General features: G+C 71.8%; 38 protein-coding genes, 1 tRNA gene, 1 other RNA gene and 1 pseudogene. 33 read left to right on the top strand and 8 right to left on the bottom strand.

The window, feature by feature from the left end; genetic code table 11:
- The first annotated feature begins 235 nt into the window (after window positions 1–235).
- The gene (locus AB0M26_RS16030) at window positions 236–1,504 is read left to right on the top strand and encodes a serine/threonine-protein kinase (protein ID WP_365260723.1); all 1,269 of its coding nucleotides are present in this window, start codon (window positions 236–238) and stop codon (window positions 1,502–1,504) included.
- Window positions 1,505–1,923: 419 nt separating this feature from the next.
- Here the strand turns inward: AB0M26_RS16030 and AB0M26_RS16025 are convergent, their stop codons facing one another.
- Entirely contained in the window at window positions 1,924–2,121 is a 198-nt protein-coding gene (locus AB0M26_RS16025) for a hypothetical protein (RefSeq protein WP_365260720.1), read from the bottom strand.
- A 114-nt stretch (window positions 2,122–2,235) separates the two neighbouring features.
- Here AB0M26_RS16025 and prfB point away from each other — a divergent pair, with 114 nt between their 5' ends.
- The 3 genes from prfB (at window position 2,236) to AB0M26_RS16010 (ending at window position 4,309) form a co-directional block, all read left to right on the top strand.
- Entirely contained in the window at window positions 2,236–3,342 is a 1,107-nt protein-coding gene (prfB, locus tag AB0M26_RS16020) for a peptide chain release factor 2 (protein ID WP_365260717.1), read from the top strand.
- Window positions 3,343–3,549: 207 nt separating this feature from the next.
- Entirely contained in the window at window positions 3,550–3,675 is a 126-nt protein-coding gene (locus AB0M26_RS16015) for a hypothetical protein (RefSeq protein ID WP_365260714.1), read from the top strand.
- 7 nt (window positions 3,676–3,682) lie between these two features.
- A complete protein-coding gene (locus AB0M26_RS16010) occupies window positions 3,683–4,309 on the top strand; it encodes a hypothetical protein (RefSeq protein ID WP_365260711.1) in 627 nt (208 codons plus the stop codon).
- Between the two features lie 399 nt (window positions 4,310–4,708).
- On the opposite strand, the gene AB0M26_RS16005 is transcribed toward AB0M26_RS16010, so the two are convergent.
- Window positions 4,709–4,909: a hypothetical protein gene (locus tag AB0M26_RS16005; RefSeq protein WP_365260709.1), complete on the bottom strand. Its 201-nt coding sequence runs from the start codon at window positions 4,907–4,909 to the stop codon at window positions 4,709–4,711.
- 287 nt (window positions 4,910–5,196) lie between these two features.
- On the opposite strand from AB0M26_RS16005, the gene ftsE reads away from it, so the two are divergent.
- The 12 genes from ftsE to AB0M26_RS15945 all read left to right on the top strand — a co-directional run bounded on the left by ftsE (window position 5,197) and on the right by AB0M26_RS15945 (window position 19,263).
- Complete coding sequence (ftsE, locus tag AB0M26_RS16000; RefSeq protein WP_365260706.1) at window positions 5,197–5,886, top strand: cell division ATP-binding protein FtsE; 690 nt, start codon at window positions 5,197–5,199, stop codon at window positions 5,884–5,886.
- Window positions 5,887–5,928: 42 nt separating this feature from the next.
- A complete protein-coding gene (ftsX, locus tag AB0M26_RS15995) occupies window positions 5,929–6,846 on the top strand; it encodes a permease-like cell division protein FtsX (RefSeq protein WP_365260703.1) in 918 nt (305 codons plus the stop codon).
- A gap of 68 nt (window positions 6,847–6,914) precedes the next feature.
- Window positions 6,915–8,111 (top strand): S41 family peptidase, encoded by a 1,197-nt coding sequence (locus AB0M26_RS15990; RefSeq protein ID WP_365260700.1) that lies wholly within the window; start codon window positions 6,915–6,917, stop codon window positions 8,109–8,111.
- Between the two features lie 18 nt (window positions 8,112–8,129).
- A complete protein-coding gene (gene smpB, locus AB0M26_RS15985) occupies window positions 8,130–8,609 on the top strand; it encodes an SsrA-binding protein SmpB (RefSeq protein WP_365260698.1) in 480 nt (159 codons plus the stop codon).
- A gap of 278 nt (window positions 8,610–8,887) precedes the next feature.
- Window positions 8,888–9,257, top strand: a transfer-messenger RNA (tmRNA) gene (gene ssrA, locus AB0M26_RS15980).
- Window positions 9,258–9,631: 374 nt separating this feature from the next.
- A complete protein-coding gene (locus AB0M26_RS15975) occupies window positions 9,632–11,014 on the top strand; it encodes a nitrate/nitrite transporter (protein ID WP_365260775.1) in 1,383 nt (460 codons plus the stop codon).
- A gap of 197 nt (window positions 11,015–11,211) precedes the next feature.
- The gene (locus tag AB0M26_RS15970; RefSeq protein ID WP_365260695.1) at window positions 11,212–12,438 is read left to right on the top strand and encodes a uroporphyrinogen-III synthase; all 1,227 of its coding nucleotides are present in this window, start codon (window positions 11,212–11,214) and stop codon (window positions 12,436–12,438) included.
- Window positions 12,439–12,953: 515 nt separating this feature from the next.
- The gene (locus tag AB0M26_RS15965) at window positions 12,954–13,541 is read left to right on the top strand and encodes a sigma-70 family RNA polymerase sigma factor (protein WP_360849024.1); all 588 of its coding nucleotides are present in this window, start codon (window positions 12,954–12,956) and stop codon (window positions 13,539–13,541) included.
- Window positions 13,538–14,305: a zf-HC2 domain-containing protein gene (locus AB0M26_RS15960; protein WP_365260692.1), complete on the top strand. Its 768-nt coding sequence runs from the start codon at window positions 13,538–13,540 to the stop codon at window positions 14,303–14,305. The genes AB0M26_RS15965 and AB0M26_RS15960 overlap by 4 nt, the downstream gene beginning before the upstream one ends.
- 189 nt (window positions 14,306–14,494) lie before the next feature.
- Entirely contained in the window at window positions 14,495–16,825 is a 2,331-nt protein-coding gene (locus AB0M26_RS15955; protein ID WP_365260689.1) for a UvrD-helicase domain-containing protein, read from the top strand.
- A gap of 400 nt (window positions 16,826–17,225) precedes the next feature.
- Window positions 17,226–18,659: an NAD-dependent malic enzyme gene (locus AB0M26_RS15950; protein WP_365260686.1), complete on the top strand. Its 1,434-nt coding sequence runs from the start codon at window positions 17,226–17,228 to the stop codon at window positions 18,657–18,659.
- Between the two features lie 322 nt (window positions 18,660–18,981).
- Window positions 18,982–19,263 (top strand): HU family DNA-binding protein, encoded by a 282-nt coding sequence (locus AB0M26_RS15945; RefSeq protein WP_365260683.1) that lies wholly within the window; start codon window positions 18,982–18,984, stop codon window positions 19,261–19,263.
- A 172-nt stretch (window positions 19,264–19,435) separates the two neighbouring features.
- Here the strand turns inward: AB0M26_RS15945 and murA are convergent, their stop codons facing one another.
- Window positions 19,436–20,773, bottom strand: coding sequence for a UDP-N-acetylglucosamine 1-carboxyvinyltransferase (gene murA / locus AB0M26_RS15940; protein ID WP_365260680.1), 1,338 nt, complete (start codon window positions 20,771–20,773; stop codon window positions 19,436–19,438).
- 244 nt (window positions 20,774–21,017) lie between these two features.
- On the opposite strand from murA, the gene AB0M26_RS15935 reads away from it, so the two are divergent.
- The 8 genes and pseudogenes from AB0M26_RS15935 to AB0M26_RS15900 all read left to right on the top strand — a co-directional run bounded on the left by AB0M26_RS15935 (window position 21,018) and on the right by AB0M26_RS15900 (window position 31,253).
- Window positions 21,018–21,596 carry a YqgE/AlgH family protein gene (locus tag AB0M26_RS15935; protein WP_365260678.1) on the top strand — a complete coding sequence of 193 codons (579 nt, stop codon included), beginning with the start codon at window positions 21,018–21,020 and terminating at the stop codon, window positions 21,594–21,596.
- A 335-nt stretch (window positions 21,597–21,931) separates the two neighbouring features.
- Entirely contained in the window at window positions 21,932–22,231 is a 300-nt protein-coding gene (locus AB0M26_RS15930) for a DUF3039 domain-containing protein (protein ID WP_360849049.1), read from the top strand.
- 370 nt (window positions 22,232–22,601) lie between these two features.
- Window positions 22,602–23,325: pseudogene (locus AB0M26_RS15925) on the top strand (family 20 glycosylhydrolase); the annotation flags it as partial.
- Between the two features lie 263 nt (window positions 23,326–23,588).
- Window positions 23,589–24,506, top strand: a complete 918-nt coding sequence (locus tag AB0M26_RS15920) for an FAD binding domain-containing protein (RefSeq protein ID WP_365260675.1) — start codon at window positions 23,589–23,591, stop codon at window positions 24,504–24,506.
- Between the two features lie 106 nt (window positions 24,507–24,612).
- Window positions 24,613–27,114, top strand: a complete 2,502-nt coding sequence (locus AB0M26_RS15915) for a 2Fe-2S iron-sulfur cluster-binding protein (RefSeq protein ID WP_365260672.1) — start codon at window positions 24,613–24,615, stop codon at window positions 27,112–27,114.
- Window positions 27,115–27,310: 196 nt separating this feature from the next.
- The gene (locus AB0M26_RS15910; protein WP_365260670.1) at window positions 27,311–29,644 is read left to right on the top strand and encodes a molybdopterin cofactor-binding domain-containing protein; all 2,334 of its coding nucleotides are present in this window, start codon (window positions 27,311–27,313) and stop codon (window positions 29,642–29,644) included.
- Between the two features lie 105 nt (window positions 29,645–29,749).
- Entirely contained in the window at window positions 29,750–29,875 is a 126-nt protein-coding gene (locus AB0M26_RS15905) for a hypothetical protein (protein WP_365260667.1), read from the top strand.
- Between the two features lie 487 nt (window positions 29,876–30,362).
- Window positions 30,363–31,253 (top strand): hypothetical protein, encoded by an 891-nt coding sequence (locus AB0M26_RS15900; protein WP_365260664.1) that lies wholly within the window; start codon window positions 30,363–30,365, stop codon window positions 31,251–31,253.
- A 166-nt stretch (window positions 31,254–31,419) separates the two neighbouring features.
- Here the strand turns inward: AB0M26_RS15900 and AB0M26_RS15895 are convergent, their stop codons facing one another.
- Window positions 31,420–32,028 carry a hypothetical protein gene (locus AB0M26_RS15895; protein WP_365260661.1) on the bottom strand — a complete coding sequence of 203 codons (609 nt, stop codon included), beginning with the start codon at window positions 32,026–32,028 and terminating at the stop codon, window positions 31,420–31,422.
- A gap of 273 nt (window positions 32,029–32,301) precedes the next feature.
- Window positions 32,302–32,376: transfer RNA gene (locus AB0M26_RS15890), tRNA-Cys, on the bottom strand.
- Between the two features lie 237 nt (window positions 32,377–32,613).
- Here AB0M26_RS15890 and AB0M26_RS15885 point away from each other — a divergent pair.
- The 5 genes from AB0M26_RS15885 (at window position 32,614) to AB0M26_RS15865 (ending at window position 38,926) form a co-directional block, all read left to right on the top strand.
- Window positions 32,614–33,519 carry a LysR family transcriptional regulator gene (locus AB0M26_RS15885; RefSeq protein ID WP_365260658.1) on the top strand — a complete coding sequence of 302 codons (906 nt, stop codon included), beginning with the start codon at window positions 32,614–32,616 and terminating at the stop codon, window positions 33,517–33,519.
- 99 nt (window positions 33,520–33,618) lie between these two features.
- Window positions 33,619–34,212, top strand: coding sequence for a cysteine dioxygenase family protein (locus AB0M26_RS15880; RefSeq protein WP_365260655.1), 594 nt, complete (start codon window positions 33,619–33,621; stop codon window positions 34,210–34,212).
- Between the two features lie 62 nt (window positions 34,213–34,274).
- Window positions 34,275–35,291, top strand: a complete 1,017-nt coding sequence (locus AB0M26_RS15875; RefSeq protein WP_365260652.1) for a putative sulfate exporter family transporter — start codon at window positions 34,275–34,277, stop codon at window positions 35,289–35,291.
- A gap of 151 nt (window positions 35,292–35,442) precedes the next feature.
- Window positions 35,443–36,993: an MFS transporter gene (locus AB0M26_RS15870; protein WP_365260649.1), complete on the top strand. Its 1,551-nt coding sequence runs from the start codon at window positions 35,443–35,445 to the stop codon at window positions 36,991–36,993.
- Window positions 36,994–37,141: 148 nt separating this feature from the next.
- Complete coding sequence (locus AB0M26_RS15865) at window positions 37,142–38,926, top strand: DEAD/DEAH box helicase (RefSeq protein WP_365260646.1); 1,785 nt, start codon at window positions 37,142–37,144, stop codon at window positions 38,924–38,926.
- Between the two features lie 40 nt (window positions 38,927–38,966).
- Here AB0M26_RS15865 and AB0M26_RS15860 read toward each other — a convergent pair whose 3' ends face one another.
- The gene (locus AB0M26_RS15860; protein WP_365260643.1) at window positions 38,967–40,208 is read right to left on the bottom strand and encodes a SpoIIE family protein phosphatase; all 1,242 of its coding nucleotides are present in this window, start codon (window positions 40,206–40,208) and stop codon (window positions 38,967–38,969) included.
- On the bottom strand, window positions 40,205–41,011 hold the full coding sequence (locus tag AB0M26_RS15855) for an alpha/beta hydrolase (RefSeq protein WP_365260641.1): 807 nt from the start codon (window positions 41,009–41,011) through the stop codon (window positions 40,205–40,207). Before AB0M26_RS15855 ends, AB0M26_RS15860 begins: the two co-directional genes overlap by 4 nt.
- A 332-nt stretch (window positions 41,012–41,343) precedes the next feature.
- Between AB0M26_RS15855 and AB0M26_RS15850 the strand changes: the two genes are divergently transcribed.
- Window positions 41,344–41,985 carry a helix-turn-helix domain-containing protein gene (locus AB0M26_RS15850; protein WP_365260638.1) on the top strand — a complete coding sequence of 214 codons (642 nt, stop codon included), beginning with the start codon at window positions 41,344–41,346 and terminating at the stop codon, window positions 41,983–41,985.
- Between the two features lie 23 nt (window positions 41,986–42,008).
- Window positions 42,009–42,851 carry a S16 family serine protease gene (locus tag AB0M26_RS15845; RefSeq protein WP_365260635.1) on the top strand — a complete coding sequence of 281 codons (843 nt, stop codon included), beginning with the start codon at window positions 42,009–42,011 and terminating at the stop codon, window positions 42,849–42,851.
- 167 nt (window positions 42,852–43,018) lie between these two features.
- On the opposite strand, the gene AB0M26_RS15840 is transcribed toward AB0M26_RS15845, so the two are convergent.
- Window positions 43,019–43,507, bottom strand: coding sequence for an Lrp/AsnC family transcriptional regulator (locus AB0M26_RS15840; RefSeq protein ID WP_365260632.1), 489 nt, complete (start codon window positions 43,505–43,507; stop codon window positions 43,019–43,021).
- 123 nt (window positions 43,508–43,630) lie between these two features.
- Between AB0M26_RS15840 and hppD the strand changes: the two genes are divergently transcribed.
- Together hppD and AB0M26_RS15830 are read left to right on the top strand one after the other, a co-directional pair.
- The gene (hppD, locus tag AB0M26_RS15835; RefSeq protein ID WP_365260629.1) at window positions 43,631–44,776 is read left to right on the top strand and encodes a 4-hydroxyphenylpyruvate dioxygenase; all 1,146 of its coding nucleotides are present in this window, start codon (window positions 43,631–43,633) and stop codon (window positions 44,774–44,776) included.
- A gap of 98 nt (window positions 44,777–44,874) precedes the next feature.
- Window positions 44,875–46,119 carry a glycosyltransferase gene (locus AB0M26_RS15830; protein ID WP_365260627.1) on the top strand — a complete coding sequence of 415 codons (1,245 nt, stop codon included), beginning with the start codon at window positions 44,875–44,877 and terminating at the stop codon, window positions 46,117–46,119.
- The last annotated feature ends 261 nt before the right edge of the window (window positions 46,120–46,380 follow it).

The following is a 46,380-nucleotide window of genomic DNA, read 5'->3' as shown; positions in this document are numbered from 1 at the left end:
TGTCCGCACCCGTGCCTCCACCCCGTCTCATCGCGCTTCGCGGCGCCGTTCCCAACCCCCCGCCCCTCGCTCGCAGACCCCGAAAACCCATGCAAGTCTGGGGATTTGTCGACTTCTGACGGGGGATTTCCCCCGCAGAAGTGACGGTTGGCGTCGCTCGGGGCGTAGTTTTGTCGGCAACGCCAGCCCCTGGAGGCCCCTGGCAGCGCTTGGGGCACGACACGTCGGAGCAGTCTTGGCACGGAACATCGGCAGCCGGTTCACCGCCCATCATGTCCTGGGACGAGGGTCCGTCGGCACGGTCTGGCTCGGCGAAGGGCCCGAGGGTCCCGTCGCCATCAAGCTGCTGCGCGAGGACCTGGCGTCCGACCAGGAGCTGGTCGGCCGGTTCGTCCAGGAGCGGACGGCCCTGCTCGGGCTCTCGCACCCACATGTGGTCGCCGTCCGCGACCTCGTCGTGGACGGCAATGACCTCGCGCTCGTCATGGACCTCGTCCGCGGCACCGATCTGCGCACCCGCCTCGACCGTGAGCGCCGCCTCGCACCCGAGGCCGCCGTCGCGATCGCCGCCGATGTCGCCGACGGCCTCGCGGCCGCGCACGCCGCCGGCATCGTCCACCGCGACGTGAAGCCGGAGAACGTGCTGCTGGACATGCAGGGTCCCCTCGGCCCCGGCCGGGCCCATCCCGCCCTGCTGACCGACTTCGGCATCGCCCGGCTCGTCGACGCCCCCAGCCGCACCCGGGCGACGAAGATCATCGGGACGCCCGACTACCTCGCGCCGGAGATCGTCGAGGGCCTGCCGCCCCGCGCCGCGGTCGACATCTACGCGCTCGCGACCGTCCTCTACGAGCTGATGGCGGGCTTCACGCCCTTCGGCGGAGGCCACCCGGGCGCGATCCTCCGCCGCCATGTCACCGAGACGGTGGCCCCGCTGCCCGGCATCCCCGACGAGCTGTGGCAGCTCCTCGTCCAGTGCCTGGCCAAGTCGCCCGCCTCGCGGCTGCGGGCGGCCGAGCTGGCGGGCCGGCTGCGCGAGCTGCTGCCCGACCTCGCGGGTATGCCGCCGCTGGACGTGGACGAGCCCGGCGCGGAGCACGCGGACGAGGACCCGGATCCCTACGACGAGCAGCCGTACGGAGCCGCCCCCGCCGCTCCGCGCCGCGGCGCCGTGCCGCTCGTGCACGGCTCGGCCCCCGACTCGGGGCGCGACACGCACACCAGCATGCGCGTCCCTGCACCGGACGAGCTGGCCGGCGGCGCACGAGGCACGGCCCGCGTACCGCGTCCCGCCGGCGGCCACCGGCCCGGCTCCGCCCGCCATCGCGCCGCCTCCGAGGCCGTGCGCCGGCGAAGGATCAAGCTGGGCGTCGCGGCGGTGGCGGTCGCGGCCGTGGTGGGGATCGGGGGGTGGCTCGCGGTCGGCGGTGACGACGGGGACGGGGGCCGGCCCGGCGTCGAGCAGTCGGACGGCCAGTCCGACGGCGCGTCCTCGCAGCCCTGACCTTCAGGTGACCTGACCGCAGCAGACCTGACCTCGGGTGGCCTCACCCGTAGCCCTTGGCCTCAGGCGGACCTGCGCGCACCCCCTGGGCTCGGGCAACTCGTGCCCGCGGGCCCGACCGCATGCCGCGCCGTCCTCACGGGCCCGGCCTACGGCGGCGCGTCCGCCCCGCAGCCGGTACGGGGACGCCCATCAGCCGGTACGGGGACGCCCATCAGCCGGTACGGGGACGGGCATCCGTCCGGTGCGGGGACGTGCATCCGCCGGTATCGGGACACTCGGCGGTGCGGGAACGCGTTTCCGCGCAGCCACGGCACCGGGCTGTCGGCGCAGGGACAGCTCGTACGGCCCACAGGGCTGGGAGGGGCTGGACATCCCGGGCTTCAAGGGGCCGGGGCACCCTGGCCCGGGGAGAGCCCTCAGGGGAGATAGCGCTCGGCCGCCGCCGGACCCTTCTCCTTGAGCAGACGCTCGGCCCATTCGAGCCGCTCGGGCGTCACATCGCGCCCGGAGACCCGCACCAGATCCTCCGCGTCGATCGCGGTCTCGCAACCGGTGCGGAGCTGGAGCGGGCGCTTGCCTGCGATCGGCTGCTCGTCCTCGGTTTTGTCCGTCACGGCGACCCTCCTCGTTCGAGATGACCACGGGTCCTGCCGGGGGAGCCGGTGCTCCCTGTGCCCCCATTGTGCGGCACGTCCGGGGCCGCCGCGCGCAGCCGTTACGCTGGACCCGTGGCAGTCGTCGATGTATCCGAAGAGCTGAAGTCCCTCTCCTCGACCATGGGGTCGATCGAGGCCGTCCTTGACCTCGACAGGATGAGGGCCGATGTCGCCGAACTCGAGGAGCAGGCAGCGGCCCCCTCTCTCTGGGACGACCCGGAGAACGCCCAGAAGGTCACCAGCAAGCTGTCCTATCTACAGGGGCAGCTCCGCCGCGCCGAGGAACTGCGCAGCCGTATCGACGATCTCGAGGTGCTGTTCGAGCTCGCCGAGGCCGAGGGCGACGAGGACGCCCGCGCCGAGGCCGAGTCCGAGCTGACGGCGGTCCGCAAGGCGGTGGAGGAGATGGAGGTCCGCACCCTCCTCTCCGGCGAGTACGACGCTCGCGAGGCCGTGGTCAACATCCGTGCGGAGGCGGGCGGTGTGGACGCCGCCGACTTCGCCGAGCGGCTGCAGCGGATGTATCTGCGCTGGGCCGAGCGGCACGGCTACAAGACGGATGTCTACGAGACCTCGTACGCGGAGGAGGCCGGCATCAAGTCGACCACCTTCGCCGTCCAGGCCCCGTACGCCTACGGCACGCTCTCCGTCGAGCAGGGCACCCACCGGCTCGTGCGTATCTCGCCGTTCGACAATCAGGGCCGGCGCCAGACGTCCTTCGCGGGTGTAGAGGTGCTGCCGGTCGTCGAGCAGAGCGATCACGTGGAGATCGACGAGTCCGAGCTGCGGATCGACGTCTACCGCTCCTCCGGCCCCGGCGGCCAGGGCGTGAACACGACCGACTCGGCCGTGCGCATCACCCACATCCCGACCGGCATCGTCGTCTCCTGCCAGAACGAGCGCTCGCAGATCCAGAACCGGGCGACCGCGATGAACGTGCTCCAGGCCAAGCTACTCGAGCGGCGCCGCCAGGAGGAGCAGGCGAAGCTGGACGCGCTCAAGGGCGACGGCGGCAATTCCTGGGGAAACCAGATGCGTTCGTACGTCCTGCACCCTTACCAGATGGTCAAGGACCTGCGGACGGAGCACGAGGTCGGCAACCCGGACTCGGTGCTCGACGGCGACATCGACGGATTCCTGGAGGCGGGAATCCGCTGGCGTAAGCAGCAGGCGAAGTAAGTCTTAAAATAAGTCTCACTGAGTCCGATTTCGGACATGGTTGGATAACGCAACTGCCCTGAGGCGGACGGTAGTTGCCTTGTCTTTTACAAAGTTCGTCACAGTCTTTTGTTCAACGCCCGGTCAATGGTGAGCAATCCGGGCATATCGTGCGCAATGACCTTGACGGTGCTGTGAATTGTGGGAAAGCTGAAGCGCAGCATGCCCATGACTGGGATGCGTGCGAACGGGGTGGAGTGGGGCGGGACCGGTGTCCCGGTGAACCGATCTCCCCCCATGCGGCCGCCGCTCGGTGCATGGCTGCTCACCAACGAGAACAGCTACTGGGGGTAGCAAGCAGATGACGAAGAAGATGCGGCTGCGTGTTGCGCGGATAGCCGCCGGCGCGGTGATCGCCGCCGGTGCGTCGCTGACCGCCGCCGGCGCCGCTCAGGCCGTCGGCGTCGACGTCGAGGTCGGTGGCATCGGCGTCAAGGCGAACGCGGACAAGAAGGGCGTCGGCGCGGGTCTCCACGTCGGCAAGGACGACCCGACGGACATTCCGACCCCGCCGACGGGCGAACCGACCGACATCCCGACAGAGCCCACGGGCGAGCCGACCGACCCCACGGACGAGCCGACCGAGCCGACCGAGGAGCCGACGGAGCCCACGGACGAGCCGACCGAGCCCACGGACGAGCCGACCGAGCCGACCGACGAGCCGAGCGACACTGCCGAGCCCACCGACGGCACTGGCGGCGGCAACAACCCGGGCCCCGACGGCGAGACGGGTACGGGCAGCGAGACCGACACCGACGCCGTCGGTTCCACCCCGGTCCAGCAGGGCCAGTCCAAGGAAGAGCTGGCCGAGACCGGTGCCTCCCAGACCGCGTTCCTGCTGGTCGGCGCCGCGACGATGATCGCCGGTGGCATCGGCTTCCGCCTGATGCCCCGCCTGATCAACCGCGGCGGTGGCGCGGCAGCCTGAGTGCAGCCGATCTCACGCTGGGTGAGTGTCAGGCCCCGGAGCGTCACGCGCTCCGGGGCCTGGCGCGTAAGCCCGCGGTTGCCTGCCCGCTCCGGGGCCCTGCGCCTACGTCCGTGGGCGCCTGCCCGCTTCGCATGCGCGTTGCCCCGTGGGCACAAACCCGGCGAGCGGGCCTCAGGGCCGGTCAGGCGCGGGCCGGGGCTGGATGTGTGCTTTCACCCGGGATCGACTTCATCCCGCGCCTGTGCGAATTCATCCGCGGCTGCGCGAACAGGAACCGGGATTCGGTACCGGCCGAGGGCCGTGGCGGAGCGAGAATCCTGAAGGTCCGGCGGCGCCGTACGGTGCCGTGCCGCGGCCATGGCGGGTACGGCGTGGATGCGGGCTGAGAGGCGGCGCTTACGCTGCTTGATGGGCGAGCACGGCCACAGCGACCAGGACGATCAGCAGGGCCAGAAGCGCCACAGGAGAGAGCCCGGAGAGCAGCCCGGCCAGGCCGCCTTCCTGGTGGAGCCGCTCCCTGCTGGCCCGGCACACCGGGCAGCGGCCCTCGCTCACCGGGGCCGCGCAGTTGGCGCACACCAGACGGTCGCATGTCATGCGATCTCCTCCTCTACCGTGGCCAACGCGAGGAGAGGCTGTTCGGTTCCGCCCCTCCCTCTCCCACTGTGCCAGCTTCCGCACGATTCGGCTCGCCCCGGCCGCTGACCGCGCATCCGGGACCCGGAGGCCAATGCCTGGTTTGTACCTGAAGGTGCCGTGAATAAACGCTCAACCCGGACCGACGACTGCGCGGTCCCTCCCGGTTCGCGTATGGTCACGCTCACCGGCGGGAACCCGGGCTCCGGGCCTCCCGCACTCCCTTGCAGGTCGACCCTGGTGCATCCGTGATCCGATTCGACAACGTCTCCAAGACCTACCCCAAGCAGACGCGTCCCGCGCTGCGGGATGTCTCGCTCGAGATCGAGAGAGGCGAGTTCGTCTTCCTCGTCGGCTCCTCGGGCTCGGGCAAGTCCACCTTTCTGCGGCTGCTCCTGCGCGAGGAGCGGGCCAGCCACGGTGCGGTGCACGTGCTGGGCAAGGACCTGGGCAAGCTCTCCAACTGGAAGGTGCCGCAGATGCGTCGCCAGTTGGGGACCGTCTTCCAGGACTTCCGGCTGCTGCCCAACAAGACGGTCGGCGAGAACGTCGCCTTCGCCCTCGAGGTGATCGGCAAGCCGCGCGGTCAGATCCGCAAGACGGTCCCCGAGGTCCTCGACCTCGTCGGCCTCGGCGGCAAGGACGACCGCATGCCGGGAGAGCTCTCCGGTGGTGAGCAGCAGCGCGTGGCCATCGCGCGGGCCTTCGTCAACCGCCCCATGCTGCTGATCGCGGACGAGCCGACCGGCAACCTCGACCCCCAGACCTCCGTCGGCATCATGAAGCTGCTGGACCGGATCAACCGGACCGGCACGACCGTCGTGATGGCGACGCACGACCAGCAGATCGTCGACCAGATGCGCAAGCGCGTCATCGAGCTCGAAAAGGGCCGACTGGTGCGCGACCAGTCGCGCGGTGTGTACGGCTACCAGCACTGAATGACCGCCCGTAGCCGTTGCCCCGCACCCTGAAAGGACATCATGCGCGCCCAGTTCGTCCTGTCGGAGATCAGCGTCGGTCTCCGTCGCAATCTCACGATGACCTTCGCGGTCATCGTCTCCGTCGCCCTGTCGTTGGCCCTCTTCGGGGGTTCCCTGCTGATGCGGGAACAGGTCAACACGATGAAGGGCTACTGGTACGACAAGGTCAACGTCTCCATCTTCCTCTGCAACAAGAACGACGCGGAGAGCGACCCCAACTGCGCCAAGGGCGCCGTGACGGCGGACCAGAAGGACGAGATCAAGACGGATCTCGACAAGATGCCGATCGTGGACAAAGTGCAGTTCGAGACGGCCGACGAGGCGTACACGCACTACAAGGAGCAGTTCGGCGACTCGCCGCTCGCGGACTCCCTCACGCCGGACCAGATGCAGGAGTCGTTCCGCATCAAGCTCAAGGACCCGGAGAAGTTCGAGGTCATCACGAGTGCCTTCTCCAGCCGCCCCGGCGTGCAGGAAGTGCAGGACCAGAAGGGCCTGCTGGAGAATCTCTTCAACCTTCTCAACGGCATGAACTACGCGGCGCTGGGCGTCATGGCGCTGATGCTGGTGGTCGCGTTGATGCTGATCGTCAACACGGTCCGCGTCTCGGCGTTCAGTCGCCGCCGTGAGACCGGGATCATGAGGCTCGTCGGCGCGTCCAGCTTCTACATTCAGATGCCGTTCATCATGGAGGCGGCATTCGCCGGTCTGCTGGGTGCGTTCGGCGCCTGTCTGATACTGCTCGTCGGGCGCTATTTCCTGATCGACCACGGATTGGCCCTGTCCGAGAAGATGCAGTTGATCAACTTCATCGGCTGGGAGGCCGTGCTGTCCGTACTGCCGCTGGTGCTCGCCATCGGCCTGCTCATGCCCGCGCTTGCCGCCTTCTTCGCGCTCCGCAAGTACCTCAAGGTGTGACGTATGCCCCGTGCGCCGTACGGTCAACCTGCCGTGGGGCGCCGTGGCGTTGTCCTAGACTCACCGGCATGTCGGGACCGTCGTTGTTCGTCCGCCCCCGCAGCATTCGCCGTGGGGCGGCCCTGACATTCATGTGCGCGACCGTCCTCGTGGGCGGTGCCGCGGCCGTCGGTTCCTTCGGCGCCGGGACCGCCAACTCCGCGGGAGCGGATACCCGTTCGGCCGCCGTCGCGGACCACCGCAGCGAGCTCGCCGAGGCCGCCGCGGCCGCCATGGCCGAGGGCAAGTCGGGCTCGGAGGCCGCGGAAGAGGTGGTCAGCCGCAGCGGGGACCGCTGGAGCGCCGTCTACAGCGCGGGCGAGTACGAGGGCGTCCAGCTCGCCCTGGACGGTGAGTACGTGGGCGTCGGCCTGTGGGTGCGATGGCGCCGGGACGGGAGGATCGAGGTCGCCCGCGTCCAGCCCGGCAGCCCCGCCGACCGCGCGGGCATCGCGCCGGGCGACCGGCTGCGCACCATCGACGGCGAGGACATCACCGGCGAGCCCGTCACCGACGTCGTCTCCCGGCTGCGCGGCGCAGGCCCGAATCAGGTGCGCGAGGGACGCCCGGCGGGCGCCGGTACGCCCGTCCGGCTCGGCCTGGAGCGGGACGGCCGGACTTGGGACGAGAAGCTGCGCCGCGCCAGGCTGATCGCGGAGACCGTCACCGCCCAGCGGACCGCCGCCGACCGCACCACGCACATCAAGGTCGCGTCCTTCGCCAAAGGCACCGGCGAGGAGGTGCGGCGTGTGGTGCGGAAGACCCCCGACGGCGACGGCATCCTGCTCGATCTGCGCGGCAACTCCGGCGGTTTGGTCTCCGAGGCGGTCACGGCCGCGTCCGCCTTCCTCGACGGCGGCCTGGTGGCCACGTACGACGTCCGCGGGGAGCAGCGTGCCCTCTATGCGAAGGGGGGCGGCGACCACCGCAGCCCCCTCGTCGTCCTCGTCGACGGCGGCACGATGAGCGCGGCCGAGCTGCTGACCGGAGCCCTCCAGGACCGCGGCAGAGCCGTGGTCGTCGGCTCCCGGACCTTCGGCAAGGGCTCGGTCCAGATGCCCAGCGAGCTGCCCGACGGTTCGGTCGCCGAGCTGACCGTGGGCCACTACAGGACTCCCGCCGGGCGGAGTGTGGACGGCGACGGCATCGCCCCGGACCTGGCCGTACAGCGCGGTGCGGAGCAGCGGGCGCGCACAGTATTGACTGGCCTCGGTGGCGGTGCCTAGTGCGAGAATGACCTCGCTATGGCTAAAGAGACGGGTCGCAAGCTGATCGCGCAGAACAAGAAGGCGCGCCACGATTACCTCATCCTGGACACCTACGAGTGCGGTCTGGTGCTGACCGGCACCGAGGTGAAGTCGCTGCGTCAGGGCCGCGCGTCACTGGCGGACGGCTTCGCACAGCTCGACGGCGGCGAGGCGTGGCTGCACAACGTGCACATCCCCGAGTACAGCCAGGGGACGTGGACCAACCACTCGGCGCGGCGCAAGCGGAAGCTGCTGCTGCACCGGGCGGAGATCGACAAGCTGATCGGCAAGACGCAGGAGTCGGGGAACACGCTCGTGCCGCTGGCCCTGTACTTCAAGGACGGCCGGGCCAAGGTCGAGATCGCCCTGGCCAAGGGCAAGCGGGAGTACGACAAGCGCCAGACGCTGCGGGAGAAGCAGGACCGCCGCGAGGCCGAGCGCGCAATGTCGGCGGCCCGGCGCAAGCAGCGGGGCTGACGAGCGCGGCGGTACGGGGCTGGGCGGCCCCTGCGGGCCGGGTGCCATACGTGGATGGAGCGGGCCGCCGCAGCCTGCGGTACGTGGGTGGGGCAGGCGCCGCAGGCCCCAGCCCGCAGCGCGCAGCCCCCGGCTCGGCGGCGCGTACGGGGCCGGGCGTCCGGGCTGCTTGGCTCGGCCGGGGTCCGGGATGCCGGGAATAAGCTGGCAGGGGTCCGCGTTGATCGCGTACGATGGCACGTGCACCTCAAGGGGTGCGCACCTTGAAAACACCACATGGGGATGATCGGTTTCGACAGCGGATGTCGAGGCAGGGGAAGCGAGCCGAGGAAGCGGCAATGATCTCGTAAACCATATGTCGCAAAAAATAATCGCCAACACCAAGCGCGATTCCTTCGCCCTCGCTGCCTGAGCAGCGACCTGCGAAGTGTCAGCCCGGGGCTGTTCCCGACCCGGATCCTGGCATCAGCTAGGGAACTCCACCACTGAACCCGGCCACGGGGGCCAGTGGGAAAACAAACAGTGGCTGAGCCCGTCGGCAGCTTGTCTGCGTGACTGCCGGGGCTGAGAAAAGCACAGCAGACTGCGCTCGGAGAAGCCCTGTTTCCGCACCGTTGGACGCGGGTTCGATTCCCGCCATCTCCACTCATCCCATGTACGAGAACGGCCCCGCCACGGCGGGGCCGTTCTCGTTTGCCTGCCGATACGGCCCTGGTGCCCCCGCCCCTCACTCCGCTGCGAGGCAGACGGTGGCCGGGGCCACCAGCACCGGCACGAGGAGCCGGCCCGCCCCCGCCCCGGCCGCAACACCGCTGAGAAGTGCGGGACGGCGCACTCGGGCCCGCGGGCCGGCGGTTCTTGGTGCCGCCGAGCAGCCTCCCGCCTCTCACAGACCCCGTCCCGCCCCCGTGAGTGCACGGTTTCGTCCGCGTCACCTGGCGCCACGGAACCGAAATCCGGTGTCTCTAGCGTCGGCCGTACGAGGCACACTCCGGCCTCGGCCCGACCCCTCTGGAGGCATGATGACTGCCGCGACGACCGCATCCCGCAAGGGAGGCCGCTGGATCGAGCGGTGGGATCCCGAGGACGAGACATTCTGGCGCGAGACCGGTGAGAGGATCGCGCGCCGCAATCTGCTGTTCTCGGTGATCTCCGAGCACATCGGCTTCTCGGTGTGGTCGCTGTGGTCGGTGATGGTGCTCTTCATGGGCCCCGAGTACGGCATCGACCCGGCCGGGAAGTTCTTCCTCATCGCCGTGGCCACCCTGGTCGGAGGGTTCGCACGGGTTCCGTACACCTTCGCCGTCGCCCGCTTCGGCGGCCGCAACTGGACGGTGCTGAGCGCCTCCATGCTGCTTCTGCCCACGATCGCCGCGGCGTTCGTGATGGAGCCGGGCACCTCGTACAGCACCTATCTGCTGGTCGCGGTGGCCACCGGCGTAGGCGGCGGCAACTTCGCTTCCTCCATGACCAACATCAACGCCTTCTTCCCCCTGCGGAAGAAGGGGTGGGCGCTGGGGCTGAACGCGGGCGGGGGCAACATCGGCGTCCCCGTGGTGCAACTCGTCGGGCTGCTCGTCATCGGTACGGCCGGCGCCGCGCACCCGCGGATCGTGCTGGGCGTCTACATCCCGCTGGTCGTCGTCTCGGCCGTGTGCGCCGCGCTGTTCATGGACAACCTCGCGCCCGTACGGAACGACACCGGCGCAGCCAAGGAGGCCGTGCGGGACGTGCACACCTGGATCATGGCCTTCCTCTACATCGGCACGTTCGGGTCGTTCATCGGCTACAGCTTCGCCTTCGGCCTGGTACTGCAGACCCAGTTCGGCCGTACGCCCCTCCAGGCCGCGTCGCTCACCTTCATCGGCCCGCTGCTGGGCTCCCTCATCCGTCCCGTCGGCGGCTCGCTCGCGGACCGCTTCGGCGGTGCCCGCATCACGCTGTGGAACTTCGCGGCCATGGCCGCGGCCACCGGGGTGGTGATCTACGCGTCCGTGCAGAAGTCGCTGCCGATCTTCCTGGTCGGGTTCATCGCCCTCTTCGTCCTGTCGGGGCTCGGCAACGGGTCCACGTACAAGATGATCCCCGGGATCTTCCAGGCGAAGGCGGTCGCCCGCGGGTTGGGCGGCGAGGAGGCCGCGGCGTACGGCCGCCGGCTGTCCGGCGCTTCGATGGGCCTGATCGGAGCGGTCGGGGCGATCGGCGGTCTGGGCATCAACCTCGCCTTCCGCCAGTCGTTCCTGACCGGCGGCACCGGAACCGGGGCCTTCGTCACCTTCCTGGCCTTCTACGCCGTCTGCTCCGCGGTCACCTGGGCCGTGTACCTGCGGACCGCCCCGCGCCCCCGCCCCGGTGGCCGGCAGGCGGCGGCGGAGCGGCCCGCGCCGGTGTACGCGGAGGTCTGATCGCGGTCCGTCCGCGGGCCGTGATCCGCGGGCCGGGCAGGGAGCTGTGGTCAGTGGCACGTGCGGCCGGGACGATCCCGGCCGCACGTGCCGTAACACTGGGGTAATGCGGGCGAACCGCGTACGTCACCGGAGGTTGTCACCATCCAGGGACCCCGTGCGCACGCGCACCACCTACGCGAAGCGGGACGAGAGGCATGTACGGAGAGCAGAAGACAGCCCGGGCAACGGCTCCGACGGTCGCCGACGAGCCGGAGGCTGCCACCGGCGGGCGCGCCGCCCCGCAGCCGCTGGCCGGGTTCACCGTGGGCGTCACCGCGGCGCGGCGGGCCGAGGAGCTCGGCGCGCTGCTGCGGAGGCGTGGCGCCGTTGTGCAGCATGCGCCGGCGATCCGTATCGTGCCGCTCCCCGATGACACCGAACTCTTCGCCGTCACCCGCGAGTTCATCGACCACGCGCCGGACGTCGTGGTCGCCACCACCGCCATCGGCTTCCGCGGCTGGATCGAGGCGGCCGACGGCTGGGGGCTGGGCGAGGCGCTGCTCGGGCGGTTGCGCGGGGCGGAACTGCTGGCCCGTGGGCCCAAGGTGCGCGGCGCCATCCGGGCCGCGGGCCTGACCGAGGAGTGGTCGCCCGCCTCCGAGTCGATGGCCGAGGTGCTCGACCGGCTGCTGGAGGAGGGCGTCGACGGCCGGAGGATCGCGGTGCAGCTGCACGGCGAACCGCTGCCCGGTTTCGTGGAGGCGCTACGCGAGGGAGGCGGCGAGGTCATCGGCGTACCGGTGTACCGCTGGATGGCCCCGGAGGACATCGGGCCCGTCGACCGGCTCCTGGACGCCACGGTCGCGCGCTCGCTCGATGCCGTCACCTTCACCAGCGCCCCCGCCGCGGCCTCGCTGCTGGAGCGGGCCAAGGAACGCGGCATGCTGGACGAGGTGCTGGACGCCCTGCGCCACGACGTGCTGCCCGCCTGCGTCGGCCCGGTGACGGCCCTGCCACTGGAGGCGTACGACATCGCCACCGCCCAGCCCGAACGGTTCCGGCTCGGGCCGCTCGTGCAACTCCTGTGCCTCGAGCTCCCCGGGAGGATCCGGGCCCTTCCCGTCGCGGGCCGGAGGCTGGAGGTCCGTGGCCACGCGGCCCTGGTGGACGGGGAACTGCGCGCCGTACCGCCCGCGGGCATAGCCCTGCTGCGGTCCCTGGCCCGGCGGCCCGGCTGGGTGGTCTCGCGCGCCGAACTCCTGCGGGCGCTGCCCGGCGCGGGCACCGACGAGCACGCGGTGGAGACGGCGATGGCCCGGCTCCGTACGGCTCTGGGCGCGCCGAAGCTGATCCAGACGGTGGTCAAGCGGGGCTACCGGCTGGCGCTGGACCAGGCGGCGGACACCAAGTACGGAAGCGATCAGGCCCCGTCCACACGGTAGCGTCGTCCGCCCGAAGGGGGCGGACGGGACTTTGAAGAGGGGGCCTGGTGCCGCCTCAGGCATGTGCTGCTAAATGCCCGTAATCAATAGCTATGTTCGTCTGGCTATGTTCGTTATGCCCCTGCGCGTAGCTCTTTGTGTGACTGCATCCTGGGTTCGTCTCTGTCCGGAACATGGACGCCCGGTGCCGGGCCGAGCCGTTCGACAGGCCCCGCCCATGCGAAATAGATCACACCAACTCCGATGAACGGCACAGGTCTTCCCTCCGTTCCCGCCGCAGCTCACGGCAGATTTCCGAAGTTTTTCGCGAGCGGTTGAGCAACTCCCCGCCCACGCCCGTACTCAGGGGAGACGCGGCTCCTCGGGCCGCTGACTGTCCCCCACGCCAGTGGGTCCGAGGGACGGGCGGGAGTCCGCAGCAGACGAGGGCTGCGGACTTCCGCCCTACTCCTGCCATTTCGTCCCAAGACCGTCCCCGGCCTTCGTTCAAGCGGGGACTCGACCAGGAGGTTCGGGTGCGCAAGGATGCGGCCGTGGTCGAACACCGTCCTTCCAGAACGCGGCACAGGGCCGAGAAACCCCGGGCCGGCAGCGACGTGCCGGACGAGGAACTCATGCGAGTCCTCTATCGAGAGCACGCGGGTCCCTTGCTCGCCTACGTCCTCCGCTTGGTGGCGGGAGACCGCCACCGGGCCGAGGACGTCGTTCAGGAGACCCTGGTCAGGGCCTGGCGCAACGCCGACCAGCTGAACCGGGCCACCGGTTCCGTTCGTCCCTGGCTCGTCACCGTCGCACGTCGCATCGTGATCGACGGCCACCGCAGCAGGCAGGCGCGTCCGCAGGAGGTCGACCCTTCGCCGCTCGAACTCATGCCCGCGGAGGACGAGATCGACAAGGCCCTGTCGCTCATGACGCTCTCCGATGCCCTGAGCGACCTCAGCGAGGCGCACCGGGAGGCGCTCGTCGAGACGTACTTCAAGGGCCGTACGGTCAATGAAGCGGCCGAAAAACTGGGTATACCCAGTGGGACCGTAAGATCCCGTGTGTTCTATGCGCTGCGCTCCATGAAGCTCGCGCTCGAGGAACGAGGAGTCACGGCATGACAGCGCATGAGCGCTCTTCGGAGCACGAGGCCGTCGGGGCCTACGCGCTCGGTGTGCTCGATCCCGCGGACGCGGCGCGCTTCGAAGACCACTTGGCCTACTGCGAAGCCTGTGCCCAGCAGCTCGAGGAGTTCATGGGCCTCGAGCCGCTGCTGGCCACGCTCGCCGAGACCCCCGCGGCCGTCCCGGACCCGGCCGCGCTCCACGCCCAGCCCAGCCCGCAGATGCTGGACCGGCTCGTGGACGAGGTCGCGGTGAAGCGGCGGCAGAGGCACCGGCGAGGCCTCTATCTGGTCGCGGCCGCCGCTGCGTTGATCATCGGTGGACCGGTGGTCACCGGCGTCGTCACGGCCGACGAGGGCAGGACGAACACCGCGCAGCCGCACGCGCACTCCACCAGCCCCGCAGAGGACGCCTTCTTCAACCACATGACCACCAAGGTCAACGCCACCGACTCGGTCAGCAAGGCCACGGCCACCGTGGGCACCGAGGAGAAGATGTGGGGCACGCACGCCGTGCTGGAGCTGAAGAACGTCAAGGGTCCGCTCAAGTGCAGCCTGATCGCCGTCTCCAAGGATGGTGACGAGGAGGTCATCACCTCCTGGTCGGTCCCCAAGTGGGGCTACGGCATTCCGGGCACCACCAACGAGAAGGCCAAGCACCCGCTGTACGTGCACGGCGGCGCGGCCATGGCACGCGACGACATCGACCACTTCGAAGTGCGCACCTTCGAGGGGAAGCGCCTGGTCTCCGTCGACGCCTGACCGGGTCCGCCCGGCACGGCCACCCGCCCCCGCCATGGGTGATCCGGTCCCGCGACCGGGTCCCCGGGGCAGGGCCAGGGCACGGACACCGGACGGAGAACCCCCAGAAGTTCCCTGATCACGGATGCGCGGTACGCCCCCCTTCGCGTACGGTTGACGGCTGCCCAGCACGTCAGAAGGGGGCCGCGGGTGGCTGCGCAGGAAGCCGCTGTCGACTCGGTACGCGACCGTGAGATCGGTACCGAGCAGGAACATCTGGATCGGGTGTACCGGCGCCTGGAGGAGAAGATCCACGAGGCGGAGTTCCTGATGAGCGACGCCGCCCGGCGCGGCCAGGTCGGCACGCCGGGCGCCCTCGCCGAGCGCGACGTCCAGGTCTTCCGCGCCGGGGTCCACCTCAACCGGCTGAACAGCGAGTTCGAGGACTTCCTCTTCGGCAGGATCGACCTGCTGAACGGCAAGGACGGCGTGCGCGGGCCGGACGGCGCCTACACCTCGGTCGAGCCCGCCGACGACGCCGTACGCGACGGGTGCGCCGAGATCGCCGAGACCCTGCACATCGGGCGGCTCGGCGTCCTCGACGCCGACTACTCCCCGCTGGTCATCGACTGGCGCGCGCCCGCCGCCGCCCCCTTCTACCGCTCCACCCCCAAGGACCCGGGCCGGGTGGTGCGGCGCCGCGTCATCCGCAGCAAGGGCCGCCGCGTCCTGGGGGTCGAGGACGACCTGCTGCGCCCCGACCTGACCGCCTCGCTGGACGGTACCGAGCTGCCCGTCGTCGGCGACGGAGCCCTGATGGCCGCGCTCGGCCGCGCCCGCAGCCACGCGATGCGCGACATCGTCTCCTCGATCCAGGCCGAGCAGGACCTGGTCATCCGCGCGCCCGCGGCCTCGGTCGCCGAGGTCGGCGGCGGGCCGGGGACGGGCAAGACCGCGGTCGCCCTGCACCGTGCCGCGTACCTCCTCTACCAGGACAGGCGCCGCTACGCCGGGGGCATCCTCGTGGTCAGCCCCACGCCGCTGCTCGTCGCCTACACCGAAGGCGTGCTGCCCTCGCTCGGCGAGGAGGGACAGGTCGCGATCCGTGCCGTCGGCTCGCTGGCGGAGGGTGCAGAGGCCGACACCTACGACGAGCCGCACGTCGCCCGTATCAAGGGCTCCTCCCGCATGGTGAGGGTGCTGCGCAAGGCGGCCCGCGGGACCCTCGAGGCGGCCCAGCCCCCGGACTCCCGGCTCCGCGCCGTCGCCTTCGGCGAGCGCATCGAGCTGGGACCGGAGGAGCTGCAGGGCATCAGAGCGGCCGCGCTGGGCGGGACCGCGCCGGTGAACCTGCTGCGTCCGCGCGCCCGCCGGCTGATCCTGGACGCGCTGTGGAGCGCGTCCGGATCCCGCACGCGCTACACCGACCCCGAACTGGCCGCCGAGGCCCGCGCCGCGTTCGACGAGGACATCTCCACGGAGACGTACTTCACCGACTTCCTCGACGACTGGTGGCCGGAACTCACCCCCCGCCGGGTGCTCGCCTCCATGGCCGACGAGCGACGGCTCTCCCGCTGGTCGCGCCGGGTGCTGACACCGCGCGAGGTGCGGCTGCTCGCCCGGTCCCTGCGGCGGCTGGACGCCGGCGGCCGCGGCCCGCTGTCGGTCCACGACGTGGCGCTGCTGGACGAGCTGCACCTGCTGCTCGGCACGCCCGCCCGGCCCCGTAAGCGCGAGGCCGACCCGCTCGACCAGCTCACCGGCCTGGAGGAGATCACCACCTTCGCCGACCGCGCGGGCGGCGGCCGCCGTAGCCGCGAGGAGCGACTGGAGGAGGAGCGCGCCGACTACGCGCATGTGATCGTCGACGAGGCACAGGACCTCACGCCCATGCAGTGGCGGATGGTCGGCCGCCGCGGCCGGCAGGCCACCTGGACGATCGTCGGTGACCCGGCCCAGAGCTCCTGGCCGGACCCGGAGGAGGCGACCGCCGCGCGGGACGAGGCCCTGGGCCGCCGCCCCCGCCGCCGGTTCACGCTGACCGTGAACTACCGCAACCCCGCCGAGATCGCCCGCGTCGCCTCCCGCGTCCTGGCCCTGGCGATGCCGGGCATGGAGCCCCCGGAGGCGGTCCGCTCCACCGGGGCCGAGCCGCGGTTCGCCGTCGCCCGGGACGGGCTGCGGGAGACCGTGCGCGAGGAGGCGCGGCGGCTGCTGGCCGAGGTGGACGGCACGGTCGGCGTGGTCGTGTCCATGGACCGTCGCGAGGAGGCGCGTACGTGGGTCGAGGGCCTGGGCGACCGCGTGGTGTCGCTGGGCAGCCTGGAGGCCAAAGGGCTGGAGTACGACGCGACCGTCGTGGTCTCACCCGCCGAGATCGCGGGCGGCACCACCGCCGAGGAGGTCGCCGCGGGGGAGTTCCCGGCCGGGCTGAGGGTGCTGTACGTGGCGCTGACCCGGGCCACGCAGCGGCTGACGGTCCTCTCGGGGGAGCGGGACGCGCCGGACCGGGACGGTGTTCCGAGCCTGCTCAGGATCTGACCGCGGACCCCGGGTCGCACCGCACCTGGTGGCCGTACGAGGGCCCGGTCGGGGACGGTTTTGCGTCAACTGCCCGTTCAGGAATGACTTCTCGGCCCCGTTTGTTAGCCTGAGTGTGGCACCGGCCCGATCCAAGCCCCCGGGCCCAACCTTTGTCGCTACGAGCGACCACTTGCCGCGAGGCGAGCATGGCGGGTCGGTGCCGCTTCGAACATCGGCGACGGGCGCCTCTCCACCGGAGGGGCGCCCGTCGCGTCGTTCCGGACCGTTCCGACGGAACAATATTTCCGAAACCCGGACGCGACTAACGCGTACTGGCAGGTAGGTGCGACGATCGGACGACGCGCGCCGCCGACCCCGCGGCCGCGTATGACGCGGAAGAAAGCAGAGGAAGTCGGCCATGGCAACGGCGCCCAGCGTCTCCTACTCGATGACGGTCCGGTTGGAGGTACCGGCCGGCGGCACCGCCGTCAGCCAGCTCACCACGGCCGTGGAGTCCTCCGGCGGGTCGGTGACCGGCCTCGACGTCACCGCGTCGGGCCACGAGAAGCTGCGCATCGACGTCACCGTCGCCGCCTCCTCCACCGCGCACGCCGAGGAGATCGTCGGCAAGCTGCGGACCATCGAGGGCGTCACGCTGGGCAAGGTCTCCGACCGTACGTTCCTCATGCACCTCGGCGGCAAGATCGAGATGGCGTCGAAGCACCCGATCCGCAACCGTGACGACCTCTCCATGGTCTACACACCGGGTGTCGCCCGGGTGTGCATGGCGATCGCCCAGAACCCCGAGGACGCCCGCCGCCTGACCATCAAGCGCAACAGCGTCGCCGTCGTCACCGACGGCTCCGCCGTGCTGGGTCTGGGCAACATCGGCCCCAAGGCCGCGCTCCCCGTCATGGAGGGCAAGGCGGCCCTCTTCAAACGCTTCGCGGGCATCGACGCCTGGCCGCTGTGCCTGGACACCCAGGACACGGACGCCATCGTCGAGATCGTCAAGGCCATCGCCCCGGGCTTCGCCGGCATCAACCTCGAGGACATCTCCGCACCCCGCTGCTTCGAGATCGAGGCCCGGCTGCGCGAGGCGCTGGACATCCCGGTCTTCCACGACGACCAGCACGGCACCGCGATCGTCGTCCTCGCGGCCCTCACCAACGCCCTGCGCGTGGTGGACAAGGCCATCGGTGACGTACGGGTCGTCATGTCCGGTGCGGGAGCGGCCGGTACGGCCATCCTCAAGCTGCTCATCGCGGCCGGTCTGAAGCACGCGGTCGTCGCCGACATCCACGGTGTCGTGCACAAGGGCCGCGAAGACCTGGTCTCCGCCGACCCGGAATCGGCGCTCTGCTGGATCGCCGAGAACACCAACCCCGAAGGCGTCACCGGGACGCTCAAGGAGGCCGTGGCGGGCGCCGACGTCTTCATCGGCGTCTCCGCCCCCAACCTCCTGGACGGCGAGGACGTTGCAGCCATGGCGGACGGCGCGATCGTCTTCGCGCTCGCGAACCCCGACCCCGAGGTGGACCCGGCCGTCGCCCGTCAGACGGCCGCCGTCGTCGCGACCGGCCGCAGTGACTTCCCGAACCAGATCAACAACGTGCTCGTCTTCCCGGGTGTCTTCCGCGGGCTGCTCGACGCGCAGTCACGCACGGTGAACACCGACATGATGCTGGCCGCCGCGGCCGCCCTCGCCGATGTGGTGACCGAGGACGAGCTCAACCCGAACTACATCATCCCGAGCGTCTTCAACGACCGGGTCGCCGGTGAGGTCGCCGGAGCCGTCAGCGAGGCGGCGAAGGCCGCCGGACCGGCTGTGACGGCCGCCACGACGGGCTGACCACGGCGCGTCGCAGGACTTGGGCCCCCACTTGGCCCCATAGGGTGACGGGCAGAAATACGCCGCGAAACCCGCCGCAACCCGGAAATGAGCCCTGCGGTGCGCTGCCAGGAGTAGACAGAGCGTCACCAGAACGAGCCCGTGGCGCTTTTCGTGTGACTCTCGGGGGCGCCGGATTGGCTTTCCCGCCACGGGTGGGGGCAGGATGCGTAACCGGGCGCGAGGGTCTGTGACCAGACCCGGGTCCGGGGACTGTCCGAGGGCCCTGGCAGCATCGGCTTCGATCTCACGCCTCAATGGCAAGTTGAACACGGGAGTAACTATGAACCGCAGTGAGCTGGTGGCCGCTCTTTCCGAGCGTGCCCAGGTGACCCGTAAGGACGCTGACGCCGTCCTGAACGCGCTCGCCGAGACCGTCGGTGAGGTCGTCGCCAAGGGCGACGAGAAGGTCACCATCCCCGGCTTCCTGACCTTCGAGCGCACCCACCGTGCCGCTCGCACCGCGCGCAACCCGCAGACCGGCGACCCGATCGAGATCCCGGCCGGCTACAGCGTGAAGGTCTCCGCGGGCTCCAAGCTCAAGGAAGCCGCCAAGGGCAAGTAAGCGCCTGACCGGAGGGCGGCCACTCCTCGTGAGCGGCCGCCCTCCGGCACGTCCGTCGCCCGTCTCCGTCCCCGCGCCTCGGGGCGCCCCGGTCCGGTCGCAGCGGCGGGGCCGGGAAGCAGAACGCCACCGCGACGGGACGGACCACGTCGCGGAGGCGCAGCGGCGGGCTTCAGGCCTTCTTGGCCGTCTTCGGCAGCTCGACCTTGCCGCCGAGTCCCTCCAGCTTGTCCATGAAGTTCTCGTAGCCGCGGTTGATCAGGTCGATGCCGTGCACCCGCGAGGTGCCCTGGGCCGCCAGTGCCGCGATGAGGTACGAGAAGCCGCCCCGGAGGTCCGGGATCACCAGGTCGGCGCCCTGGAGCTTGGTGGGCCCGCTGACGACCGCCGAGTGCAGGAAGTTCCGCTTCCCGAAGCGGCATGGCGTGCCGCCGAGGCACTCGCGGTAGAGCTGGATGTGCGCGCCCATCTGATTCAGCGCGCTGGTGAAGCCCAGCCGCGACTCGTACACCGTCTCGTGCACGATGGACAGCCCCGACGCCTGGGTCAGGGCGACCACCAGCGGCTGCTGCCAGTCGGTCTGGAAGCCGGGATGGACGTCGGTCTCCAGGGCGATGGCGTTGAGCGGGCCGCCGGGGTGCCAGAAGCGGATGCCCTCGTCGGCGACCTCGAACACGCCGCCCACCTTGCGGAAGACATTGAGGAAGGTCATCATCTCGCGCTGGCTCGCGCCGCGTACGAAGACGTTGCCCTCGGTCGCCAGCGCCGCGCACGCCCAGGAGGCCCCCTCCAGCCGGTCCGGCAGGGCCCGGTGGTTGTAGCCGCCGAGCTTCTCCACACCCGTGATCTGGATGGTGCGGTTGGTGCCCATCGTGATGATGGCGCCCATCTTCTGCAGGACGCAGATGAGGTCCTCGATCTCCGGCTCGATCGCGGCGTTGCGCAGCTCGGTGATGCCCTCGGCCAGGACCGCCGTCAACAGCACCTGCTCGGTGGCGCCCACGGACGGGTACGGAAGCTCGATCTTGGTGCCGCGCAGCCGTTGCGGGGCCTCCAGGTACTGCCCCTCCGGCCGCTTCTCGATGACCGCACCGAAGCGGCGCAGTACGTCGAAGTGGAAGTCGATCGGCCGGCCGCCGATGTCGCAGCCTCCCAGGCCCGGGATGAACGCATGGCCGAGGCGGTGCAGCAGCGGGCCGCAGAAGAGGATCGGGATGCGCGAGGAGCCCGCGTGGGCATCGATGTCGGCGACGTTGGCGCTCTCCACGCGCGAGGGGTCGAGCACCAGCTCTCCCGGCTCGTCACCGGGGCGGACCGTGACGCCATGCAGTTGCAGCAGCCCGCGTACGACGCGGACGTCACGGATGTCGGGCACATTGCGCAGCCGACTGGGTTCGCTGCCGAGAAGAGCGGCCACCATGGCCTTGGGTACGAGGTTCTTCGCGCCGCGGACATGGATCTCGCCCTCGAGCGGTGTGCCGCCGTGGACAAGCAGGACGTCGTCGGTCATGGATCTCGCGTTCCTGGAGTTGGGCAGGGACCAGAGTGAAATGGTAAGGGCCGTTCGGGTCCCCTTCGTAAGGGCGAGGCGCGAACGAACACGCCCCGGAGGCGTTCCCTCACGTTCCGTATGTCCCGTGCGCCGCCGCATCACCGCGGCGCGCCCCCGCTGCCGCCGTACGCCCCCGCCCTCCCGCCAGCCGCGTAGCCCAGTTGACTCCCCGCGCGGGGCGATCGTGCGGGATCATGTCGTCATGACCGAGGTGTCCTCCCTCACAGGACGTCTGCTAGTCGCGACACCGGCGCTAGCCGACCCGAATTTCGACCGTGCGGTGGTACTCCTCCTCGACCACGACGACGAGGGGTCGCTGGGCGTCGTCCTCAACCGGCCCACCCCGGTCGGCGTAGGGGACATCCTCGAATCCTGGGCCGGACTCGCCGGGGAGCCCGGTGTGGTCTTCCAGGGCGGCCCCGTGTCGCTGGACTCGGCGCTGGGGGTCGCCGTCGTCCCAGGTGAGGCGGGCACGCCGGTGGGGGAGGGGCCACTGGGGTGGCGCCGGGTGCACGGCGCGATCGGCCTGGTCGATCTGGAGGCACCGCCCGAACTGCTGGCGGCGGCGCTGGGGTCGCTGCGCATCTTCGCGGGCTACGCGGGCTGGGGTCCCGGCCAGCTCGAGGACGAACTGGTCGAGGGCGCGTGGTACGTGGTGGAGTCCGAGCCCGGTGACGTCTCCTCCCCCGACCCCGAGCAGCTGTGGCGTTCGGTTCTGCGGCGCCAGCGCAACGAGTTGGCGATGGTCGCCACGTATCCGGACGACCCGAGCCTGAACTAGGCCCCGTCTTCAGAGGCCGTCCGCCCGCGGCGTCCGGCTCTCCCGGCTACCGCTGGGGGGTGTCCCGCCCCGGCTACCGCTGGGGGTGGCACCGGCTGAGCGAACGACCCGCGCCGGCTCGGCGCGGGGCTCGTTGCCTTCCTCGGCGGTCTGCCGCGGGATGCCTCCGGCTCGTACGACGTGGTGAGGATCCCGGTGGGGGCGCTGTGCGCGGAGGCGGCGCTCCTCGCCCTCGTGCCGCGGCCCCCGGCTCCCGCCCGGTGGCGGGCTCCGCCCCGAGGACGTGCGGCGCCACTGCTCCCTGCTTTCCGCGGGCGTGAGTACCCTTGGCAGACATGAGCACTCTCGAGCCCGAGCGCGGAGCAGGCACCGGAACCCTGGTAGAGCCGACGCCGCAGGTGTCGCACGGCGACGGCGACCACGAGCGCTTCGCCCACTACGTCCAGAAGGACAAGATCATGGCGAGCGCGCTGGACGGTACGCCCGTCGTTGCGCTCTGCGGCAAGGTGTGGGTCCCGGGCCGTGACCCGAAGAAGTACCCCGTCTGCCCGATGTGCAAGGAGATCTACGAGTCCATGGGCGCCGGCGGCGACAAGGACAAGAGCGGTAAGGGCGGCAAGGGCGACAAGAAGTAAGGGCGACAAGAAGTAGTGCCCTCAGGGCACATGCGCCACCGCGGGCCGGGGCCCGCGGGGTGAGGGGCGACGGGCCCCGGCGTGCGAGGGGCGATGGGCCCCGGCGTGCAAGGCGCGCCGGGGTTCCGTGCTGTCAGGGGCCCCGCCTCGCGAGCGGGCCCCGACTCGTGCCAGGGGCTCAAGCCGCGCCTGGGACTCACCCCCGCCCGGGGCCCAAGCCGCCTCCGTGGGCGGCCGGTTGCCATCGGGAGGGCACCGGCCGATCGAGCCGAATCGGTACAGACCACCTGCCCGGTGTGCCGAACCCCCCACAACCTCCTGTGTGTTGTGCAGCCCGAAACGTCTGTTGTGCATGTTGCAACACCAGTGCTGGGGGAAGGCGTCACCGGCTGCCAAGGCGCGCATCCGGCAGCCGTGGCTCGCTTACGAGGAGGCCCTGCAGGGCTGGTTCGTCCGGCACTTCGCCGGGCGGCCGACCGTGGCCGCCGCCTCATCGGCTGGGACGAGATCCCGGAGGGTGCCGGAGCCGGTGCGGCAGCCACGGAAGGCGCGTCGAGAAGGGCGGATTCCGGCCTTGCGGAAGGGACCGCGATTGAGTCATGGCGCGGGTACGCGGGCGGGATCGCGGCCGCGCGCGGGCCACGACGTCGTCAAGTGCCCGAACAACAGGTGTATCCGGACCGCCGCCAGGACGCGGGCGACGACGAGCCGATGCCCATCGGCTACGTCCGCACCCTCGAGGACGTCTACCGCTTCGACCCGGTGCCGCCGCAGCTCACCTTTGGGGAAGCGGCCCGGGTGCTGGGGACGCGGGCCGCCATCCGGGCCGAGGTGACGGAGGGCGGTGCCCGCGTGGGCTACCGGGTCTTCCCGCGCCTCGCCGCCTTCGCCGAGGTCGCCTGGTCCGCCCTCCCGCCGCCCGCCGAGCGGGACTTCGTAAGCTTCGCCTCCCGCATGACCTCCCGCTATGGACGTCTCAACGCTCTGGGTGTCGGCCACCGGCCGCTGGACGGGCCCGCCCCCTGCGGCGACGTCCCGCACCCGAAGGTGTCGGCCTCGGACGTCCGATCGAGGAGGCGCCCCCGATCGTGTGAGCCGCAGGCAAAGGCGAACCGTTCGAGCCGCACCCCTGGAAGCGTGACCCCGGTACGCAGAACGCGCACAAGGCGCCCCGAAACATGGCAATCAGCACTCACGACCAACACGGAGTGAAAGTGGACCAAACGCCAATTCGGGACGTAGTTGCCCTTCGTGGACCCTCGCATCGGGGGCCGGTGAAGATGTGCCAGAGTTGCCACGTCCGGCCTGTGAGCACGTACCGTACGGCGCACAGGCGGGACATCGGGAAGGGGCTGGGTTGACCACGCACGCACCGCAGGCGGCGCAGACGGTGACGTTGCCGGTCTCGCTCGACGAGGCCGTGGCGGCGCTCACCGCCATGCCGGCCGCCGTGCCCGTTGCGGGCGGGACCGACCTCATGGCCTCGGTCAACTCCGGCCTCCTGCGGCCCGCCGGGCTCGTCGGGCTCGGCCGGATCAGCGAGATCCGCGGCTGGCAGTACCAGGACGGGCACGCCCTGCTCGGCGCGGGCCTCACCCACGCCCGGATGGGGCGGCCCGACTTCGCGGCCCTCATCCCGGCCCTGGCCGCCGCCGCGCGCGCCGCGGGCCCGCCGCAGATCCGCAACGCCGGAACCCTCGGCGGCAACATCGTCACCGCGGCGCCCACCGGCGACGCGCTGCCCGTACTCGCCGCCCTCGAAGCCACGTTGATCATCGCCGGGCCCGAGGGCTCCCGCCGCGAGATCCCGGTCAGCCATCTGCTCGCGGGCATGGAGATGCTGCGGCCCGGCGAGATCGTCGGCTTCGTCCGCGTGCCGCTGCTGCACGCGCCGCAGACCTATCTGAAGGCCACCGGCCGGACGGGGCCCGGCCGCGCCACTGCCTCCGTCGCCCTGGTGCTCGATCCCGCCCGGCGCAATGTGCGCTGTGCGGTCGGGGCCGTCGCCCCCATGCCGCTGCGCCCGCTGGAGGCCGAGCGCTGGGTCGCGGGACTCATCGACTGGGACGGGTCCCGCACCCTTGCACCGGAGGCGTGCGCGGCCTTCGGCGAGTACGTCGCCGCCGCCTGCATCCCGGATCCGCAGCCCGCGGAGGGGTCCCGGCCGCCGGACGGTCGAGGGGCCGAGCCGCAGCCCTTGCCGCCCGCGGTCCTGCATCTACGGCGTACGGTTGCGGCATTGGCCCGCCGAGCACTGGGGAGGGCGCTCGCATGAGTGCAGAACCGTCCGCCGTCCCGACCGTCGCGCCGCACGCCGGGCGCACGGTGGCGGCAGCGGCTCGCCGCCGCGTGGGCAGCCGCCGCGTGGGGAGGGGGCCCGCATGAGTTCCGATCAGCAGCCGCCATCGGGTTCGCAGGGGCCGCACCCCCAGCGCGGGCCGCACGGCTGGGAGCCCCTGCCGCAGGGCGAGTACGACTCGGACACCACGGCCTTCGTGCGCCTGCCGGACAATCTGCTCGACCCCTCCGCCGTACCACCCGGGGCCGACCCCCTGGCGGCACCCGGCGGCCATGGCTACGTACCGCCGTCGCTCACCCCGGAGTCCGGTGCGTCCGGCTCCCAGGGGCGCTCCGGCGGCCGCGGTTCGGACCCCTCCGCGCCGGACGACCCCCGCGCGACGGGGCAGTGGACGATGCCGTTCGCCGACACCGGTGCGGGGCAGGGCGGTGGCTGGGGCGACGCCGGCGGTGCGGCCGCCCAGGGGCAGTGGAGTGTCCCCATCGCGCCGGACGACCCCGTGGGGGAGTCGGGCGAGTATCTGGTCGAGGGCCGTGCGCGCCCCGCCGCGCCTTACGGCGGCGGCCGGTCGGCGCCGGACCCGCAGTGGTACGGGCAGGGCGGGCCGGAGGGCGAACAAGGACCGACCGGCCTCACGCAGCAGTGGACGTTTCCTCCGGCGGGGGAGCAACTGCCCGATTCCGCCGTGCAGTCGACGCCTCCGTCGCACTCCGCGGGCCCCGGCGCGCAGGACACCCGCGGCGGGCACGGACGGCAGGGCGACTGGAACGCCCAGGCCGCCCCGACGGGCCAGTGGTCGGTCCCCACCGCCGGTACACCGGGCACCGACGAGTCCGGCACCTACCGCCTGGACGAGAGCACACCGGCACGCCCGCAGTCCTCCGGCGGCGACACAGGATCCTCGCCGTGGCAGCAGAGCGGCAGCGGTACGGCCGTGGGCCGTGACACCGGAACCCGCGGGACGTCGGGAGGCTCCACCGGCACCACCTCCGGTGGCTGGACCACCGAACGGCAGCCCTCGGGCGGGCCGGAGCAGCCGCGCTCCGCACGCGGTGGCACCGGACGCCGCAAGCTCGCCACCGGACCGGGCGGTGCGGCCGCCGAGGCCCGTGGCGAGGCAGCGGACGCGGACACCCGCGGCGTCCGGCCGCGCGAGTCCGGCCCCTGGCCGACTCCTGCCGGCGGGACCGAACTCCCGGGCCGCGCGGGCGGGGAGACCCGTCGGAAGTCCGGCAGCGGCTCCGGAGCGGCCGAGGAACCGGCGGGTGACCCGTCGCCTGCGGAGCCGGGCGGGCGGCAGGAGCGGCAGGAGCGGACCGACGGCACGGGCGCGACGGGCGCCTCGTCGTACGCCGGCACGGACACCGCCCCGCGCCCCGCCCCGCGCCCCGCGGCCCCGCGCCCACCCGACGGCGGTTCGCTGCCGGGCCGCGCGGCCGAGGACGTCATCAACCGGCTGACGGGCTCGATGCCCTCGGCGGCCAACGGCTTCGTGACCGCGCCCGGCGTGGGGGCGCCCGCGTCCGGCAACGGCACATCGAACGGCGCCGCACCCGCCGGCACGGACGACGGCGCCACCCAGGAGGGGGCCACCCAGGGCGGCACCACACCGGGCGGCACCGGCTCCGGCCGCCGGTCCGGCCGCGGCGCCCGGCACGGCAACGGCGCCCGGCCCGGCACGGATGACGGCACGGGCAAGGGCACCGTCTCGGCCCCCGGCGACACCGGCGGCGAGGCACCCGGCCGCGCCGCCCACCGCCCCGCCACACCGGCGGCCCCCGCCCGGGACGAAGCGGCCACCCCCGCCCGGGACGAAGCGGCCACCCCCGCCAGGCACGAAGCGGCCACCCCCGCCAGGCACGAAGCGGCCACCCCCGCCGGGCACGAAGCGGCCACCCCCGCCGGGCACGAAGCTGCCCAGGCCCCCGCCGGGCACGAAGCTGCCGAAGCCCGAGCCCGGGACGAGGCGGAGGCGACGTCCGCGCAGGACGACGCGGTCGACGAGCACAGCGAACACCCCCACGCCTCGTACGTCCTGAGCGTCAACGGCACCGACCGCCCCGTCACCGACGCCTGGATCGGCGAGTCCCTCCTGTACGTCCTGCGTGAGCGTCTCGGTCTCGCCGGGGCGAAGGACGGCTGCTCGCAGGGGGAGTGCGGCGCGTGTTCCGTCCAGGTCGACGGGCGGCTCGTGGCGTCCTGCCTCGTGCCCGCCGCGACCGCGGCCGGCAGCGAGGTCCGTACGGTCGAGGGGCTGGCCGCCGACGGCGTGCCCTCGGACGTGCAGCGCGCCCTCGCCTCGAGCGGCGCCGTTCAGTGCGGCTTCTGCGTGCCTGGACTCGCGATGACCGTGCACGACCTCCTCGAGGGCAACCATGCGCCGACCGAACTCGAGACCCGTCAGGCCATCTGCGGCAATCTGTGCCGCTGCTCCGGCTACCGCGGAATCCTCGACGCCGTGCGCGAGGTCGTCGAGAGCCGGGTCGACCCGGCCGATGCGGAAGAGGACGGGGAGGACACCCCGCGCATTCCCCAGCAGGCGGGCCCCTACGACGGCAACGGCTCCGCGGGAGGCCCCGCATGACCGCCCGCACCGGCAGGCCGTACCGGCGGACCCCGGCCGCGGGTCCGTATCCCCCCGCGGCGGAGCGGATGAGAACGACCGTCCCGTACGCGGGCCCGGCGCGCCGCCACCGGCGGCCCCGTCCCGTACGCGGCCACCGTCCGGTGGCGCCCATCGGATTCCCAGCACATCCCAGCGGTAGCGGAAAGGCAGCGTGATGACCGGTCCTGACGCGGCCACCGCGACCCCGGCCGTCGGCGAGGGCCCGGCACCCGCCGAGGAGGGCCCGGCCCACGGCCTCGGGGCGTCCCTCACCCCGGCCGACTCGCTCGCGAAGACCACGGGCACCTTCCCGTACGCGGCCGACCTGTGGGCCGAGGGCCTGCTGTGGGCGGCCATACTGCGCTCGCCGCACCCGCACGCCCGCATCGTGTCGATCGACACCGGCCAGGCGGCCGAGATGCCGGGCGTACGGGCCGTGGTGACCCATGAGGACGTGCCGGGCGACCCCAGCCACGGCCGCGGCAGCGGCGGGCGGCAGGTCTGCGACCGTCCGGTCTTCGCCAAGGACGTGGTCCGTCACCACGGCGAGCCCATCGCCGCTGTCGCCGCCGACCACCCCGACACCGCACGGCTGGCCGCGGCCGCCATCGCCGTCGAGTACGAGGTGCTGGAGCCGGTCACCGACCCCGAGAAGGCGTTCGGCGCCGAGCCGTTGCACCCCGACGGCAACCTCATCCGCCACATCCCGCTCAGCTACGGCGACCCGGAGGCCAGCGGCGAGGTCGTGGTCGAGGGTCTGTACCGCGTCGGGCGCCAGGACCCGGCACCGATCGGCGCCGAGGCGGGCCTCGCCGTACCGCGCCCGGACGGCGGTGTCGAGATCTACACCGCCTCCACCGACCCGCACGCCGACCGCGATCTCGCCGCCGCCTGCTTCGGTCTCGACCCCGACCGCGTCAAGGTCGTCGTCACCGGTGTGCCGGGCGCGATGGGCGACCGCGAGGACGCGGGCATGCAACTGCCGCTGGGGCTGCTGGCCCTGCGCACGGGCTGCCCGGTGAAGCTCGCCGCGACGCGCGAGGAGTCCTTCCTCGGCCACGCCCACCGTCACCCGACCCTGCTCCGCTACCGCCACCACGCCGACGCCGAGGGGCGCCTGGTCAAGGTGGAGGCGCAGATCCTGCTCGACGCGGGGGCGTACGCGGATTCCTCCGCCGACTCGCTCGCCGCCGCGGTCGCCTTCGCCGCCGGTCCGTACGTCGTGCCGCACGCCTTCGTCGAAGGCTGGGCCGTGCGCACCAACAACCCGCCTTCCGGCCATGTCCGCGGCGAGGGCGCAATGCAGGTGTGCGCCGCCTATGAGGGCCAGATGGACAAGCTGGCGGCCAAACTGGGCCTGGATCCCGTGGAGTTGCGGCGCCGCAACGTCCTGGCCACCGGCGATCTGCTGCCCACCGGTCAGACCGTGACCTGCCCGGCCCCCGTGGCCGAACTCCTGGACGCCGTACGGGACGCTCCCCTGCCCCCGTTGCCCAAGGACGCCCCGGAGGAGGAGTGGCTGCTGCCCGGCGGCCCCGAGGGCGCGGGTGATCCGAGCGCGGTCCGCCGCGGCGTCGGCTATGCGCTCGGCATGGTGCACATGCTCGGCGCGGAGGGCGCGGACGAGGTCTCGACGGCGACGGTCAAGGTCAACGGCGGTGAGGCGACTGTGATCTGCGCCGCGGTCGAGACCGGCCAGGGCTTCTCCACCCTCGCCCGGCAGATCGTCCAGGAGGTGCTGGGCGTCGAGGAGGTGCACGTCGCCTCGGTCGACACCGACCAGCCGCCGGCGGGCCCGGCCTGCCACGGGCGCCACACCTGGGTGTCGGGCGGTGCGGTGGAGCGCGCGGCCAAGATGGTCCGCACCCAGCTTCTCCAGCCGCTGGCGCACAAGTTCGGGATGTCCACGGAGCTGCTGTCGATCGCCGACGGCAAGATCACCTCGTACGACGGGGTGCTGTCGACGACGGTCGCCGAGACACTCGACGGCAAGGAGCTGTGGGCAACCGCACAGTGCCGCCCGCACCCGACGGAGCGGCTGGACGAGACGGGCCAGGGCGACGCGTTCGTCGGCCTTGCCTTCTGTGCCGTGCGGGCCGTGGTCGACGTCGACATCGAACTGGGCTCGGTGCGCGTGGTGGAGATGGCCGTGGCGCAGGACGTCGGCCGGGTGCTCAACCCGCGCCAGCTCACGGCCCGTATCGAGGCCGGAGTGACGCAGGGCCTCGGTGCCGCCCTCACCGAGAACCTGCGGACTTCGCGCGGCATCGTCCGCCGCCCGGACCTGACCGGCTACCCCCTCCCCACCGCGCTGGACGCACCCGACATCCGCATCGTGAAGCTGGTGGAGGAGCGGGATGTCGTGGCGCCGTTCGGCGCGAAGGCGGCGAGCGCGGTGCCGGTGGTGACCTCCCCGGCCGCGGTCGCGGCGGCCGTACGCGCGGCGACCGGGCGCCCGGTGAACCGTCTCCCGATCCGTCCCCAGGCCGCGGTGGCGACGCCTCGCTGACACGGCCCGCACGGGTCAGGAAACGGCCCCTTGTGGGTCACAGCCCTTTGCTGGTCATGGCTTCGGACTCGGCATGGCTTCGGCTGGGCGTGGCTTCGGCTGGGCATGGCTTCGGCGTTCACCCCCATCTCGATCGCGGTGATGCGCGCGGTGGCGCCTGCCGAGGCGGGCATGGCCTCCGCGGCGGTCAACATGCTGCGCGAGGTGGGCGGTGTGGCCGGATCACGGTGATGGGCGCGGCGCTGACGGCGCGCTTCGCCACCGCCCTCGGGACCGCCTGCCGCCCGGCAGCCCCGTCGACGCGGACGCCGTGGCGCATGCGGTCACGCGGGCGGCAGCACGGGCCTCGGCCGAACCACGGGCCTGGCGTCCGGTGCCGAACGAGCCGTCGACAGCGCCTTCGTCAGCGGTCTGCACCTGGCGATGTGGGTGGGGGCGAGCGTGCTCCTGGCCACGGCGGCTCTGGTCCTGGCCCGGATGCGTCCGCTCGCCCGGTACGGCCATGACCCTTCGGATGGACGGGGACCGGAGGCCGTGGCGGGAAGCGAAATCGCCTAGACCCTGCACAGACCCCGCCCGTCCTGCGCGGAGCGGAACCGGGCGGGGGCTGCCCCGGGGATGAGTAAGGGCTGCCCATGCAGTGAAGGGTCCGGCCCGCCTAGGGTTCCGGGGCAGCCGCGGGTCGAGGCAACAGCCGCGGCGAAGGAGCACCGGAACCGTGAATCCCATTCCGCTCTCGCGCGCGTGCACGGCCCTCCTCACGGGAGCCGTCGCCGTCGGCATGCTGGCCGGAGCGGCGGCCTGCAGCGGCGAAGAGGAAAGCCGCGGTGCGACGCCGACGAGCGGCTCGCAGAGGGAGAAGCTGAGCGCTGTCGAGAAGCGGCAGGTCGAACTGATCGACGCCGTCCTCAGAAATCCGGATCCCGAGGGCACGTTCGCCGACGAGGAGCGCGTCGGCCTGGCGGTGGGCCCGCGCCGCCAGGGCACCGTGCAGGGCGCCTACGACGCCGGGGTGAAGCCCGGGCAGTCCGTGAAGGTGGATGTGGCCTGCACCGGCGGCGGAAGCGTGACGTTGGCCGTCGACACCGGCCGCGGTACGGAGACGGCACGCGCCCGCTGCCCGGACGACGCGTCATGGCCGCAGCCCTTCGTCTTCGCCGTCCACGAGAGCCGCGTGAGGATCACCGCCACTGCACACGGCACGAAGGGCGCCATGGGGTACACAGTGCAGGGAGTCCGCGACGCCCCCGCGACCGTACGTGACTTCCTTCTGGCGGACCGCGCCCACAACGTCCTGCCGGACGAGGACGACGATGCGTCCCACCTCGGTACCGCGCGCGGCAGCCTGCGGTCGGGAATCCCCGGCACGGACGTCGACGTGAAGCCGGGGCAGCGCATCACGGTCTACGCCGCCTGCCTGGGCCACGGCACCATGACGCTCTCCGGCGTCTCCGGCAGGGCGAGGGCGGTCGAACACATCCGCTGTGCGGGCGAGATCGGTACGGGCAGCATCCGGCTGAAGGCCGCCGCCTCCACGCTTCGTGTGCTGCTCGACCGTGACGGGAGCGCCACCGGCGGCGCGACCTATACCGTCCGCAGCCCCAAGTGATCCCAGGAAGGCCTTGAGGGCCCGAAGGTGAGGCCCCCCCGTGCGCGTGACGTTCCCGGAGACCTGTGTGCTCAGGGTCCGGCAGCAAGCAGAGCGAAGGGGCGGCACCCGTCTGGGGTGCCGCCCCTTGCAGACCGACGCAGACACGCACCATTGACGTCGCGGATCAGTCACTTGTGCCGCCGGCAGTGTCAGCGTTCAGATAGTGACGCACCTCTTTGACGAACTCCTGGTGTGCGGAGTTGAAGAGCTCAATGACTGTGTCGGTAGGGACTTCTTCGTCGCCGTGTTCCCCCGCGACCCACCAGAGTGCTTCGTCGTCATGATCGCTGTCATCCGTCTGACACGCGCAGGTGAGGCTGCCAGCGTGGTCCCTCAGCCGTTGCACAGTCGGAAGGAGCACCTCAGGGGCATCGAGGTTCACGAGCGCAACAGCTTTGGTGAGCTCGTCGAAAGCCTCGAACATGGCCACAGTGGACTCTTCGAGGTCTGTATTCGATATGTCGGAGGCGATCGGCAAGATGTAGCGGTGTGTAGCAGTTCTCCCGAACACGTCGACGGCTGTGAGCAGGGATATGAACGCCTCCCGTTGGGCGGTCCGGCGGGCATCCGCGTGGAGTGCACGAGCGCCGATCTGCGCTGCCTCCACTGCCTTTTCTGCGGCGGCGTGTGCAGAGCGGGCCTGAAGGTATGTGGCCGGGACCCCGAACGACGTCAGGAGAGCCGCACCAGCAGCAACGAGAGTGGCCAGATCATCAAGTTTCACAGCGCCCATTCTCGCGAAACTTACGATGCGAAGATCCCTGCCGGCGGCTTTGACATGGTCACGAGCTCAAGCACCGTCGGACGTCCCATGTTTTGAGCCGCTGCCCTCTGTTGATCAGCGGCGGGCGGGACCATGGCAACCGCCTGCTGGAACCCCTCGTCTTCACAGTGATCGAACGGCCGGCGCTCTCGTACCAGCCAACTGAGACGGGAACTGGGACGGACGACCGGGGGCGGCACCCCCGGAGGGGTGCCGCCCTTTCCTTTTGCCTGGTCAAGGCACTGGAGGCCGTGGCGGGATTCGAACCCACGTAACTCGCTTTGCAGGCGAGCCCCTCAACCACTCGGGCACACGGCCGGGGTGCTGTGGCGTTCCCCGACCGTAAGCGGGCCGTTCGCCGCGCATCAACGGGCCTGGCCGGGCTGTCATACGACTGCCATACGCCGTTCACGAACGGCCGTCGCGCGTGTCCGGGTCCGGTCACCGAACGGGCACGGGACCGTCGTATACGGGCAAAGGGCGGCCCCAGAGATGACCTAAAAGAATCGGTACAGGAATTCTTGGAGCACACAAAAATCTGCTTATGATGCAAGGGTGTTCGACTCCCGGCACCTCAAGACGTTCCACGAAGTGGTCCGGGCCGGGTCGTATTCGGCGGCCGCGCGGTCGCTCGGGTACACACAGCCCGCCATCACCCAGCAGATGAAGGCGCTCGAACGATCCGTCGGCACGCCGCTGTTCACCCGGGTCGGCCGGCGGATGCAGCTCACCGAGGCGGGGGAAGCGCTCTCCCGGCACACCGAGGTGATCCTCGACAACCTCGCCACCGCGCAGGCCCAGCTCGGCGCGATCGCGCGGCTGCGCTCCGGGCGCGTGCGGGTCTGCGCGTTCCCCAGCGCCAGTGCCACCCTCATCCCGGAGGCCATGGCGCGGCTCGCGGGCGAGCACCCCGGGGTGCATGTGGAACTCCAGGAGGGCGAACCGCCCGCCTCGCTGCGGCGGGTGGTGCGCGGGGAGTGCGACATCGCGCTCGCCTTCACCTATCCCGGGCTGCGCGCGGAGGTGCCCGAGGAACTGGCCGAGATCCCGCTGATGGAGGACATGCTGACGGTGCTGCTGCCGACCGGCCACCCCCTGGCCCGGCGCCGGTCGGTCCATCTGCGGGACCTGAGGGACGAGCGCTGGATCGCGGGCTGCCCGCGCTGCAGCGCCAACTTCCTGCACGCCTGCGCGGAGGAGGGCTTCGTTCCGGATGTCGCGTTCACCACCGACGACAACCTCGTCGTGCAGAGCCTGGTCGCGGCGGGGGTCGGCATCGCCGTGATGCCGGCCCTGGTGCTGTCGTTCCTCTGCCACGAGAAGGTCACCGGACGCGCCGTGGAGCCGCACACCCGGCGGCAGGTGTCGGGGTACGTGCTCCGCGAGCATCTGAGGATCCCCGCCACCGCGCTGGTGCTCGACGAGCTGAAGGCGGTGGCCGCGGCCCGCACGGGCTGCTGACGACAGGCCTTCTCATCCTCCTTTCCATTAGCGGACGTTGGGGGTGGGCGAACGAACTGTCGTTGGACCTGATGAATCCGGCGGTCGCACGCTGCCCGTATGAACTTCTCCGCCACCCCCATCAGTTCCGCCCCGACCACGGGGCCCGGAGCCTCCGGCGGCCGTACCACCCCGCGGCTCGGCGTACTTGTCGAGGGCATACGGGAGGCCGTCGGGCGCGGCCTGCCGCCGGATCTGACGGCCTATCTGGTCGCCGAGCGGCTCGCCCCTTTCCTCGGCACACCGGGGCTGCTCACCGCCGAACAGTGCGAGGGCCACCCCGACCGCTACCGTCAGCACGTCCTGCACGCCCAGAGCGACGGCAGCTTCTCCGTCGTGGCTCTGGTGTGGCTGCCCGGCCAGTGCACGCCGGTGCACGATCACGTGTCGTGGTGCGTGACGGGCGTCCACGAGGGCGAGGAGAGCGAGCGGCGGTACCGGCTCGTCCCGGACGGCAGCACCGCGCACCTGGTCGCCACCGAGGACGTCCTCAACCCCCAGGGCGCGGTCTGCGGATTCGCGCCACCGGGAGACATCCACCGGGTCCGTAACGCCGGTACGACGACGGCGATTTCGATCCATGTCTACGGGGCGGACGTCGCACGCCTCGGTTCGAGCGTCCGCCGGGTGTACGCCGCGCCGGACGGCGAGTGATGGCGGCCGGCCACCCGCCCGCGCCCCACGTCCTCCCGCCGGCGACTTCCGCCCCGCGACCGGTGGGCGGTGTCCCCGGCCGCGCCGCCGGGCTCGCTCTCGCCGCGCTGGGGGCCGCCGCGGCCTGGGGCGTACACCGGCTGGTGCCCGCCGTACCGATGCTGACGGCCGCCGTCGTGCTGGGTGTGGGGGCGGCGCATCTGCCCGGGGTGCGCGCCGTCGTGCGCGGAGCCGCGGGGCCCGGGCTCTCCCTCGCCGCCAAGCGTTTGATGCGCGTCGGCATCGTCCTGCTGGGCCTGAAACTCAGCCTCGACGACGTCCTGGGCCTGGGCTGGGGCACGGTCGCCATGGTGCTCGCCGTGGTCGCGGTCACGCTTCCCGCCACCTGGTGGCTCGGCCGTCGCCTGGGGCTGAGGGGTGACCAGCCGCTGCTGATCGCCACCGGGTACGCCATCTGCGGTGCCTCCGCCATCGGCGCGGTGGGCGAGGTGCGGGGAAGCGACAAGGAGGACGCGGCGACCTCGGTCGCGCTGGTGACCCTGTGCGGCACGCTCGCCATCGCCGTACTGCCGCTGCTGCAGCACCCGTTGGGGCTCACCGACGCACAGTTCGGACGATGGGTCGGGGCCGGGGTGCACGACGTCGGGCAGGTGGTGGCGACCGCGCAGACCGCCGGTTCGGGCGCCCTGGGCGAGGCGGTGCTCGTGAAGCTGATGCGGGTGATGCTGCTCGCGCCGGTCGTCGCCGGGACGGTGCTGGCCGTCCGGCACCGCCGCCGTACCGCGGGCGGTGCGGAGGCGGGGGAGCGGCGGCGTCCGCCGGTCGTGCCGCTGTTCGTCCTCGGCTTCCTGGCGGCGGCCGCCCTGCGCAGTACGGGACTGCTGCCGATGGCGGCGCTCGACGCCGCGGCCGTCTCCCAGGAACTCCTGCTGGCCTGCGCCCTGTTCGCCCTCGGCAGCGCCGTCCACCTGCCGACCCTGGCGCGTACGGGCGCGCGTGTCGCGGCGCTCGGACTCGGCGCGTGGGTGGTGATCGCCGGACTGTCGTACGCGGGGGTCCTGCTGACCACGGGCCAGTGAGGGGCTCGAAGGCCGGGCCGCCGGTTGCCGCCACCCGGTGGAGGAGCGTCCGTCGAGCGATGCCTCCGCCTCCGGGACCAGGACCAGGGGACGAGCTCCGGGCTGTCCCGCGACAGGCGCCAGATCACGCCAAGCCCCTTACCCTGGCGCAATGACCGCTTCCGAGCCGCGCGACGCCAGCCCTGGATCCTCTCCGGCCTCCCCTCTCCCCGACGGGTCCGGATCCCCCGGAACCGCCGCCTCGCGTCCCGCTGCCCGCGAAGCCGCCGCCCACGACGTCTCGTACGACGACGGTGGCGGCGGTGTTCTGAGCCGGCGGTTCCGCGCTCTGACCCTCGGCATCATCTCCGTCGTCTCCCTCATCGCCTTCGAGGCGAGCGCGATCGGCACCGCCATGCCCGTCGCGGCACAGGCCCTCCACGGCGTCGAGTCCTACGGGTTCGCCTTCTCCGCGTTCTTCACCGCCAGCCTTTTCGCCATGACGCTCTCCGGCGAATGGAGCGACCGCAGCGGCCCCTTGGCACCGCTGTTCACCGGCATCGGCGCCTTCACGGCGGGTCTGGTCATAGCGGGCACCGCGCCGACCATGCCGGCGTTCATCGCGGGCCGTGCCGTCCAGGGTGCCGGCGGCGGCCTGGTCATCGTCGCGCTGTACGTGGTCGTGGGACGCGGCTATCCCGAACGGCTGCGGCCCTCGGTCATGGCGGCGTTCAGCGCGGCCTGGGTGCTGCCGCTGATCGTCGGCCCGCTCGTCGCCGGGACGGTCACCGAACAACTCGGCTGGCGCTGGGTGTTCCTCGCCATCCCCGTGTTCGTGCTCCCGCCGCTCGCCGTGATGCTGCCCGCCCTGCGCAAGTTGCCCGCCGACGCCCGCACCCCCGCGATGGACCGCCGCCGCATCCTGCTCGCCCTCGGAGTCGCCGCGGGCGCAGGCCTGTTGCAGTATGCGGGCCGGGAGGTGGAGCCCCTCGCGCTCCTCCCGGCCGCCGCCGGAATCGCCCTGCTCGTGCCGTGTGCCGTACGCCTGCTCCCGGCGGGCACGTTCCGGGCGGGGCGCGGACTGCCCGCCGTGGTGCTGCTGCGCGGGATCACCGCGGGGTCGTTCTTCGGGGCGCAGGCCTTCGTCCCACTGATGCTGGTCACCGAGCGCGGGCTCTCGGCGACCCTGGCCGGACTCTCGCTCACCAGCGCAGGACTGGCGTGGTCCGGCGGCTCGTACGTGCAGAGCAGGCCGCGCCTCGAGCCGTACCGGGAGCGGCTGATGACGCTCGGGACCAGCCTGATGGCGCTCGCCGTCGGCGGGGTGTCGCTCGCGCTCTTCGACGGGGTCCCGGCGTGGATCGTCGCTCCCTGGTGGGTGGTCGGCGGCTTCGGCATGGGGCTGACGATCGCCAGCGCCACGGTGCTGCTGCTGAAGCTGTCCCGCCCCGAGGAGGCAGGCACCAACTCGGCCGCTCTCCAGGTCTCCGACTCCCTCGGCAACATCGTCCTGGTCGGGGGGAGCGGGGTGCTCTTCGCGGCTCTCGGCGGCGGCTCCGTCGCCGAGGGCGGGCAGGCGGTGGCGTCGTCGGGCGAGGGCAGGCCGGTCGCGTTCGCGGCGGTGTTCGCCGCGATGACGTTGACGGCGCTCGCCGGTGTCTTGGTCACCACGAGGCTGCGGCCGGGGGCGCGGGCGGCGGCCGCGAAGGGGCCGGCCGCATGACGCTCGTGCCGCCCGCTCGTGCGCGGCGGGCGGGGCCGTGTGAGGTCGGTCGCACCCGCGGGTGGTCCCGGGGCGTACCCCTCAGGCGTGAAGGCCACCCCCGGTAGGCTGACGCGGCCCGGATACCCGACCGTCCTGACCGGAGACCGTGAGTACCACCACCTCGCACCACCTCTCTCCCGCCTTCCCCGGCCGTGCCCCCTGGGGTACGGCGGGCAAACTGCGCGCCTGGCAGCAGGGCGCGATGGAGCTCTACCTCCACAAGCAGCCGCGGGACTTCCTCGCGGTGGCGACGCCCGGCGCGGGCAAGACCACCTTCGCGCTGACCCTCGCCTCATGGCTGCTGCACCACCACGTCGTGCAGCAGGTGACCGTCGTCGCGCCGACCGAGCACCTGAAGAAGCAGTGGGCCGAGGCGGCGGCGCGGATAGGGATCAAGCTGGACCCGGAGTACAGCGCGGGGCCGCTGGGCCGCGAGTACCACGGTGTCGCGCTCACCTACGCAGGTGTGGGCGTACGGCCGATGCTGCACCGCAATCGCGTCGAGCAGCGCAAGACCCTCGTCATCCTCGACGAGATCCACCACGCCGGTGACTCCAAGTCCTGGGGCGAGGCGTGCCTGGAGGCGTTCGAGCCGGCGACCCGCCGCCTCGCCCTCACTGGAACGCCCTTCCGCTCGGACACCAACCCGATCCCGTTCGTCACCTACGAGGAGGGCAACGACGGAATCCGCCGCTCCGCCGCCGACTACACGTACGGCTACGGGAACGCGCTCGGCGACGGCGTCGTCAGGCCGGTCATCTTCCTCTCCTACAGCGGCAGCATGCGCTGGCGGACCAAGGCGGGCGACGAGTTGGAGGCCCGGCTCGGCGAGCCGATGACGAAGGACGCCGTCTCGCAGGCGTGGCGCACCGCCCTCGATCCCCGCGGCGACTGGATGCCCAACGTGCTGCGCGCTGCCGACCAGCGCCTCACCGAGGTGCGCAAGTCGATCCCGGACGCGGGCGCCCTGGTCATCGCCTCCGACCAGGACGCGGCCCGGGCGTACGCCAAGCTGCTCCGCGGGATCACCGGCACCGGCCCGACTGTGGTGCTCTCCGACGACAGCGGCGCCTCGCAGCGCATCGACGACTTCAGCCACTCCGACGAACGCTGGATGGTCGCCGTACGGATGGTGTCGGAGGGCGTGGACGTGCCGCGCCTCGCGGTCGGTGTCTACGCGACGACCATCTCCACCCCGCTGTTCTTCGCGCAGGCCGTCGGCCGCTTCGTACGGTCCCGGCGCCGCGGCGAGACCGCGTCCGTCTTCCTGCCCACCATCCCGGCGCTGCTCGGCTTCGCGGGCGAGATGGAGGCCGAGCGCGACCACGTCCTCGACAAACCGAAGAAGGACGGTGAGGAGGATCCGTACGCGGAGTCGGAGAAGGAACTCGCCGAGGCCGAGAGGCAGCAGGACGAGGACACCGGCGAGCAGGACGTGCTGCCCTTCGAGGCGCTGGAGTCGGACGCGGTCTTCGACCGGGTGCTGTACGACGGCGCGGAGTTCGGGATGCAGGCCCATCCCGGCAGCGAGGAGGAGCAGGACTACCTGGGCATCCCGGGGCTTCTCGAACCGGACCAGGTGCAACTGCTGCTGCAGAAGCGCCAGGCCCGGCAGATCGCGCACAGCCGCAAGAAGCCGGACGCCGAGGCGGACCTCCTCGAACTGCCCGCGGACCGGCGGCCGGTGGTCACGCACAAGGAGCTGCTGGAGCTCCGCAAACAGCTCAACTCTCTGGTGGGCGCGTACGTCCATCAGAGCGGCAAGCCGCACGGCGTCATCCACACAGAGCTGCGCCGTGTCTGCGGCGGCCCGCCGAGCGCGGAGGCGACCGCGGGCCAGCTCCGGCAGCGGATCGCCAAGGTCCAGGAGTGGGCCACGCGCATGAAGTGACGTGGGGCGGAGGGAGTTCGGGGCGCAGGGCCCGGGGCGCCTACAGCGGGACGCTGAGCGCCATCACCGCCGTGTCGTCCTGCAGTCCGCTCCCGAAGCCCGTGAGCAGGTCCGACACCGCGGCGACGGCGTCGGAGGCGCGGGCGGGCGCCAGGCCCGCGGCGAACGCGAGCAGCGCATCGTCGCCGTAGCGCGTACCCCCGTGGCCCGTGTGGGCCTCGGTCAGCCCGTCCGTGTACAGCAGCAGGCAGTCGCCGGGGACGAGGCGCAGGTGGGCGGTTGCGAACTCGACGGCCGGCAGGGCGCCCACCAGCATCCCGCCGGGGGTGTGCTGGTAGGCGGCGGTGCCGTCGGCGCGCAGGAGCAGTGCGGGCGGGTGCCCGCCGCTGGCGAGATCGACGCGGAACCCCTGGCCGGCCCGGGTGAGTTCACCGTAGATCACGGTGCAGTGCCGGGCGTTCTCGTCGTCCCCGTGCTCGTGGTGCAGGACGGTGTTGAGGTTGTCGAGCACACTGACCCCACCGGGTGCGTACACGGCGGCTGTACGCAGGGTGTAGCGGATCTGGGAGGTCAGCGTCGCCGCTGAGGTGCCCTTTCCGGACACGTCTCCGAGGAAGAACCCCCATCTGCCGCCGCTGAGCGGGAAGAGGTCGTAGAAGTCGCCTCCGACCTGCTCCATGGACGCATTGCGGTAGTGGACGTCGGACGCCAGACCCTCGACGCGGGGGAGGGCCGGGGGCAGCAGACTGCTCTGCAGGGTGGCGACCAGACGGACCAGCCGCTCGCGTTCCCGTTCGGCCTCGTGGCGGGCGCGGAGCAACTCCTGTTCGTAGCCCCGGCGGTCGAGGGCTTCGAACAGGGTCGTGCGCACCAGCAGGGGGCCGCCCTGCTCGTCGGTCTTGAGGACGGAGGTCGCCAGCACCGGCAGCCGGGTGCCGTCCACCCGCTGCAACTCGAGGGCCACCCCGCTGATCCGGCCCTGCAGGCGCAGCAGGGGCGCGTAGTGGGTCTCGTGGTAGAGCTTGCCTCCGACGGTCAGCAGGTCGGGAAAGCGGCGGCGGCGCTCCAGTTGGGCCCGGTCGTAGCCGAGCCAGTCCAGCAGGGTCGTGTTGACCTTGACGATCCGCCAGTCGCGGTCGGTGGAGAGGAAGCCGCACGGCGCGTACTCGTACAGCTCCTCGGCGGGGTCCTCCTGCAGGTCGGGGCGGCGTCCGATCTCCGGTCCGGCCTCCGCGCCCGTCGCGGCGCTCTCCGATGCGCGGGGTTGCTCTGCGTGCCTCATCCGCCTGGCTCGGTGACGAAGGAAGTGATCGCCTCGGCGGTCTGCTCGGGATCGCTGAGTTGGGGGCAGTGCCCCATGGAGTCCAGCGTCACCAGACGGCTGCCCGGGATGGAGGCGTGGACGAACGCTCCGACTTCACGCGGGGCGATGACGTCGATGGCGCTCTCGACGATGAGGGTCGGGACGGTGACCTTCGCCAGATCGGCGCGGTTGTCGGAGAGAAAGGTGGCGCGCGCGAAGACGCCCGCTTTCCTCGGGTCCGCACGGGCCAGGCTGTCGGTCAGCTCGGCGCCCAGCTCGGGCCGGTCGGGATTGTTCATGATGACCGGGACCATGGTCGCCGACCAGCCCAGATAGTTGCTGTCCAGGGACTCCAGCAGCTCGTCGATGTCCGCGCGCGTGAAGCCGCCGTGGTAGTCGTCGTCCTCGATGTAGCAGGGGGAGGGCACCAGGAGGAGCAGCTTGGAGAACCGTTCCGGTTCGCGGATCACGGCCAGGACGCCGATGATGGCGCTCACCGAGTGGCCGACGAAGATCACGTCGCGCAGGCCCAGTTCGCGGCAGATCTCGAGGATGTCGTCGGCGTAGCCGTCGAGGGTCGAGTAGCGCTCCTCGCTCCACGCGGTCGGGTCCGACCTGCCCGACCCCACGTAGTCGAACAGCACGACGCGGCTCACGGCCGCGACCTCCGGTGTCACCAGATGCCAGAGGTTTTGGTCGCACCCGAACCCGTGGGCCAGCATCACCGTGGGTCCGTCACGGCGCCCGGTGACCGTGACGTTGTTCCTGGTGCGGACGTCCATGCGAACATCCTTGCACCGGCCGGCGAGCCGTGCGACCCCTGACGGAAGCTGCCCGGGCGTGCCGTATCCATGATCGGACCTGTCGCTCGATCGCGTGCCCGCAGTCCGTGCAATGCGGATAAACCGGCCCTGGACTGCCCGGATTCTGGACGAAGTCTTCCGCTGAGCGGACCGGCTCGCTAGCCTCCCGATACCCCACACACGCCCCGTGGCAGAGCCGCCGCGGAGCGCAGCCGGTGCCATGCGACCGGCGGCTTCTCCGTGCGCTGCCGCCGGGACCGGCAGCGCACCCCGGCGGAGGGCCGCCCGTCAAACAGACGAGGAGGGGCGTCGTGACCGCCGAGACGTCTCAAACGCTCGACCGAGGGCTGAAGGTCCTCAAGCTGCTCGCCGACACGGACCACGGACTGACCGTGACCGAGCTCGCCAACAAGCTCGGGGTCAACCGCACCGTGGTCTACCGATTGCTCGCCACGCTCGAGCAGCACTCTCTGGTACGCCGGGACCTCGGCGGCCGCGCACGCGTCGGGCTCGGGGTGCTGCAACTGGGCCGCCAGGTGCATCCGCTCGTACGCGAGGCGGCGCTGCCCGCGCTGCGCTCGCTCGCCGAGGATCTGGGCGCCACGGCCCACCTCACGCTCGTCGACGGCTCCGAGGCACTGGCCGTGGCCGTGGTCGAGCCGACCTGGACCGACTACCACGTCGCCTACCGGACGGGTTTCCGCCACGCCCTGGACCGAGGCGCCGCGGGCCGCGCGATCCTGGCAGCCCGCCGCAACCCGGAGAACGCCCCCGGCTTCGCCCTCACCCACGGCGAACTGGAGGCAGGCGCCTGCGGTGCCGCGGCCGCGCTCCGCGGCGTGACGGGGGTCGAGGGCAGCGTCGGGGTGGTCATGCTCGCCGAGTCCGTACCGGCACGGGTCGGCCCGCGCGTCGTGGAGGCGGCCATGGAGGTCTCCGACGCACTGCGCTAGGCCGGTCCACTAGATTCACTTCCATGCCATCCGTCTCGTCCCCCGCCGCCGGCGGAGGGGATGCCCCACGCCCGGCGCGAGGCTGGTCCTCCCGCCGCACGCGCGTCCTCGCCCTGTGTGCCGTCCCCGTCGTCGCGCTGCTCGCGGTGGCGCTGCTCGCCCCGTTGCCGTTCTCGGTCGCGCAGCCCGGCATGACCGCCAATGTGCTGGGCTCCAGCGACGGCAAGCCCGTCATCAGCATCTCCGGCGCGGAGACCCGCCGCACGACCGGGCAGCTCCGGATGACGACGATCGCCGCGACGGGACCGGACGCGGACGTGCGCTTCGCCGATGTCGTGGACGGCTGGTTCTCCACCGACAGGGCCGTGCTCCCCCGCGAGGCCGTCTACCCGGTCGGCGACACCACCAAGGAGATCGAGCGCTACAACGCGCGGGAGTTCCGCAAGTCGCAGTCCACCGCCACCTCCGCCGCCCTGCGCCATCTGCACCGCTCACCCGACGACGTGAAGGTCACGCTGCGCCTGGCCGACGTCGGCGGGCCGAGCGCCGGGCTGCTGTTCTCCCTCGGCATCGTCGACAGGCTCGACGGCGACGGCGCGGGCGGGGATCTGACCGGCGGCCGGTCGATCGCGGGCACCGGCACGATCACCCCGGACGGGGAGGTCGGCGCGGTGGGTGGCGTACCGCTGAAGACCCAGGCCGCCAAGCGGGACGGCGCGAGCGTCTTCCTGGTCCCGGAGGCCGAGTGCGACGACGCCAAGGCGGAGCTGCCCGCCGGTCTCCGGCTGGTCCCCGTGACCACGCTCGACGGCGCGGTGGACGCCCTCAAGGCGCTCAACAACGGTGGCCGGGTGCCCCATTGCTGACGGCGCGTCTGCGCTGACGTCTCTCCGCTGACGTCTCTCCGCTCACGTATCTCTGCACGTCTCTCTCCTCATGTCACTCCGCTCACATCTCTCCGCGGCGCAGATCCATCCCCGAGCGGCCCATCGCCGGAAGGCCCCCGTCCCGGCCGACCGGACGACCTACGGTTCTACGGACCGTCGTCGTTCCCGTCCTGCTGCGATGCCTGCCGTACCAGCGGGATGATCCGCAGCGGCACCGGGTTCTCCATCACGATCGCCGTCGAGGCTCGCACGATGCCTTCGAACCCCACGACGCGGTCGATCACCCGCTGCAGGTCGGCGTTGGAGCGCGCCACCAGACGGCACAGCATGTCGCCGTGGCCTGTCGTGGTGTGCAGTTCCAGCACCTCCGGCACGCCGGCCAGATGGGAGCGGACGTCCGCGCCCTGGCCCTGCTTGATCTCCAGCGTCGCGAACGCCGTCACCGGGTAGCCGATCGCGGCCGGGTCCACATCCGGCCCGAAGCCGCGGATCACTCCGCCCGCCTGGAGCCGATCCAGCCGCGCCTGCACCGTGCCGCGCGCGACGCCCAGGCGCCGTGAGGCCTCCAGTACGCCGATTCGCGGCTCGCGCGCCAGCAGCTCGATCAGCCGCCCGTCGAGCCCGTCGATGCCCATGCTTCCGCCTCCTGGTAGTCATCCTGTACAGAACGACCCGCCCGTGCTGGTAATTGCTATGCAGAGTGCGCAGCGTTTTCCACAACTATTGCGCACCTTGTGGACCAAGGGGAGCCTTGATTCATGACTGAGACCATCCACCACACCCCGGACACCGCACGGCAGGCCGACCCCTTCCCGGTCAAGGGGATGGACGCGGTCGTCTTCGCGGTCGGCAATGCCAAGCAGGCCGCCCACTTCTACTCCACCGCGTTCGGCATGCAGGTCGTCGCGTACTCCGGACCCGAGAACGGCAGCCGTGAGACCGCGAGTTATGTGCTGGAGTCCGGCTCCGCGCGCTTCGTGCTGACCTCCGTCATCAAGCCGGTGAGCGAGCGCGGCCGGTTTCTCGCGGGCCATGTGGCCGAGCACGGCGACGGTGTCGTCGACCTGGCGATCGAGGTCCCGGACGCCCGGGCCGCCTACGCGTACGCCACCGCCCACGGCGCCACCGGTCTGGAGGAGCCGCACGAGATCAGCGATGAGCACGGCACGGTCGTGCTGGCCGCCATCGCCACGTACGGGCAGACCCGGCACACCCTCGTCGAGCGCTCCCGCTACGACGGCCCGTACCTGCCCGGCTTCCAGTCCGCGGCCCCCGTCGTGCCGCCGCGTGAGAAGCGCACCTTCCAGGCGGTCGACCACTGCGTGGGCAATGTCGAGCTCGGCAGGATGAACGAGTGGGTCGCGTTCTACAACAAGGTCATGGGCTTCACCAATATGAAGGAGTTCGTCGGCGACGACATCGCGACCGAGTACTCGGCACTGATGTCGAAGGTCGTCGCCGACGGCACCAAGAAGGTGAAGTTCCCCATCAACGAGCCCGCGATCGCTAAGAAGAAGTCGCAGATCGACGAGTACCTGGAGTTCTACGGCGGGCCGGGTGTGCAGCACATCGCGCTCGCCACCAACGACATCGTCTCGACCGTCCGCGCGATGCGTGCCGCCGGAGTCCAGTTCCTCGACGTCCCGGACTCGTACTACGACACCCTCGGCGAGTGGGTCGGCGACACCCGGGTGCCGATCGACGAGCTCCGCGAACTGAAGATCCTGGCCGACCGCGACGAGGACGGCTATCTGCTGCAGATCTTCACCAAGCCGGTCCAGGACCGGCCCACGGTCTTCTTCGAGATGATCGAGCGCCATGGCTCGATGGGCTTCGGCAAGGGCAACTTCAAGGCGCTCTTCGAGGCCATCGAGCGCGAGCAGGCCAAGCGCGGCAACCTCTGAGGTTCCGGGCTCCTGCCCGTACGCGGGCCCCACGGGACCTGACACCCGTGGGGCCGTACCGATCGTGTCCGGGCTCGGTACGGGGTCGTTGGCCCGGTATGCGGATCCAGATCATCACCGTGGGCACCTACGGCTCCGTGGCCCCCTACACCGGTCTCGGCCACCGCCTCCTCGCCGAGGGCCACCGCGTCGAGCTCGTCACCCACGCCCGGTACACCGAGTCGGCTGGCTGCTGCGGCCTCGCCACCCGTGCCCTGGCAGGCGACCCCTTTGAGCAACTCCTGGCCGCTCACGCCCGGTCGGGGCGGTCGCCCGCCTCACCCCGGCGCCTGTACGACATGGGCCACGCCTCGCGGAACGCCGCGGCCGGTCTCGTCGACGGGATCATCGACGCGGTGGACGACAAGGCGGATGTGCTCCTGCTCTCCACTCTCGCGGCGCCCATCGGCGCGGTGGTCGCCGCGTACCACCGGATCCCCAGCGCGGGGGTCTTCCTGCAGCCGGAGGAGCCCACGGCCGCCTTCCCGCCCTGCGTCATGGGCCACCGCCCGGAGTCGCGCGTCAACCGGGCCCTCGGCAGGGCCGTCACCCGGGGCTTCGACACCCTGTACGGCGCGGCGAACCGGCGTCTGCACGCCCGGCTCGGGCTGCCCCGCTGCTCCACCGCACAGCTCCGCCGGCGCCGCAACGGGAGCCTGTGGCCCGTCTGGCACGGCTTCAGCCCCGCCGTCGTACCGCGTCCGCCCGACTGGCGGCCCGGACTCTACGTCACCGGCTACTGGTGGCCGCACGCGTGCCCGGAGTGGACCCCGCCGCCCGAGGTCACCGACTTCCTCGAGGCGGGCCCCGCCCCGGTGTTCATCGGCTTCGGCAGCATGATGCCGCGGGCCGCGGAGGAACTGGGCGACATCGTCCTGCGGGCGCTGCGGCGGGCGGGGCTGCGCGGTGTGGTCCAGTCGGGGCGGGCCGGTCTCTCGGTGGCCGCCGACGACGTCATCACGGTCGGCGGGATGCCGCACGCCTGGCTGTTCCCGCGGATGGCGGCCGTCGTGCACCACGCGGGGGCGGGCACGACGGGCGCGGGCCTGCGGGCGGGCGTCCCGGCGGTGCCCGTACCGGTCCTGACCGACCAGCCCTGGTGGGCTTCGCGCCTCGTCCGGCTGGGCGTGAGTCCGGGGGTCCTGCCGCATGCGCGGCTCTCCGCGGAACGGCTGGCGGCAGCGCTGCGACGGGTGACTGGCGATCCGGGATACCGGCTGCGGGCCACCGATCTCGCGGCGCGGATCGGGTGCGAGGACGGCAGCGGCCAGGTGGCGCGTGCGATCGCGGCCCGGCTCGGCTGAGCGGCCGGCGCCGGTCCGTCCGGCGCCGCCCGGCGCGGGGCGGACCGCGGCCCAGTACCGGGATGCGAACCAGGCCTCGGACGCGGATGCGGCCCGGGCGTCGGACGCGGATGCGGCCCGGGCGTCGGACGCGGATGCGGCCCGGGCGTCGGACGGGGGTACGGCTCCGGCGTGGGACCGGGGTACGGCCCAGGCGTCGGACGGGGGTACGGGTCCGGCGTGGGACCGGGATACGGCCCAGGCGTCGGACCGGGGTACGGG

The sequence above is a fragment of the Streptomyces sp. NPDC051776 genome, from assembly GCF_040681345.1.
GTDB lineage: Bacteria > Actinomycetota > Actinomycetes > Streptomycetales > Streptomycetaceae > Streptomyces.
The sequence above is the reverse complement of the archived record's forward strand: the minus strand, read 5'-3'. Positions and strand labels throughout refer to the sequence as shown.

What these genes read in the sequence shown, in the direction of transcription:
- smpB (WP_365260698.1), top strand. Translation starts at nt 8,130, where the DNA reads ATGGCTAAAGAGACGGGTCGCAAGCTGATCGCGCAGAACAAGAAGGCG.
- AB0M26_RS15840 (WP_365260632.1), bottom strand. Translation starts at nt 43,507, where the DNA reads ATGGGCATCGACGGGCTCGACGGGCGGCTGATCGAGCTGCTGGCGCGC.
- AB0M26_RS15950 (WP_365260686.1), top strand. Translation starts at nt 17,226, where the DNA reads ATGGCAACGGCGCCCAGCGTCTCCTACTCGATGACGGTCCGGTTGGAG.
- AB0M26_RS15915 (WP_365260672.1), top strand. Translation starts at nt 24,613, where the DNA reads ATGAGTTCCGATCAGCAGCCGCCATCGGGTTCGCAGGGGCCGCACCCC.
- AB0M26_RS15935 (WP_365260678.1), top strand. Translation starts at nt 21,018, where the DNA reads ATGACCGAGGTGTCCTCCCTCACAGGACGTCTGCTAGTCGCGACACCG.
- AB0M26_RS16005 (WP_365260709.1), bottom strand. Translation starts at nt 4,909, where the DNA reads ATGACATGCGACCGTCTGGTGTGCGCCAACTGCGCGGCCCCGGTGAGC.
- AB0M26_RS15990 (WP_365260700.1), top strand. Translation starts at nt 6,915, where the DNA reads ATGTCGGGACCGTCGTTGTTCGTCCGCCCCCGCAGCATTCGCCGTGGG.
- AB0M26_RS15905 (WP_365260667.1), top strand. Translation starts at nt 29,750, where the DNA reads ATGGCTTCGGCGTTCACCCCCATCTCGATCGCGGTGATGCGCGCGGTG.
- AB0M26_RS15975 (WP_365260775.1), top strand. Translation starts at nt 9,632, where the DNA reads ATGACTGCCGCGACGACCGCATCCCGCAAGGGAGGCCGCTGGATCGAG.
- AB0M26_RS15970 (WP_365260695.1), top strand. Translation starts at nt 11,212, where the DNA reads ATGTACGGAGAGCAGAAGACAGCCCGGGCAACGGCTCCGACGGTCGCC.
- murA (WP_365260680.1), bottom strand. Translation starts at nt 20,773, where the DNA reads ATGACCGACGACGTCCTGCTTGTCCACGGCGGCACACCGCTCGAGGGC.
- AB0M26_RS15880 (WP_365260655.1), top strand. Translation starts at nt 33,619, where the DNA reads ATGAACTTCTCCGCCACCCCCATCAGTTCCGCCCCGACCACGGGGCCC.
- hppD (WP_365260629.1), top strand. Translation starts at nt 43,631, where the DNA reads ATGACTGAGACCATCCACCACACCCCGGACACCGCACGGCAGGCCGAC.
- AB0M26_RS16015 (WP_365260714.1), top strand. Translation starts at nt 3,550, where the DNA reads ATGACTGGGATGCGTGCGAACGGGGTGGAGTGGGGCGGGACCGGTGTC.
- ftsX (WP_365260703.1), top strand. Translation starts at nt 5,929, where the DNA reads ATGCGCGCCCAGTTCGTCCTGTCGGAGATCAGCGTCGGTCTCCGTCGC.
- AB0M26_RS15860 (WP_365260643.1), bottom strand. Translation starts at nt 40,208, where the DNA reads ATGAGGCACGCAGAGCAACCCCGCGCATCGGAGAGCGCCGCGACGGGC.
- AB0M26_RS15960 (WP_365260692.1), top strand. Translation starts at nt 13,538, where the DNA reads ATGACAGCGCATGAGCGCTCTTCGGAGCACGAGGCCGTCGGGGCCTAC.
- AB0M26_RS15870 (WP_365260649.1), top strand. Translation starts at nt 35,443, where the DNA reads ATGACCGCTTCCGAGCCGCGCGACGCCAGCCCTGGATCCTCTCCGGCC.
- AB0M26_RS15930 (WP_360849049.1), top strand. Translation starts at nt 21,932, where the DNA reads ATGAGCACTCTCGAGCCCGAGCGCGGAGCAGGCACCGGAACCCTGGTA.
- AB0M26_RS15855 (WP_365260641.1), bottom strand. Translation starts at nt 41,011, where the DNA reads ATGGACGTCCGCACCAGGAACAACGTCACGGTCACCGGGCGCCGTGAC.
- AB0M26_RS15945 (WP_365260683.1), top strand. Translation starts at nt 18,982, where the DNA reads ATGAACCGCAGTGAGCTGGTGGCCGCTCTTTCCGAGCGTGCCCAGGTG.
- AB0M26_RS15845 (WP_365260635.1), top strand. Translation starts at nt 42,009, where the DNA reads ATGCCATCCGTCTCGTCCCCCGCCGCCGGCGGAGGGGATGCCCCACGC.
- AB0M26_RS15830 (WP_365260627.1), top strand. Translation starts at nt 44,875, where the DNA reads ATGCGGATCCAGATCATCACCGTGGGCACCTACGGCTCCGTGGCCCCC.
- AB0M26_RS16010 (WP_365260711.1), top strand. Translation starts at nt 3,683, where the DNA reads ATGACGAAGAAGATGCGGCTGCGTGTTGCGCGGATAGCCGCCGGCGCG.
- AB0M26_RS15910 (WP_365260670.1), top strand. Translation starts at nt 27,311, where the DNA reads ATGACCGGTCCTGACGCGGCCACCGCGACCCCGGCCGTCGGCGAGGGC.
- AB0M26_RS15895 (WP_365260661.1), bottom strand. Translation starts at nt 32,028, where the DNA reads ATGGGCGCTGTGAAACTTGATGATCTGGCCACTCTCGTTGCTGCTGGT.